Origin of the sequence: Pseudomonas sp. HMSC066A08, from assembly GCF_001813025.1 — a bacterium.
Lineage (GTDB): Bacteria > Pseudomonadota > Gammaproteobacteria > Pseudomonadales > Pseudomonadaceae > Pseudomonas > Pseudomonas aeruginosa.
This window is the reverse complement of sequence record NZ_KV811360.1, coordinates 93826-141340: the sequence shown is the minus strand read 5'-3', so window position 1 is coordinate 141340 and position 47515 is coordinate 93826. Positions and strand designations below refer to the sequence as shown.

Annotated in this window: 43 protein-coding genes and 1 pseudogene (1 of these 44 cut by a window edge); 24 read left to right on the top strand and 20 right to left on the bottom strand. The window is 67.2% G+C overall.

The annotated features are described in order from the left end of the window. Both mexB and mexA read right to left on the bottom strand, forming a co-directional pair. Nucleotides 1–1246, bottom strand: a pseudogene (mexB, locus tag HMPREF2886_RS28020) (multidrug efflux RND transporter permease subunit MexB); the annotation flags it as partial. A gap of 15 nt (nucleotides 1247–1261) precedes the next feature. Beyond that, nucleotides 1262–2413 (bottom strand): multidrug efflux RND transporter periplasmic adaptor subunit MexA, encoded by a 1152-nt coding sequence (mexA, locus tag HMPREF2886_RS28015; RefSeq protein WP_003118819.1) that lies wholly within the window; start codon nucleotides 2411–2413, stop codon nucleotides 1262–1264. A 274-nt stretch (nucleotides 2414–2687) separates the two neighbouring features. On the opposite strand from mexA, the gene mexR reads away from it, so the two are divergent. Next, nucleotides 2688–3131 carry an effux pump transcriptional repressor MexR gene (gene mexR / locus HMPREF2886_RS28010; RefSeq protein ID WP_033972312.1) on the top strand — a complete coding sequence of 148 codons (444 nt, stop codon included), beginning with the start codon at nucleotides 2688–2690 and terminating at the stop codon, nucleotides 3129–3131. Nucleotides 3132–3199: 68 nt separating this feature from the next. Here the strand turns inward: mexR and HMPREF2886_RS28005 are convergent, their stop codons facing one another. From HMPREF2886_RS28005 to HMPREF2886_RS27995, 3 genes are all read right to left on the bottom strand, one after another. Beyond that, nucleotides 3200–3775, bottom strand: coding sequence for a YceI family protein (locus HMPREF2886_RS28005; RefSeq protein ID WP_058173544.1), 576 nt, complete (start codon nucleotides 3773–3775; stop codon nucleotides 3200–3202). A gap of 11 nt (nucleotides 3776–3786) precedes the next feature. Beyond that, complete coding sequence (locus HMPREF2886_RS28000; RefSeq protein WP_003106133.1) at nucleotides 3787–4356, bottom strand: cytochrome b; 570 nt, start codon at nucleotides 4354–4356, stop codon at nucleotides 3787–3789. Between the two features lie 180 nt (nucleotides 4357–4536). Continuing rightward, nucleotides 4537–6027, bottom strand: coding sequence for a flavin monoamine oxidase family protein (locus HMPREF2886_RS27995; RefSeq protein ID WP_033972310.1), 1491 nt, complete (start codon nucleotides 6025–6027; stop codon nucleotides 4537–4539). A gap of 173 nt (nucleotides 6028–6200) precedes the next feature. On the opposite strand from HMPREF2886_RS27995, the gene HMPREF2886_RS27990 reads away from it, so the two are divergent. The 3 genes from HMPREF2886_RS27990 to HMPREF2886_RS27980 all read left to right on the top strand — a co-directional run bounded on the left by HMPREF2886_RS27990 (nucleotide 6201) and on the right by HMPREF2886_RS27980 (nucleotide 9869). Next, entirely contained in the window at nucleotides 6201–7604 is a 1404-nt protein-coding gene (locus tag HMPREF2886_RS27990) for an adenosylmethionine--8-amino-7-oxononanoate transaminase (protein WP_070748782.1), read from the top strand. Between the two features lie 92 nt (nucleotides 7605–7696). Next, entirely contained in the window at nucleotides 7697–8419 is a 723-nt protein-coding gene (locus tag HMPREF2886_RS27985; protein ID WP_039028014.1) for a 16S rRNA (uracil(1498)-N(3))-methyltransferase, read from the top strand. Nucleotides 8420–8453: 34 nt separating this feature from the next. Further along, nucleotides 8454–9869: a hypothetical protein gene (locus HMPREF2886_RS27980; protein WP_033977349.1), complete on the top strand. Its 1416-nt coding sequence runs from the start codon at nucleotides 8454–8456 to the stop codon at nucleotides 9867–9869. A 7-nt stretch (nucleotides 9870–9876) separates the two neighbouring features. On the opposite strand, the gene HMPREF2886_RS27975 is transcribed toward HMPREF2886_RS27980, so the two are convergent. The 10 genes from HMPREF2886_RS27975 to pilG form a co-directional block, all read right to left on the bottom strand. Next, nucleotides 9877–10488, bottom strand: coding sequence for a LysE family translocator (locus HMPREF2886_RS27975; protein ID WP_033977348.1), 612 nt, complete (start codon nucleotides 10486–10488; stop codon nucleotides 9877–9879). A 75-nt stretch (nucleotides 10489–10563) separates the two neighbouring features. Next, complete coding sequence (locus HMPREF2886_RS27970) at nucleotides 10564–11358, bottom strand: AraC family transcriptional regulator (protein ID WP_033977346.1); 795 nt, start codon at nucleotides 11356–11358, stop codon at nucleotides 10564–10566. Nucleotides 11359–11365: 7 nt separating this feature from the next. Continuing rightward, on the bottom strand, nucleotides 11366–11872 hold the full coding sequence (locus tag HMPREF2886_RS27965; RefSeq protein WP_003106119.1) for a chemotaxis protein CheW: 507 nt from the start codon (nucleotides 11870–11872) through the stop codon (nucleotides 11366–11368). Continuing rightward, nucleotides 11869–12900 (bottom strand): chemotaxis protein CheB, encoded by a 1032-nt coding sequence (locus HMPREF2886_RS27960; protein ID WP_003084598.1) that lies wholly within the window; start codon nucleotides 12898–12900, stop codon nucleotides 11869–11871. Before HMPREF2886_RS27960 ends, HMPREF2886_RS27965 begins: the two co-directional genes overlap by 4 nt. Then, the gene (chpA, locus tag HMPREF2886_RS27955; RefSeq protein WP_070748780.1) at nucleotides 12893–20317 is read right to left on the bottom strand and encodes a chemotaxis signal transduction system protein ChpA; all 7425 of its coding nucleotides are present in this window, start codon (nucleotides 20315–20317) and stop codon (nucleotides 12893–12895) included. Before chpA ends, HMPREF2886_RS27960 begins: the two co-directional genes overlap by 8 nt. Nucleotides 20318–20328: 11 nt before the next feature. Further along, nucleotides 20329–21204, bottom strand: a complete 876-nt coding sequence (gene pilK / locus HMPREF2886_RS27950) for a type 4 fimbrial methyltransferase PilK (protein WP_003084594.1) — start codon at nucleotides 21202–21204, stop codon at nucleotides 20329–20331. A 60-nt stretch (nucleotides 21205–21264) separates the two neighbouring features. Continuing rightward, nucleotides 21265–23313, bottom strand: a complete 2049-nt coding sequence (pilJ, locus tag HMPREF2886_RS27945; RefSeq protein ID WP_003084592.1) for a chemotaxis chemoreceptor PilJ — start codon at nucleotides 23311–23313, stop codon at nucleotides 21265–21267. An 84-nt stretch (nucleotides 23314–23397) separates the two neighbouring features. Then, the gene (locus tag HMPREF2886_RS27940) at nucleotides 23398–23934 is read right to left on the bottom strand and encodes a chemotaxis protein CheW (RefSeq protein WP_003084590.1); all 537 of its coding nucleotides are present in this window, start codon (nucleotides 23932–23934) and stop codon (nucleotides 23398–23400) included. A 50-nt stretch (nucleotides 23935–23984) separates the two neighbouring features. Further along, nucleotides 23985–24350, bottom strand: a complete 366-nt coding sequence (pilH, locus tag HMPREF2886_RS27935; RefSeq protein WP_003084587.1) for a twitching motility response regulator PilH — start codon at nucleotides 24348–24350, stop codon at nucleotides 23985–23987. A 46-nt stretch (nucleotides 24351–24396) separates the two neighbouring features. Further along, nucleotides 24397–24804 (bottom strand): twitching motility response regulator PilG, encoded by a 408-nt coding sequence (gene pilG, locus HMPREF2886_RS27930; RefSeq protein ID WP_003084583.1) that lies wholly within the window; start codon nucleotides 24802–24804, stop codon nucleotides 24397–24399. Nucleotides 24805–25058: 254 nt separating this feature from the next. On the opposite strand from pilG, the gene gshB reads away from it, so the two are divergent. The 7 genes from gshB to HMPREF2886_RS27895 all read left to right on the top strand — a co-directional run bounded on the left by gshB (nucleotide 25059) and on the right by HMPREF2886_RS27895 (nucleotide 31015). After that, a complete protein-coding gene (gene gshB, locus HMPREF2886_RS27925; protein ID WP_033972297.1) occupies nucleotides 25059–26012 on the top strand; it encodes a glutathione synthase in 954 nt (317 codons plus the stop codon). 137 nt (nucleotides 26013–26149) lie between these two features. Next, a complete protein-coding gene (locus HMPREF2886_RS27920; protein WP_003084580.1) occupies nucleotides 26150–27043 on the top strand; it encodes a TonB family protein in 894 nt (297 codons plus the stop codon). A gap of 48 nt (nucleotides 27044–27091) precedes the next feature. Beyond that, nucleotides 27092–27661, top strand: coding sequence for a YqgE/AlgH family protein (locus HMPREF2886_RS27915; protein ID WP_003084577.1), 570 nt, complete (start codon nucleotides 27092–27094; stop codon nucleotides 27659–27661). Next, on the top strand, nucleotides 27661–28095 hold the full coding sequence (ruvX, locus tag HMPREF2886_RS27910; RefSeq protein ID WP_003084575.1) for a Holliday junction resolvase RuvX: 435 nt from the start codon (nucleotides 27661–27663) through the stop codon (nucleotides 28093–28095). Before HMPREF2886_RS27915 ends, ruvX begins: the two co-directional genes overlap by 1 nt. A gap of 111 nt (nucleotides 28096–28206) precedes the next feature. Further along, complete coding sequence (gene pyrR, locus HMPREF2886_RS27905; protein WP_033972296.1) at nucleotides 28207–28719, top strand: bifunctional pyr operon transcriptional regulator/uracil phosphoribosyltransferase PyrR; 513 nt, start codon at nucleotides 28207–28209, stop codon at nucleotides 28717–28719. 23 nt (nucleotides 28720–28742) lie between these two features. Continuing rightward, a complete protein-coding gene (locus HMPREF2886_RS27900) occupies nucleotides 28743–29747 on the top strand; it encodes an aspartate carbamoyltransferase catalytic subunit (RefSeq protein WP_033972294.1) in 1005 nt (334 codons plus the stop codon). Then, the gene (locus HMPREF2886_RS27895) at nucleotides 29744–31015 is read left to right on the top strand and encodes a dihydroorotase (RefSeq protein WP_033972293.1); all 1272 of its coding nucleotides are present in this window, start codon (nucleotides 29744–29746) and stop codon (nucleotides 31013–31015) included. Before HMPREF2886_RS27900 ends, HMPREF2886_RS27895 begins: the two co-directional genes overlap by 4 nt. 247 nt (nucleotides 31016–31262) lie before the next feature. Here HMPREF2886_RS27895 and HMPREF2886_RS27890 read toward each other — a convergent pair whose 3' ends face one another. The 3 genes from HMPREF2886_RS27890 to HMPREF2886_RS27880 form a co-directional block, all read right to left on the bottom strand. After that, nucleotides 31263–32447 (bottom strand): cystathionine gamma-synthase, encoded by a 1185-nt coding sequence (locus HMPREF2886_RS27890; protein ID WP_033972291.1) that lies wholly within the window; start codon nucleotides 32445–32447, stop codon nucleotides 31263–31265. Next, complete coding sequence (locus HMPREF2886_RS27885) at nucleotides 32444–33817, bottom strand: pyridoxal-phosphate dependent enzyme (RefSeq protein ID WP_004365040.1); 1374 nt, start codon at nucleotides 33815–33817, stop codon at nucleotides 32444–32446. The genes HMPREF2886_RS27890 and HMPREF2886_RS27885 overlap by 4 nt, the downstream gene beginning before the upstream one ends. A gap of 242 nt (nucleotides 33818–34059) precedes the next feature. Next, nucleotides 34060–34464, bottom strand: coding sequence for an NINE protein (locus HMPREF2886_RS27880; RefSeq protein WP_003084560.1), 405 nt, complete (start codon nucleotides 34462–34464; stop codon nucleotides 34060–34062). Nucleotides 34465–34617: 153 nt separating this feature from the next. Between HMPREF2886_RS27880 and czcD the strand changes: the two genes are divergently transcribed. Then, on the top strand, nucleotides 34618–35517 hold the full coding sequence (czcD, locus tag HMPREF2886_RS27875; protein ID WP_024918014.1) for a CDF family zinc transporter CzcD: 900 nt from the start codon (nucleotides 34618–34620) through the stop codon (nucleotides 35515–35517). 7 nt (nucleotides 35518–35524) lie between these two features. Here czcD and pilU read toward each other — a convergent pair whose 3' ends face one another. Beyond that, nucleotides 35525–36673 (bottom strand): type IV pilus ATPase PilU, encoded by a 1149-nt coding sequence (gene pilU, locus HMPREF2886_RS27870; RefSeq protein WP_058018263.1) that lies wholly within the window; start codon nucleotides 36671–36673, stop codon nucleotides 35525–35527. Nucleotides 36674–36850: 177 nt separating this feature from the next. Continuing rightward, a complete protein-coding gene (gene pilT / locus HMPREF2886_RS27865) occupies nucleotides 36851–37885 on the bottom strand; it encodes a type IV pilus twitching motility protein PilT (RefSeq protein ID WP_003084552.1) in 1035 nt (344 codons plus the stop codon). 214 nt (nucleotides 37886–38099) lie between these two features. On the opposite strand from pilT, the gene HMPREF2886_RS27860 reads away from it, so the two are divergent. The 12 genes from HMPREF2886_RS27860 to HMPREF2886_RS27805 all read left to right on the top strand — a co-directional run. Then, nucleotides 38100–38792, top strand: coding sequence for a YggS family pyridoxal phosphate-dependent enzyme (locus tag HMPREF2886_RS27860; protein ID WP_033972290.1), 693 nt, complete (start codon nucleotides 38100–38102; stop codon nucleotides 38790–38792). An 11-nt stretch (nucleotides 38793–38803) separates the two neighbouring features. Next, nucleotides 38804–39625: a pyrroline-5-carboxylate reductase gene (gene proC, locus HMPREF2886_RS27855; RefSeq protein ID WP_003084546.1), complete on the top strand. Its 822-nt coding sequence runs from the start codon at nucleotides 38804–38806 to the stop codon at nucleotides 39623–39625. Nucleotides 39626–39635: 10 nt separating this feature from the next. Then, complete coding sequence (locus HMPREF2886_RS27850) at nucleotides 39636–40229, top strand: YggT family protein (RefSeq protein WP_003084544.1); 594 nt, start codon at nucleotides 39636–39638, stop codon at nucleotides 40227–40229. Beyond that, entirely contained in the window at nucleotides 40226–40522 is a 297-nt protein-coding gene (locus HMPREF2886_RS27845; protein ID WP_031628111.1) for a DUF167 domain-containing protein, read from the top strand. Before HMPREF2886_RS27850 ends, HMPREF2886_RS27845 begins: the two co-directional genes overlap by 4 nt. Nucleotides 40523–40629: 107 nt before the next feature. Beyond that, a complete protein-coding gene (locus HMPREF2886_RS27840; RefSeq protein ID WP_070748778.1) occupies nucleotides 40630–42603 on the top strand; it encodes a dynamin-like GTPase family protein in 1974 nt (657 codons plus the stop codon). A gap of 89 nt (nucleotides 42604–42692) precedes the next feature. Beyond that, nucleotides 42693–43832, top strand: a complete 1140-nt coding sequence (locus HMPREF2886_RS27835; RefSeq protein WP_033977341.1) for a homoserine O-succinyltransferase MetX — start codon at nucleotides 42693–42695, stop codon at nucleotides 43830–43832. 7 nt (nucleotides 43833–43839) lie between these two features. Continuing rightward, nucleotides 43840–44460 carry a methionine biosynthesis protein MetW gene (gene metW, locus HMPREF2886_RS27830; protein WP_003084530.1) on the top strand — a complete coding sequence of 207 codons (621 nt, stop codon included), beginning with the start codon at nucleotides 43840–43842 and terminating at the stop codon, nucleotides 44458–44460. A gap of 131 nt (nucleotides 44461–44591) precedes the next feature. Beyond that, on the top strand, nucleotides 44592–45011 hold the full coding sequence (locus HMPREF2886_RS27825) for a DUF4426 domain-containing protein (RefSeq protein ID WP_003084528.1): 420 nt from the start codon (nucleotides 44592–44594) through the stop codon (nucleotides 45009–45011). After that, nucleotides 45008–45601: an RdgB/HAM1 family non-canonical purine NTP pyrophosphatase gene (rdgB, locus tag HMPREF2886_RS27820; protein ID WP_070748776.1), complete on the top strand. Its 594-nt coding sequence runs from the start codon at nucleotides 45008–45010 to the stop codon at nucleotides 45599–45601. Before HMPREF2886_RS27825 ends, rdgB begins: the two co-directional genes overlap by 4 nt. 120 nt (nucleotides 45602–45721) lie before the next feature. Next, nucleotides 45722–46876 carry a radical SAM family heme chaperone HemW gene (gene hemW / locus HMPREF2886_RS27815; RefSeq protein WP_033978584.1) on the top strand — a complete coding sequence of 385 codons (1155 nt, stop codon included), beginning with the start codon at nucleotides 45722–45724 and terminating at the stop codon, nucleotides 46874–46876. 80 nt (nucleotides 46877–46956) lie between these two features. Further along, nucleotides 46957–47280, top strand: a complete 324-nt coding sequence (locus HMPREF2886_RS27810; protein ID WP_003084525.1) for a DUF3392 domain-containing protein — start codon at nucleotides 46957–46959, stop codon at nucleotides 47278–47280. Between the two features lie 61 nt (nucleotides 47281–47341). Next, nucleotides 47342–47515, top strand: the 5' portion of a protein-coding gene (locus tag HMPREF2886_RS27805) for a hypothetical protein (protein WP_003084524.1). It continues 84 nt past the right edge of the window; 174 of the gene's 258 nt are visible here — the first part of the coding sequence; it begins with the start codon at nucleotides 47342–47344; its stop codon lies beyond the right edge, outside the window.

Sequence of the window (47515 nt, the reverse complement as noted above, 5' to 3'; positions counted from 1 at the left end):
CGTTCTCCACCACCACGATGGCGTCGTCCACCAGCAAGCCGATGGCCAGCACCATGCCGAACATGGTCAGGGTGTTGATCGAGAAGCCGAACGCGGCGAGCACGCCGAAGGTGCCCAACAGCACCACCGGTACGGCGATGGTCGGGATCAGCGTGGCGCGGAAGTTCTGCAGGAACAGGTACATCACCAGGAACACGAGGAGGATCGCCTCGCCGAGGGTCTTCACTACCTCATGGATCGAGGCCGAGACCACCGGGGTGGTGTCGTACGGGTAGACCACCTTCATGCCCTGCGGCATGAACGGTTCCAGGTTGGCAATGGTCTGGCGGATCGCCTTGGCGGTATCCAGCGCGTTGGCGCCGGTGGCCAGCTTGATCGCGATACCGGACGCCGGGCTGCCGTTGAACTGCGCATTGATGCTGTAGTCCTGGCCGCCCAGGCCGACATCGGCGACGTCCTTCAGGCGCACCTGGGAACCGTCGGGATTGACCTTGAGCAGGATCTTCTCGAATTGCTCCGCGGTCTGCAGGCGGGTCTTGCCGATGATGGTGGCGTTGAGCTGCTGGCCCTTGACCGCCGGCAAGCCGCCGAGCTGGCCGGAGGAAATCTGCACGTTCTGCGCCTGGATCGCGCTGCTCACGTCGCCGGGGGTCAGCTGATAGCTGTTCAGCTTGGCCGGGTCGAGCCAGATGCGCATCGAGTACTGCGAGCCGAACACCTGGAAGTCACCGACGCCCTTGGTCCGCGACAGCGGGTCCTGGATGTTGGAAACGATGTAGTTCGACAGGTCTTCCTTGGTCATGCTGCCATCGGTGGAAACCACACCGACCACCATCAGGAAGTTCTTCACCGCCTTGGTCACCCGGATCCCCTGGCGCTGCACTTCCTGCGGCAGCAGCGGGGTGGCCAGTTGCAGCTTGTTCTGCACCTGGACCTGGGCGATGTCGGGGTCGGTGCCCTGTTCGAAGGTCACGGTGATGGTCATGCTGCCGTCGGAGTTACTCTCCGAGGAGATGTAGCGCAGATTGTCGATCCCGTTCATCTGCTGCTCGATCACCTGGACCACGGTGTCCTGCACCGTCTCGGCCGAGGCGCCCGGGTAGCTCACCTGCACGGCGATGGCCGGAGGGGCGATGGCCGGGTACTGGTTGACCGGCAGACTGAGGATCGACAGGCCGCCCGCGAGCATGATCACCAAGGCGATCACCCACGCGAAAATGGGCCTATCAATGAAAAACTTCGACATTACGAATCCCCTTGATCAGCCCTTGCTGTCGGTTTTCGCCGGAGCGGCGTCGGCCTTCTGCGCGGACGCGACATTCTTCGCCGGCACGGTCTTCACCTCGACACCCGGCTGCACGAACTGCAGGCCTTCGGTAATGATCTTGTCGCCGGCGTTCAGGCCTTCGGTGACCAGCCACTTGTCGCCGATCACCCGGTCAGCCTTGATAACCCGCAGCTCCACCTTGTTCTGCGCGTTCACCACCAGCGCGGTAGCCTGGCCCTTGAGGTCGCGGGTCACGCCTTGCTGCGGAGCGAGGATGGCCTTCTGCTTGACGCCTTCCTGCAACTGCGCGTGAACGAACATGCCGGGCAGCAGCTCGTTGTTCGGGTTGGGGAACACGGCGCGGATGGTGACCGAGCCGGTGCCTTCGTCGACGGAAACCTCGGAGAACTCGAGGCGGCCTTCCAGCGGGTATTGGCTACCGTCTTCCAGCTTCAGGGAGACCTTCGCCGCGTTGTCGCCGGCGCGCTCCAACTGGCCGCTGGCCAGTTCGCGGCGCAGGCGCAGCAAGGCGGTGGACGGCTGGGTGACATCGACGTAGATCGGGTCGAGCTGTTGCACGGTGGCCATCGCGTTGGCCTGGCCGTTGGTCACCAGGGCGCCTTCGGTCACCGCGGACCGACCGATGCGGCCGGAGATCGGCGACAGCACCTTGGTATAGCGCAGGTTGATCCGCGCCTGTTCCACCGCCGCCTTGGACTGCAGGTAGGCGGCATTGGCGTCGGCGTACTGCTGCTTGCTCACGGCCTGGTCGGCGACCAGCAGCTTGTAGCGCTGGGCCTGCTCCTGGGTCGAGGCCAGGTTGGCCTGGGCGCTCTGGTAGTCGGCCTCGTAGGTGGCGGGGTCGATCTGGTAGAGCTGCTGCCCGGCCTTGACGTCGCTGCCTTCCTTGAAGAGGCGCTTGAGGATGATGCCGTTCACCTGGGGACGCACCTCGGCGATGCGGAACGCATTGGTCCGGCCCGGCAGCTCGGTATTCAGGGTCACCGTCTGCGCTTCCAGGGTCACGATCCCGACCTCCGGCGTTTGCGCCGGCGGCGGCGCCTCGCTTTTTCCGCACCCGGAAAGGGCCGAAATCGCGACCAGCAGGGCCGGAACCAGTACACGCATGGCTGGCGTTCGTTGCATAGCGTTGTCCTCATGAGCGAAAGCGGCCGATGCAGCGTGAAGGCGCTGCACCGGCTCGAAGAAGGCAGGCAAAATACTTACATTCATAGGTGTTTGTAAACGTCCGAAAGCCTCGCGTGAAAACACCTGAAACGTTTTAGCTCGATGGCCGGTTATCCACCCGGCGCCATGGCCCATATTCAGAACCTGAAACAAGGTTGATAAGGTCAACTAAAATAAGCAAAATAGTTGACTGGATCAACCACATTTACATTAGGTTTACTCGGCCAGACCAATGAACTACCCCGTGAATCCCGACCTGATGCCCGCGCTGATGGCGGTCTTCCAGCATGTGCGGACGCGCATCCAGAGCGAGCTCGATTGCCAGCGGCTCGACCTGACCCCGCCCGACGTCCATGTATTGAAGCTTATCGACGAACAACGCGGGCTGAACCTGCAGGACCTGGGACGCCAGATGTGCCGCGACAAGGCACTGATCACCCGGAAGATCCGCGAGCTGGAGGGAAGAAACCTGGTCCGCCGCGAGCGCAACCCCAGCGACCAGCGCAGCTTCCAACTCTTCCTCACCGACGAGGGGCTGGGCATCCACCAGCATGCGGAGGCCATCATGTCACGCGTGCATGACGAGTTGTTTGCCCCGCTCACCCCGGAGGAACAGGCCACCCTGGTGCATCTCCTCGACCAATGCCTGGCCGCGCAACCGCTTGAGGATATTTAAGAACATTCTTTTCGAAGCACAATGAAAAACGCCGGCGATCGCCGGCGTTTTTCGTTTCAGGTATCCGCTTACTGGCGAATGCCTTCGACGGAGAGCAGCAGCTCGACTTCCTGGGATGCCGGGCCGAGGTCCATCTTGATGCCGAAGTCTTTCAGCTTCAGGATGGCGCTGCCTTCGAAGCCGGCACGGTAGCCGCCCCACGGGTCGTCGCCCTGGCCGATCAGCTTGGCCTTGATGGTGACCGGCTTGGTCACGCCGTTCAGGGTCAGGTTGCCGGTGATGTCGGCGCTGTCGCCGTTGGCCTTCACTTCGGTGGATTCGAAGGTAGCGGTCGGGTTCTTGCTGACGTTGAGGAAATCACCGCTGCGCAGGTGCTTGTCACGCTCGGCATGGTTGGTGTCCACGCTGTTGGTGTTGATGGTCACCTTGACCTTGTCGGCCGACGGGTTCTTCTCGTCGAAGGTGAAGCTGCCGTCGAAGTCGTTGAAGCGGCCGTACAGCCAGCTATAGCCCAGGTGCTTGATGCGGAACTCGATGAAGGCGTGCTGGCCTTCCTTGTCGATCTTGTAGTCCGCGGCCATTGCCTGGCCGGCGGTGAACAGTGCGGAGCCGAGCGCCAGCGCGGCAAGGGTCTTCTTCAGCATGGACATTCTCCTTAACGTGGTTGTTGATCATTCGACGAGCGACCGAGCATGCGCTTTAGGGTCGGGTCGCGGTCGACGAAGTGATGCTTGAGGGCGGCCAGGGCATGGAGGACGGCGAAGACCACCAGCGCCCAGGCCAGGTAGAGATGGATTTCACCCGCGACGTCCGCCTGGTCGGGCAGCCCGCTGAGGGTCGCCGGCACGGAGAACCAGCCGAACACGCTGATCGGTTCGCCGTCGGCGGTGGAAATCAGGTAGCCCGCGACGATCACCGCCAGCAGCAGCCCGTACAGCGCGAGGTGGCCGAGCTTGCTCGCTACCCGCGTGAGCGGACCGTGGTTGGCCGGCGCCGGCGGCGGCGGGCTGACGAAACGCCAGACGATCCGCACCAGCAGGGCAATGGCCAGCAGGATGCCGATGCTTTTATGCAGCGCCGGCGCGGGGTGGTACCAGGGGTCGTAATAGCTCAGTTCGCGCATCCACAGGCCCAGGCCGAACAAGCCGAAGACCACCAGTGCGCTGCCCCAGTGCAGGAACAGGCTGAATACGCCGTAACGGGATGAGGTATTGCGCCACTGCATGAAAAACTTCCTTGAAAAGCGAAGCCTCAAGACTAGCGGCAAATCCATCGAGTTAAAGCAGAAAATTCTGCTTTGAAACATCGATTCACAAGATAGGTTCGCAGGCTAAGAAAAAACCCTGGATTGCGCTGCGAACCGGGAGGCGCAAGGCGCCGGAGCTTCCGGCGCCGGCGAAGGGGATCAATCGAACAGGCGGGTGAACCAGGCGAACGGGTTCTTCTTCTCGCCGCCGGTCGTCGGTGCGGCTACCTTCTCGGCCTTCGCCACCATCGGCGCGCCCTCGATCACCGGGGTCTTGCCGGCGTACAGGTCGCGCACCTGGCTGGCGGCGCGCTTGCCGCTGCGCAGCGCCCCCTCGATGGTGCCGGGGTACAGCGCATCGGTGTGCTCGCCGGCGAAGGCGACCCGCGACAGCGGCTGTTCCCAGATCCGCCAGAAGCGCGTCACCTGGCCCGGACCGTAGGCCAGGTAGGAACCGCCGGTGCCCGGATCGGCGCTGTAGCGACGAATTTCGTAGCCGGCGAAGGCACCGCGCATCTTCGGATAGAACTTGTTCATGCGGATCAGCACCTGGTCGACCATCTGCCGGTCGCCGAAAGCCTGCAGCACGCGGGCGTTGTCGCCGGACAGGTTGATCAGCACGTTGGCGCCGCCTTTCAGCGCCGGCTCGACCCAGATCATGCCCAGGCCCTGGTCGCTGAAGATCTCGCCGGAGAGGCGCGACTTGTCGTCCCACACCGGGCGCTTGAACTTCAGCAGGATCTGGTCGCGCCAGCCATAGTTGGTGCCCTTCAGCGCGGACATCTGGGTACCGCTCAGGGCCGGGGTCATCTGGATCTGGCCGAGCGCCTTCAGCGGCACGGCGAGAACCACGTAGTCGGCCTTGTAGGTCTCGCTGCCGGCCTTGACGGCGACGCCGTCCTTGGCCTGGACGATGCTCGACACCTTGGATTTGGTCTTGATCGTCTTGATCTGCTTGACGAAGGCCTCCGCCAGCACCTGGCTGCCGCCGGGCAGGCGCGCCGCGCGCAGGTCGCGGTCGTCGACGCCACGGTAGGCGCGGCCCTGCTGGGCGAGGTAGAGCAGCGACAGGCGCGACGGTTCGTCGTAGCGCGAACGGATACGCTGGTTGACCAGCAGGCGCGCGGTCGGCGACAGGTTCAGCTTGTCCAGCCAGCGCGCGGCGTTCATCTGGTCGAGGGCGAACAGGGTATTGCTCGAGGCGGGGTTGAGCGGGTCGGAGATCGATGCCGAGAGATCGTCCAGGGTCGACTCGAAGCGCTTGAGGTCGGCGGCGACGTTCGGCTGCTTGAGCGCGAGATCGCTGCTGCTGTAGTACAGGCCGTCGATCAGGTAGCTGGGGGTGCGGACGAAGTCCGGCGCCGGCACCGGCTTCAGCTTGAAGGTGTCCAGGTAGGCATTGAGCGTGGGCTGGACCTTCTGGTTGCCGACCCATTCGCTGGTGGCCAGGCCGGAACGCCCGCCCACCTGCGGCCGCGCCTCGAGCACCGTGACCTGCCAGCCGTCCTTCTGCAATTCGTAGGCCGCGCTCAGGCCTGCCAGGCCCGCGCCGACGACGATCGCCGTAGGCTGTTTATCCTTGCCCAGCGCCACCGCGCTGAACACCCCCAACATGAGAAACGCCGCGGCGCGCAGCCACCTTAACGACATACCGGACTCCCCAGGAAAAAAGCAAAGACGCAACGGCGCGCAGCATACGCCAGAGCCGTTTGGGCCACCATAGGAGTCCGTCGGCGGCTGCTGTCGGATGTGTCCCAACCCGCCGGGTTGTTCATCTCACCCCCATTGCATAGGCTTTGCCGATCGATCCGAGGAGACAGCCCATGGGCCTTAACGCCGACTGGATGCAGCGCGACCTGAACGTACTCTGGCATCCCTGTACCCAGATGAAAGACCACGAACGCCTGCCGGTGATCCCGATCCGCCGCGGCGAAGGCGTCTGGCTGGAGGATTTCGAAGGCAAGCACTACATCGACGCGGTCAGTTCCTGGTGGGTCAATGTGTTCGGTCACGCCAACCCGCGCATCAACCAGCGCATCAAGGACCAGGTCGACCAGTTGGAGCACGTGATTCTCGCCGGATTCAGCCACCAGCCGGTGATCGAGTTGTCGGAGCGACTGGTGAAGATCACCCCGCCGGGGCTCGACCGGGTGTTCTACGCCGACAGCGGCTCGGCGGGCATCGAGGTCGCGCTGAAGATGAGCTACCACTTCTGGCTCAATAGCGGCAGGCCGCGCAAGAAGCGCTTCGTCACCCTGACCAACAGCTACCACGGCGAAACCATCGCGGCGATGTCGGTGGGCGACGTGGCGCTGTTCACCGAAACCTACAAGTCGCTGCTGCTGGACACCATCAAGGTGCCCAGCCCGGACTGCTTCCTGCGTCCGGACGGCATGTGCTGGGAAGAACACTCGCGGAACATGTTCGCCCACATGGAGCGCACCCTGGCCGAAGGGCACGACGAGATCGCCGCGGTCATCGTCGAACCGCTGATCCAGGGCGCCGGCGGCATGCGCATGTACCACCCGGTCTACCTCAAGCTGCTGCGCGAAGCCTGCGACCGCTATGGCGTGCACCTGATCCACGACGAGATCGCGGTGGGCTTCGGCCGCACCGGGACGATGTTCGCCTGCGAGCAGGCCGGCATCGCCCCGGATTTCCTCTGCCTGTCCAAGGCCCTCACCGGCGGCTACCTGCCGATGTCCGCGGTGCTGACCAGCGAGACCGTCTACCGGGGCTTCTACGACGACTACCAGACCCTGCGCGCCTTCCTCCACTCGCACACCTATACCGGCAACCCGCTGGCCTGCGCCGCCGCCCTGGCGACCCTGGACATCTTCGAGGAAGACAAGGTGATCGAGGCCAACCGCGCGCTGTCCACCCACATGGCCAGGGCCACCGCGCACCTGGCCGACCACCCGCATGTCGCCGAGGTGCGCCAGACCGGGATGGTCCTGGCCATCGAAATGGTCCAGGACAAGGCATCCAGGACGCCCTACCCCTGGCAGGAGCGCCGCGGCCTGAAGGTCTTCCAGCATGGCCTGGAGCGCGGCGCGCTGCTGCGCCCGCTGGGCAGCGTGGTGTATTTCCTGCCGCCCTACGTGATTACCCCGGAGCAGATCGACTTCCTCGCCGAGGTGGCCAGCGAAGGCATCGACATCGCCACCCGCGACGCGGTCAGCGTGGCGGTCAGCGACTTCCACCCGGACCACCGCGATCCGGGCTGAACGTCACCGCCCCTTCGTCCCGAGGGGGCCGGTTCCAGCGCCCCGCGGCAGGCAGTAAACTGCGCGCCTGTCGCCACTACCCTCGAATCGCCATGCGCCTGTCCCGCTTCTTTGTCGACCAGCCCCTCGCCCTTGGCCAGCACGACCTGCCCGAGGCCCAGGCCCACTACATCGGCCGCGTGCTGCGGCACGCCACGGGCGACGCCGTGCAACTGTTCGACGGCAGCGGCCGGGAATACCTCGGCGAGCTGGTCGAGGTCGGCAAGAAGAATGTCCGCGTCGAACTCCGCGAGCAGTTCGCCGGCCAGCCCGACTCGCCCCTGCGTATCCACCTGGGGCAAGGCCTGTCGCGCGGCGAGCGGATGGACTGGGCGATCCAGAAAGCCACCGAGCTGGGGGTGGCGGAAATCACCCCGATCGTCAGCGAGCGTTGCGAAGTGCGCCTGAAGGACGAACGCGCCGACAAGCGCCTGCAACACTGGCGCCAGGTGGCGATCAGCGCCTGCGAGCAGTGCGGCCGTTCGAGCCTGCCGCTGATCCATCCGCCGCAGGCCCTGGAGGACTGGCTGCGCGGGCGGGACGATGACCTCAGGCTGGTCCTGCACCCTGTGGCCGCCCCCCTGGCCAGCCATGCGCCGCCGTCGCGCCTGGCCTTCCTGGTGGGTCCCGAAGGCGGGCTGAGCGATGCCGAGGTAGAGCAGGCGCAGGCGGCCGGCTTCCACTCCGCGCGCCTCGGCCCGCGAGTGCTGCGCACCGAGACCGCGCCGGTGGTGGCGTTGGCGGTGGCCCAGCAACTCTGGGGCGACTTCGCCTGATATCCCTCCCGCCGCTTTACAACGGCGACAGCCAGTGAATACCGTTGCGCAACCTTCTTCGCAACGGATCGCACGCATGGACACGCCCGTTACCTTCGATTGGAAGATCCGCCTGCCCGACGTGCTCGGCGTACTCCGCCGAGACTATGCCGGGCGCTTCCCGCAGTTGGCCTCCGCCGCACTGGAGACGCTGCTGGAGCGCCTGCGCGACGACCTTCCCGAGGATTTCCTGCCAGCCCTCGGCCAGGAGCTGGAATCCCTCGGACTGGTGTTGGTGGAACGCCTGGACGAAGACGACAGCCTGAACCTGTACGTGGTCGGCGCCCCCCACAGCCAGCGCCTGCTCGATGCGCTCGCAGCGCAGGGCCACAACGCCCGCACGCTGCGCCAGGAAGACGCCCCCGAGGGCGCCCGGGCAGCCCTCCCCACCGCCGCGCCGGCCGCCCTGGCGCCGGCTTCGGCCTACATCTGCCTCGAACGCGCCGAGCACCTGGCGCCGGGCCTGGCCATCGGCCGCCTACCGGGCGAGGACAGCCACGAACTGCTGGACCTGCGCCAGTGGCCCAGGCTGCGGCGCCTGCCCGATGGCGCGGAGGAAACCCAAGGCGCGTTGCTCTGCCGGGCCAGTTCGGCGGACGGCCTGCACGCCTGGGTCAGGATGACCCGTTCGGGAAGCCCCTACGCCTGGCTGCAACGCTCCCGCGACCTCGCCTCGTTGACGCCCGAACTACCGCCCTTGCCACTGCCACCGGCGCAGTCGTTGCGCCAACGCCGTAACCCGGAACTTGCCATCGGCCTGGCCGGGAACGACCTGCTCCTGGCCGACCGCGGCCTGTTCTTCCTCTATCCGGACTTCGCCCGGGGCAACGACGAACCGCGGTTGCTCTTCGAGGTGCCACAAGCGCGGCGCTCCATCGAGAATCCGCCGGCAGTCTTCACCACTCCGGACGAGCGCGTCTGCCTGCTCTCCCGCGGGCAGTTCTTCGAATGGCGCGAGGCACGCATCCAGCCCCTGCCGTTCCCCGTCGGCAAGGATCTGCCCGCCGATCCGGCGCAACCGACCTCGGCGGCGCCCGGGACCATCGTCTGGCTGGAGCGTGAAACGCTCTGCGAAGGTCGGCTCGACAGCGGCGAGATCCGCAGCCACTCGCTGGACGGCCTGGCCGAGGGCCCCTACCTGAAGCTCCAGGCCCTGGACGGAGGCTGGCTGCTCCTGGCGCCGTGGCTGGAACCGCATCGCCCGCGGGACCTCGCCCAGCTCTGGCACCTCGAATCCGGCCGGGCGCTGCGCATCCGCTACGGCGAACTGGACCTGGAGGGCGGACTACAGCACTGGGCGGAGCTGCCCGACGGCCGGATCGTCGTCGGCGACCATGCCCGGCATGTCGACCTCGGCACGTTCGAAAGCCTGCGCCAACGCCTGCTGCGGCGGCGCCTGGCGCTGGCCTGAGGCGCGGCTACAGCCCGCGCAGCGCCAATCCCGCCAGGCCGAGCAGGAGCACGCCGCAACCGGCGTAGCTGACGCGGTGCCAGAACAGCGAGGTGTTGCGCCGCAGCCAATCCACCAGCGCCGCGCAGCAAAAGCACCAGATCAGCGACGAGAGCATGAAACCGGCGAAGAACACCAACGACTGCGCCTGGTTAGGCGTGCCGTCGACGATCCCCGCCAGGGCGCTGCCGAGGGCCCCCCAATAGACCACGTTCTTCGGATTGGACAGGGAGATCGCCGCGCCGGCGGCGAAAGCGTTGCGCCCCTGCTCGCCGGCATCCGCCGCCGCCAGCGGCGGACTCCAGGCGTCGCGCAAGCCTTGCACGCCGAGCCAGGCCAGGTAGGCGGCACAGGCCAGGGTCAGGGGAATCCGCACCTGTTCGTAGCCCAGCAGCAGCGCCAGCCCGGTAAGCCCGAGCAGGGCCCAGACGGCATCGCCGATCAGCGACCCCAGTTGCACCAGCAACGCCGGGCGGAAGCCGCCGGTCAAACCGCGGCGCAGCGTTTCGCTGAACACCGCGCCAGGGGAAACATTGAAGGCGAAACCGAACAGCAAGGCGGCGAGGAAGATGGCGAGCATGGAACGACGACTCCGTGGTGGGACGTCGGATTATCCCGGCCGGCGGCTCCGCCGACTTGAACCGGATTGCGCAGTTCAGCCGCGCACGGCGCGCTGGTAGCGGCCCGGCGAAATGCCGTAGGCGCTGGTGAAGTAACGGGTCAGGTGGCTCTGGTCGGCGAAACCCAGGGCGTGGGCCACCTCGCCCACCGCCAGGCCACGGCGCAACAGGCCGAGGGCGCGGCGGGTGCGCAGTTGCATGCTCCATTGTCGCGGGCTGAGCCCGGTGGCCTTCTTGAACGCCCGCAGCAGGTGGTATTTCGACAGGCCCACCTGCTCCGCCATTCCATCCAGGTCCGGCGGTTCGGCCAGGTGCTCGGCGAGCAGCGCCTGCAGGCGGGCGACAGCCGGGCGCCCAGGTTCGGCCCTCTGCGGCAGACGGGTGCCACTCGCCGCCAGCAGGCGGCCGAGGAATTCCAACAGGCGCTCCTCGCCCCGTTCGCGGGCGAAACGGTCGCTGGCCAGCAAGGCTTCGATGCTGGCGGCCAACTCGCGGCCCAGCGCCGGACTGCGCAGCAGCGGGCGGTCGAACTCGACGGAGGTAAGATCCAGGCTGCTCGCCAGTTCGGCGGCAGGCAGATAGAGGCTGGCGAAGCGCCAGGGCTGGCCGTCGCGGACGCCGCCGCCCTGGATCTGCCCCGGGTTGTAGAGGGTCAGGTCGCCGCTGTCGGCCTGGAAGGTACGGCCATCCAGCCAGACATCTTCCAATCCGCAGAGGTTGGCGCTGATGACGAACTCGTCGTGGCTGTGCTTCTCGAAACGGTGCCCGGCCAGGCTGGCGCTGGCCACCTCGAGGGAGGCACCGATCCGCGCGTGCCGCAGGCCGGCCATGGACGTCTCAGATCAGGCCGGCGTCGGCGAGCTTCTCTTCGAGCCCGGCCAGGTCCGGAATCCGCGCGGTTTCGCCGCCGATGTCCACCGCCGCCAGTTCCAGCGCCGCCAGCGGCGCGGCGGTGCTCGCGAGATTGGCGTCCAGCCGCACCGAGCGCGGAATACCCTGCACCAGCAGGGCGAGGAATTTCACATGGGGACGTCCGCCGAGGGCGTTGATCACCACCACCCGCGCGCTGCTGCCGAGTACCGGCTGCTGTTCGCCGCTGGAGGCCGCCTCGAAGGACAGCAGCGGCAGGCGCAGGTCGCGCCAGGCCACCTGGCCCAGGTACCACTGCGGCAGGCCGGCGGCGACCTGCGGGTTGCGATAGGCGATCAGTTCGGCCACGGCGACGTTGGGCAACAGCAGGGTGCGGTCGCTCAGCGGCAGGAGCAGCCCGGTGAGGCTGTCCGGGGTCGGGTTGGCTGGGGTGTTCCGGCTCATGCCATCCTGCTCGATCACGGCCTGGTTCATGTTTCGACTCCTGTCGGCGCGCAGCGTGCGGCCAGATGCTTGACCAATGCCTCGGCCAGTTCGCGGGGGCTGGCATTGAAACTGCTGTAACCGGCTTCGCGCAAGCTGTCCGGCATGCTCGAACAGACGCAACTGTCGGCGCGCTGGGTCCATACCTCGCCACCCTGGCGCCGCACGTAGGCGGCAGCGGCGCTGCCGTCGCTACCCATGCCGCTGAAGACGATCACCCCGCAGTCGGGCCCGAACTGCTGGGCCAGGTTGAGCATCATCTGGTCGATGGACGGGGTGTAGGGTTCCGGCCAGGGACGCTGGCTGCATTTCAGTCGCCCGTCGTGGTGGAAACCGAGTTCGTGCAGCACCGGCACCACCATGACCTCGCCGCAACGCAGCGCTTCACCGTCGCGGACATTCTTCACATGCCACTGGCTGTGCCGGCCGACTGCCTGCGGCAGGTTCTGCTCGAAGCTGGCGTCGATGTGCTGGGCATAGAGGAAGCCGATCGGCAGGCCGCCGGGCAAGGCATCGAGAAATGCCTTCACCGCCGCCGGGCCGCCGAGCGAGGCCGCCAGCAACCACACCTCGCGGGCCGCTTCGCCGGCCTGCAGCGGCATCGCCGCGAGGTCGCCGGGAATCTCCAGGCGCGGCGGACGCTCCTCGTCGAGCAATGCGCCGAGGCTGTCGCCAACGCCATCGCTGGGGTCGCCGATCAAGCGCTTCAGCTTGCCGATCAGCCGCCGCTCCCAGCGCGGGTAATGTTCGGTATGCCGCTCCGGCGCGTGGCCCTCGCCGAACAGCACCGGCGCCCGGTCCTGCTCCAGCAGGCTGTCCAGCAGCGGCGAGTCGTCCTGCTGGGTCAGGTCCACCAGCCACAGGTCGGGCGCGCACTCCAGCGCGGCGTCGTCGACCCTGGCCGGGTCGGCGTTGAGCACCACCTCGTAGCCATGGCCGAGCAGCGCCTGTTGCAACACGTGGCGCTGCAACGAGGTGTCGGCGATCACCGCGACCCGTGGCGTAGCGCGCTCACTCATGCTGGCCGACCAGGGACTGGATGGCTTCGAGCAGCTCGGTTTCCTGGTAAGGCTTGCCGAGGTACTGGTTGACGCCGATGCCCAGCGCGCGCTCGCGGTGTTTCTCGCCGGTCCGCGAGGTGATCATGATGATCGGCAGGTTGCCCAGGCGTTCGTCGTGGCGCACCAGGGTAGCGACCTCGAAACCGTCCATGCGCGGCATCTCGATGTCCAGCAGGAGGATGTCCGGACGGTGCTCCTGGAGCTGGGCGATGGCGTCCACGCCGTCCTTCGCGGTCAGCACGTTCATGCCGTTGCGCTCCAGCAGGCGGGTGGTGACCTTGCGCACGGTGACCGAGTCGTCCACCACCATGACCAGCGGCGGCCGCTGCTGCTCGCTTTCGCTCGCCGCCATTTCCTGGCGCAGCGCCAGGCGTTCGCGACGGTTTTCCTGGCCGAGCTGCGCGTGCCGGGAGCGGATGGTCGCCAGCAGGTCGAGGATCACCACCACCCGGCCATCGCCGAGCAGGGTCGCCCCGGAAATCCCGGCGACCCCGGCGAACTGCGGACCGAGGCTCTTCACCACGATCTCGCGGGAACCGGCCAGCGAGTCGACCTGCACCGCCACCGCATGCTCCGAGGAGCGCACCAGGATCACCGGCAAGGGCAGCGACTGGCCGACCAGCTTGGGTTCCTGGCCGTTGTTCAGCAGCTCGCCGAGGTACTTCAGTTCGTAGGACTGCCCGGCGTATTCGAAGCTGGGCGTATCCAGCCCCGCCTCGCCACGCTGTTCGTAGAGCGCCTCCAGTTCGTAGGGCGAAACCCGCACGATGCCCTCGATGGTGTTCAGCGGCACCGCGTAGAGATCCTCGCCGGATAGCACCATCAGCGCCCGGTTCACCGACACGGTGAACGGCAGCCGCACGTTGAAGCGGGTGCCCTGGCCCGGCTCGGTCTGGATGCTCACCGAGCCGCCGAGCTGCTTGACCTCGGAGTTGGCCACGTCGAGGCCGACGCCGCGCCCGGAGATCTGGGTGACCTTTTCGGCGGTGGAGAAGCCGGACTCGAGCACGAACTGCAGCACTTCATGATCGCTGAGGTCGCTGTCGGCGCTCATCAGGCCACGCTCGATGGCCTTGCGCCGTACCGCGTCGAGGCGGATGCCGGCGCCGTCGTCGGAGAGGGTGAGGAGGATGTCGCCGCCTTCGCGGCCGATGTTCAGGCGGATCGTACCGTGCTCCGGCTTGCCCGCCGCGCGGCGCGTCTCGCCGGACTCGATGCCGTGGTCCACGGCGTTGCGCAGCATGTGCTCCAGCGGCGCGACGATGCGTTCGAGGACGGTACGATCCATCTCGCCGTCGGCGTTGCCGACCACGAACTCGACCTGCTTGCCGAGTTCGCCGGCCACCTGCCGGACGATCCGCCGCAAACGCGGTACCAGCCGATCGAACGGCACCATGCGGGTGCGCATCAGGCCTTCCTGGAGTTCGGTGTTGACCCGCGCCTGTTGCAGCAGCAGGGTCTCCGCGTCGCGGTTCTTCGCCGCCAGGGTTTCCTTTAGGTCGAGAAGGTCGGAGGCCGATTCGAAGAGTGCGCGCGAGAGCTGCTGCAACTGCGAATAGCGGTCCATTTCCAGCGGGTCGAATTCTTCGTAGCCGGCGCGTTCGGCATCGGCCTGGTGGCGCGAGAGGATCTGCGCCTGGGTCTCGGTGTCGAGGCGACGCAACTGGTCGCGCACCCGCTCGATGGTGGACTCCATCTCGCCGAGGGTGAAGCCGACGTCGCTCACCTGCTGCTCGACCCGGCCGCGGAAGATCGAGGTCTCGCCCGCCAGGTTGACCAGGTTCTCCAGCAGTTCCGCCGGCACCTTCACCAGTTCCTGCGGGGCACGTCGGGAAGCGGCCTCCTGGGCCGCCTCCCGGGCCTTGCGCACGAACGGCAGGGTGGTGGCCGGGGCGGCCGGGGGCGCCGCCTCGGCCGCCATGATCGCGCCGGCCGCCGGGGCCAGGCGGGTCAGCTCTGCCAGCGCGGAAGCCACCGCGTGATCGGTATCGTCGGCCGGGACCAGCGCCTGGGCGGGCTCGGGCCGTTCACCGGCCTCGTCATCCTCGGCCAGCCGCTCGCGCAACAGGTCGACCTGCCGCTGCAGGCCTTCCAGCCCCGACTGCGCATCCAGCAGCAGGCTGTCCGGCCACGGCGCGCCCTGTTGCTGCGCATCGGTGAGATGCTGCTCGAGGTCGTGGGCCAGGTTGCCCAGCTCGGTCTGCCCGGCCAGGCGCGCACCGCCCTTGAGGGTGTGCAGGATCCGCAGCAGGTCGTCCAGCGGCTGGGCGTCGCCGCCGTCCCAGCGGCCGAGCGCCAGTTCGAGGTTCTCCAGCAGGTCGTCGGCTTCCTCGAGGAAGATGTCGAGGATCTCGCTCTCGTCGGCCGCCGCGCCCTTCGCCGCCAGCGGCTTGAGGCTGACGCTGGTGGGTACGCTCAGTTGCTCGTCGGGATCGCTGCGCAGGCGCCTGATCTCCGCGATCAGCGCCTGCCCGTCGGGCAGCGTGCGATGGCCACGCACCGCCTCGAGCATCTCGGCCAGTTCGTCGTGGCAGCGCTGCAGCAGGCCGAACAAGGCCGGGCTGGCGCGCAGGCGTCCGCCGCAGAGGCCTTCGTAGAGGAATTCAAGCTCATGGGCGAGGTCGCCGATCTCGCCGATCTCGGCCATCCGCGCACCGCCCTTGAGGGTATGCAGGTCGCGCTGCAAGGCTTCCAGTTCGATGGTGTTGTCGACGTCGTCGATCCAGCGCTGCAACGCGGCGCCAGCGCTGTCGAGGATATCGAAGCCTTCCTCGAGGAAGATCTCCACCAGTTCGGGATCGCGCTCTTCGAACGCCTCCGTAGCGGGCGGCTGCATCGCGGCAGGCGCGGCGGGCTCCTCGACGGTCGGAGCGACGAGTTCCTCGACGTGGCTTTCCGCCTCGCCCGGTGTCGCGGCCTCGGCCACCGGGCCCTGGCGGAACCGGCGGATCGACTGGATAAGGTCGTCCGGATCGGCCAGCGACTGGCCGGCGCTCAATTGGTCGAGCTGTTCGGCCAGGCGGTCATGACAGGCTTGCAGCAATCCGGCCAGTTGCGCGGAATGCTGGTAACGGCGGTCGACCAGTCCTTCGTAGAGGGCCTCCAGCTCGTGGGCCAGGTCGCCGATCTCGGCGATCTCGGCCATCCGTGCGCCGCCCTTGAGGGTGTGCAGGTCGCGCTGCAAGGCGCTGAGCGAAGACAGCGCGCCCGGTTCGGCCTGCCATTGGGCCAGTGCCTGGCCGGCGCTTTCGAGGATGTCCACCGCCTCTTCGAGGAAGATCGACACCATTTCCTCGTCCAGCTCGCGGCCGGGAGCCGGTGCAGGCGCTGCCGGTACGGTCTCCTCGACAGGCGTCCCGGCCTCTTCGAAAACCGCCTCGGGCAGGGCCGGTTCTTCGTCTTCCGGGGGGAAATCGTCGGCGCCGAGGCTCTCCGGGTCGATGAACGGAACGGCCTCGGCGGCGGGCGCTTCCAACAGCTCCTGCAGGGCCGCGACCCGCTCCGGACGCGGCGTGACCTGCAGGCCGGCGGCGACCTGGTCCATCATCCCGATCAGCGCCTCGTGGGCCTGGCGGGCCTCCTCGAAGAACGCCGGGCTGACCGCCAGGCGGCCTTCCTCGACGGCATCGTAGAGCGCCAGCAAGGCCTGGCAGAGTTCTTCCACCTGTGGCAGCTCGGCATGCCGGGCGCCACGGTCAAGAGCGCTGAGTTCCTCGCGCAGCGCGCTCAGCTCCTGGCGCTCCTGCGGATGCTCGTGCCAGCGCTCGAGCAGGTCCTCGGCATCCAGCAGGATGTCCATGCCTTCGACGAGGAACGCCTCGATCAGCAACGGATCGCGGCGCTCGCCGGCATCGCTGTAGCGCTCGGCCTCGAGCGAGGCGATGCGTTCCTGGTGCAGTGCCTCGATACGCTCCAGCAACGCGTCGCTGCCGGGGATCGGGTTCAATGGCCGTTGCGCGCCGACCTGCTCCAGGCCGATGCGGAACAGTTGCTCGGCGTCGTGCAGCAACTCGGCTTCGCGCAGGTCGAAGGCGAGCAGGTTGGACTTGTATTCCTTGACCAGCTTTTCCAGCGGCGTGGCGATCTCCGCGATCGGCAGGATACCGGCCATGTGCGCGCTGCCCTTGAGGGTATGCAGGGCACGCTGCAAGGCATCGGTGACCGGCTGCGGCAGTTCGCGGGCGCAGTCGGCGAGGAAGCCGACCAGGGCCTCGAGATGGGTTTCCGCCTCGTTGGTGAAGATCTCCAGCAGTTGCGGATCGAGCAGTTCGACGTCGCTCTCCGCCTCGGCGGCGGCCTGCGGCGCGTCGGTCAATGGCGGCGCCTGGACGCCGTTCTCCAGGCTCGACGGCTGCTCCGCCCCGGCTTCCGGCGGTGCTCCGCCGTCGTCCGGCGCCGGCGGTTCCGGCAGCGGCTCGCCCTTGGCCAGGGCATGCGCGGTGGCCGCCAGCAGGTCGACATCGTCGCGCTGGCGCTGGGCATTGGCGGCGAACTCCTCGACCAGCTCCGGCAACAGGGCCACGACCTGGTCCACCACTCGCTGGACCGGTTCGCTGGCGGCGATGCTGCGATCGAGTACGCGGTTGAACAGGTTCTCTATCGACCAGGCCAGCTCGCCGATCACCAGGGCACGGACCATCCGTCCGCTGCCCTTGAGGGTATGGAAGGCACGGCGTACCTCGGTCAGCGCTTCGCGGTCGTCGTGGTCGGCTTTCCAGGCCGGCAGATAGCGGCCGATGGTCTCCAGGACCTCGCCGGCCTCCTCGATGAAGACCTCGCGCAGCTCCTCGTCCACCGGCTCCTCGTCGGCCGGCGGCGGCAGCAGGCTGACCGGAACGTTCTGCGCCGGCGGATTGATCGGCTGCACCGGCGCAGCCATCACCTCGGCCAGAGACAGGGCCGGCGCTTCAATGGCGTGCGCCTCGGCGGCAGGCGGCGCCTCGGCCTCGGGCAATTGCACCTCGGGGAGATCGAGGTCGGAAAGATCCAGTTCCTCCAGGCTCGAGCCCTCCCAGGCGGGCGCCTCGCCCTCCGCCTCCGGCAAGGCTACATCCAGCGGCAGCGGATCGAGCGCATCGAGAACCAGCTCCTGTTCAGCGGAGCCGTCGAAAGGCTCCAGCGCCGGCAACGGCTCGAGGCTTTCCAGCGGCGAGTCGAAGGCCAGCGCCGGCTCCTCCAGGCTCAGATCCAACGTCTCGTCGGCCTGCGCCGGCTGCGCCAGGTCATCGCCGAGCCCCCACTGCTCCGGCAGCGACCAGTCCGCCAGGGCCGCCGGTTCGGAGGCCGGGGCCGCATCGGCGGGCAGGTCGAGGCCGGAGAGATCGATCTCGTCGAGGCTGAAATCGTCCAGGCTGCGGGCAGGCGCCGGGGTCGACTGCGGCTGGCCGCTCTCCTCGACCACCTCCGGCAACGCCGGCGGCACTTCGGCGGAATCGTCCAGCGGCAGGTCCAGGGCCAGGTCGAGGGACGGCTCGCCGGCGTCCGGCGCGACTTCGCCAAGGGTCCAGTTGTCGTCGCTGGCCAGCAGCGGCGCATCGTCCCTCGCCGCATCGGCAGGAGCCGTGTCGGCGGGCGGTTGCTCCGGTGTCTCGGCAACCTCGACGACCGCCTCCGGCCTCTCCGGCTCGGCAACCGGGGACTCGACGGCAACGGGCCCGGACAGGCCGGGCTCGGCCGGGGCCGACGAATTCGGTTTCAGCGTATAACCGAGGTTCGCCAGGCTGTCCTCGGCGACGTCGAGGATCAGGTCGCTCTGGCTGGCATGGTCCTCGCTCAGGCGTTCCAGGTAATACTCGACGCTGGTGATGGCATCGGCCAGGGTATCCAGGCTCTGCCAGTCCGGCACCGCCTTGCGCGCCAGCAGCTGCTCCTGGATATAGCGGTTGCAGGTTTCCAGCAGGGTCGCGGCGCGCTCCAGCGGGATCATCGCCAGGCCACCGCGGACCTGGGTCAGCAGCTCCGGCACGCGGGCCAGGTGCTCGTGGTTCCATTGCGAGGCGATGAACTCGATGATCGCGTCCTTGGCCTGCTCCAGGCCGTTGCGCGCTTCCTTGATCACCAACTGGTGGATCTGCGCCACGTCGGTGGTGGGCAGGCGGCTTTCCTCGCTGTTGCGCTCGTCGCCGGGACCGGCCATGCCGGCCAGGGTGGCCTCGACGTAGAGCAACGCGCCGGCGACGTCCATCAGGATCGCGTCGCTCGGCTCGCGGCGGCCCTGGGCCAGGGCGTGGATGACGTCCAACTGGTCGAGGATGACCTTGCGCGGTTGGCCGAAGCCGAGCACCGCCAGGGTATCGGCGATCTGCTTGAGCGGCGCCAGGAGGGCGTCCAGTTCCGAGGGGTGGCCACGGTCGCTGCGCACGAACAGGTCGAGGCTGTCCTTGATCCGCACCAGTTCCTCGCACAAGGCACCGACCACCGAACGCATCGCGTCGCGGTCGGGTCCGGCGAGGCGGGCGCGCTCGGCGTCCACCGTCTCGTGGTCGGGCAGCGCCTCGTCGAGGCGGTACTGTTCCTTCAGTGCGCGGATCCGCGGCGACTGCGAAGGCGCCTTGGCCACATAGAACAGCAGGTTCTTCACCAGCTCGTCCGGCGCGGCCTGGTTCAGGCCGTCGGCGCCCTGCTCGACCAGGCGCTTGAGTTCGCGGTCGAGCTGGCGCAGCAGGGTGCGCACCGAGGCGCTGTTGACCACGCTACCGTTGGCCAGGCCCTCGACCAGGCCGGAAGCGATGCTCCACAGCGGCCCCAGCGGTGCCTCGCGACACAGGCCCTCCAGGCGCGCATAGACACGCGCCAGGTAGCCGAGGCTGGTGGCCACGTCCTGGTTGCGCAGCAGGCCGACCAGGGCCATCTGCTGGGTCTGGCGCAGCTTGCGCAGCAAGCCGCCGAGTTCGTCGGTGCGCAGTTGCGCGATGGCCTCGCCGTCCAGTTGCGGCTGGCGCTGCGACAGGTCGGGCGCGAACAGGCTGGTTTCCGAGAGCAGCTTCTCGCCGCGCGCGGCGCGCAGGTCGTTGAGCAGCGGCAGGACCACCATCGGCAGGTCGCGCCGGGCGGTCTGGATCCGGTCGAGGTAGACCGGCAGTTGCAGGATCGCCTGCATCAGCACTTCCAGGGCCTCGCCCTGGTTCGGCACACGACCGTCCAGCAAGGCCTGGACCAACTGCTCCATTTCCTCGGCGAGCAGGGCCGCGCCGTAGAACTCGACCATCTGCAGGGTGCCCTGCACCTGGTGCACGTAGGTCAGGCAGAACCGCATGCGGGTCGGGTCCTGCGGGTTCTCGACGAACGCTTCCAGCGCCTGGCGCGCCTGTTTCAGGGTTTCGGCGATCTCGCCTTTCACCCATTCCAGAGCGACGTAGTCGTGCCGGTCACCCATAGCCACTCCATTCATGTGCCTGAGTACCCCTTACGGGTAAAGGCCAGGACCCGCTCGTCGGCGACCGGCTCGAGCTCCGGATGGCTCCAGTCGACCACTTCGCCGACCCCGATCACCAGCAAGCCTCCCGGCGCCAGCCGTTCGGCCAGCCGGTTGAGGATCTCGCGCCGTCGCCAGCGACGGAAGTAGATCAGCAGGTTCTGACAAAAAATCACGTCCATGCCGGACCACGGCGCCTTCGCCAGGTCCAGCACATTCAGCCGGGCGCAGCAGACGCGCTCGGTCAGTATCGTTTTCACGCTGAAGCTGCCGTCGGCCTGGCGTTCGCAATAGCGTTCGACCAGCCCGGCCTCCAGTTGCTCCAGCTTGCGGGCCGGATAGTTCGCCTGCCGCGCCCGCTGCAGGGCGTGAAGGCTGATATCCGTCCCGGTGACGCCGAAAAAATCTTCCCGTTCCTGCCCGCGCAACGCCTGCGCCGCGCACATCGCCAGCGAATAGGGTTCCTCGCCGCTGGAACAGCCGACGCTCCACAGGGCCCAGGGCCGCGGCATGCCTTCGCGGCGCAGGCGCTCGCCCAGGTAGCGCTCGAGCAGCTCGAAAGACGGGGGATGACGGAAGAAACGGGTTTCCTGGACGGTCAGGCGGTCCAGCAGGGTCGCCCACTCCACTGCGCCACGCGGACCGTCGGTCACCTGGCGGTAGTAGCTGTGGTAGTCGCCGATGCCCAGTTCACGCATACGCGCGGTCAGGCTGGCCTGCAGGAACGTCCGGCGCTGCTCGTTGAGCACCACGCCGGTGCGGTTCTCCAACAGGACCTGCCAGTCGCGGAACTCCGCTGCCGACATATCGGCCAGCGGCTGCAGTGACCAGACGCCGTTCGCCTGCATGCCGTGCCCCTCGTCCAAGGTGTCGACGCGGCGCCCGCCAGGCGGCCGCCGCGCCTATGCTCAGGCCTGCTCCACGCCCTCCGGCAGTTTGAAGCCGGATACCGAGTTGCGCATCTCGCTCGCCATCTTCGCCAGGTTGCCGATGCTCCGCGCGGTGGCGGTGGTACCGGCGGAGGTCTGCGAGGTGATCTCCTGAATGACGTTCATGGTGTTGGAAATGTGGCCGGCCGACGATGCCTGCTGACGGGCGGCGTTGGAGATGTTCTGGATCAGTGCCGCGAGGGTCTTGGATACCTTCTCGATCTCCTCCAGGGCCACACCGGCGTCCTGGGCCAGGCGCGCGCCGCGGACCACCTCGGAGGTGGTCTGCTCCATCGAGATCACCGCTTCGTTGGTGTCGGTCTGGATGGTCTTCACCAGCGCCTCGATCTGCTTGGTCGCCGCCGAGGAACGTTCCGCCAGTCGCTGTACCTCGTCCGCTACCACGGCGAAGCCGCGGCCCGCGTCCCCGGCCATCGACGCCTGGATCGCGGCGTTCAGGGCGAGGATGTTGGTCTGGTCGGCGATGTCGTTGATCAGGCTGACGATGTCGCCGATCTCCTGGGACGATTCGCCGAGGCGCTTGATTCGCTTCGAGGTGTCCTGGATCTGCTCGCGGATGTTGTCCATGCCGGTGATGGTGTTGTGCACCACCTCGTTGCCCTTGTTGGCGATGGCTACCGAACGTTCCGCTACCGCCGAGGACTCCGAGGCGTTCGCCGATACCTGGTCGATCGACACCGCCATTTCGTTGATCGCCGCCGAGGCGCCGGCGATTTCCTGCGCCTGGTGCTCGGAGGCTTCGGCCAGGTGCATCGCGGTGGACTGGGTTTCCTGGGCCGCTGCGGCCACCTGCACGGCGGTCTGGTTGATGGTCTCCACCAGTTCGCGGAGCTGGTCGATGGAGTAGTTGATCGAGTCGGCGATGGCGCCGGTGAAGTCCTCGGTCACGGTCGCGGCCACGGTCAGGTCGCCGTCCGCGAGGTCGGCGATCTCGTCGAGCAGACGCAGGATCGCGGCCTGGTTGCGGTCGTTCTTCTCGGCGGTCTCGGCCAGCCGGCGGTTGGTCTCGCGCACCATCACCAGGCCGATCAGGATGATCGAGGCCAGGGCCAGGGCGCCGAGGACGTAACCGGCGAACAGGTTGATGCTACGCCCGCCGGCCAGGTTCTCGAAGCCGTCGGCCAGTTGCGAGGCCTTGTCCAGCAGGGTCTGCGAAACGCTGAAGATGTTGTTCGCCGCTTCCCGGACCTGGAACAGGTCGGGCGAGGTCTCGAGGATCTCGTCCACCGAGCCGGAGACGAACTCGAAGAGTTCGGCGATCTCGTTCAGGCGATCCACCGCCTCGGCGTTGGTCACCTTGGAGATGCTCATCGCCGCGTTGCCTTCCTGCATGCCCTTCAGTACGCGGCCGAACAGGCTGGCGTCACGGCCGAAGCTGTCGGCGGCCTGCACCGAGTTCTCGTCGCCGGCCAGCACCTTGTTCACCGAGCCGAGGATACGTTCGGCGAGCAGCGACTGGCGCTGGGCGACCGCGACCTGGTCGGCCGGGGCACCGTTCTCCAGCAGGATGTCGACCACCTCTTCGTATTCCACCTGCAGCTGCGGGATGGTTTCGGCGAGGGTCGAGGCCACCTGGTGCAGGGACAGTACGGTCTGTTCGCTGGCGAGGATGGAGTCGGCGTTCTTGCGCAGGCCGTCCCAGTCCTGCTGCACCACGTCCATCTGCGGCTTCACCGCTTCGGGGCTGGGCGGCAGGGATGTGCTCTCGTCGCCGTTGACCAGGATGTTCCAGCGTTTCTCGAAGTCGTTGCGCGCGTCCTTCAGGAGCTTGAACGCCTCGCCCTTGCCCGCCGCCGCTTCGGTGGCGTTCTTCGCGATCCGCTGCGACAGGACGCGCAGTTCGCCGGCATGGCCGATGTACTGCTTGTCATGGTTCGACTGGGTGTTGAGGTAGGCAAAGTTGGCGAACAGCAACACGATCGAGACGATGAGGACGATGAACAGCCCCGCGATCACCGAGCTGCTGCGCATGCCCGCGAAAAGATTGCCTGCGTTGATTTTCTTCATATTTGGCCCCCGCCCGGACCGACCACGATTACGATTTCCATGTCACGACACGGGCCGGCAGACCGGCCCAACCGGTGAAGCTGTTTATACGGCGACGTCGAGGAAGCCCTGGTGTTGCGCCAGCGCATGCGGGCTGAACACCAGCCACGGCTGCTCTCGATGGAAGACGCCATGAATGAAGGGTTGCAGTGCCGCTTCTAGTGGCGGCAGCTGTTCGCTGAAGGTGTCCACCGGGAAGTGCTGCATGCCGAACACCTCATCGACGATGAGGCCGGCGAACACGTCCAGGTGCTCCACCACCAGCACCCGCCGCTGCTTGCGCAAGGGCGACAGTTCGGTGCCGAGGAAACCGCAGAGGTCCATGATCGGCAGCAGGCGGCCACGTACGTTGGCCACCCCCTTGACCCAGGTCTTCACGCCCGGCAGCTGGGTGTAGCGCGGTTCGTGCAGGACTTCGCCGACCTCCCCCATGGGAGCGACGAAGAACCGCCCGCCCATGCGGAAGCCGATCCCGCTCCAGCTCTGCACCGCCTCCTGCTGGGCCGGCAGGCCGGCGGCCAGGCGTCGGCAGCGCTGATCGATGTCGACGAGGAGCTGGAAGGGGGTCTGAACGTCCGACATGCGGGGCCTGGTCTTTCCGGGGTCAGGGTGAGCGATGCGCTGCGAAGGGCTCAGCCCGCCAGCACCGCATTGATGGTTTTCAGCAGGGTCTCTTCGTCCACCGGCTTGGTCAGGTAGTCGCGCGCGCCCTGGCGCTTGCCCCAGACCTTGTCGGTCTCCTGATCCTTGGTGGTGACGATGATCACCGGGATGGCGCTGGTCTCGGCGTCCTTGGTCAACTGACGGGTCGCCTGGAAGCCGTTGAGGCCGGGCATGACGATGTCCATCAGGACCACGTCGGGCTTTTCCTGGCGGGCCAGGGCGACGCCGTCGCCGCCGTTCTCGGCCTTGAGTACCTGGTGGCCATGCTTTTCCAGCATGGCGGTCAGCTTGTACATCTCGGTCGGAGAGTCATCAACAATCAAAATACGAGCCATGGGATCCCCATCACGAAATAAGCATCAACGGCCATGCGGCCGGATATCAGGAAACGGCGTCCACCGGGGTGAAGCTGGGTACGTGTGCCTTGATCGCGCCCAGCAGCTCTTCCTTGCTGAACGGCTTGGTGAGGTACTGGTCGGAGCCGACGATGCGCCCCTTGGCCTTGTCGAACAGGCCGTCCTTGGAGGACAGCATGATCACCGGGGTGGACTTGAACGCGCTGTTGTTCTTGATCAGGGCGCAGGTCTGATAGCCATCCAGGCGCGGCATCATGATGTCGACGAAAATGATGTTCGGATGGGTATCGGCGATCTTAGCCAGGGCATCGAAGCCGTCGATTGCCGTGATCACGTCGCAACCGACCTTTTTCAGCAGTGTTTCGGCGGTGCGACGAATCGTTTTCGAATCGTCGATCACCATCACTTTCAAACCGTCGGATTGCTGTTCCATGTTCGCCCTATATCGACTCGGTGAATCATTCTTCTGTGTTTTCTTCAGTGCGCTAACGCCCTGTCACCGACGGGCTGCGACCCAATCGCGGGCCTTTTTAGCACACTCGACGCAACTCTATCCATAATGCCCGGAACAGGCCGGCTTTTTCCTTGACCAAGCGCAAACGGGGCGCCAACCTGAGCGTCAAACCCGCTTGCCACGCGGCCTCCCCGCCGCGACCGGACAACCCACCCCCTTTCGGAGGAATTCCCATGAGCGTACGCCTCGGGATCGTCATGGACCCCATCGCGCGCATCAACTTCAAGAAGGACAGCTCGCTCGCCATGCTGCTGGCTGCCCAGGCCCGCGGCTGGTCGCTGTTCTACATGGAACAGCAGGACCTCTACCAGAAGGCCGGCGTCGCGCGTGGACGCATGCGCCCGCTGAAGGTCTTCAACGATGCCTCCCGCTGGTTCGAACTGGAAGCGGAAAGCGACCAACCGCTGCACGAACTGGACGTGATCCTGATGCGCAAGGACCCGCCCTTCGATAACGAATTCGTCTATTCGACCTACCTGCTGGAACAGGCCGAGCGTGCCGGCGTCCTGGTGGTGAACCGGCCGCAGAGCCTGCGCGACTGCAACGAGAAGTTCTTCGCCACGCAGTTCACCCAGTGCACTCCGCCGACGATGGTCAGCCGGCGATCCGATATTCTGCGCGAGTTTGCCGCCGAGCATCGTGACATCATTCTCAAACCCCTGGACGGAATGGGCGGTTCGTCGATATTTCGTCACCGCGAAGGCGACCCGAACCTCTCGGTGATCCTCGAGACCCTCACCCAGCATGGCAGCCAGCAGATCATGGCGCAGCGCTATCTGCCGGAAATCAAGGACGGCGACAAGCGCATCCTGATGATCGACGGCGAACCGGTGCCCTACTGCCTGGCGCGCATCCCCGCCCAGGGCGAGACCCGCGGCAACCTCGCCGCCGGCGGCCGCGGCGTGGCCCAGCCGCTGAGCGAGCGTGACCGCTGGATCGCCGCCGAGGTCGGCCCGCACCTGCGCGAGCGCGGCCTGCTGTTCGTCGGCCTCGACGTGATCGGCGATTATCTGACGGAAATCAACGTCACCAGCCCGACCTGCATCCGCGAGATCGACCAGGCCTTCGACACCCGAATCGGCGACAAGCTGATGGACGCCATCGCCGCCCAGCTGGCTGCCCGCTGAATCGCGCGGGCGGGCCTCGGTCCGCCCGCCTCGGCCCGCCACGGCGAGCGACCGCGTGTCCAAGGCGCGGAGTGCGTCATAGACTTTTCCGCCCCCCATCGGCAGACTTCGCCCCACGCCAGCCACCACGATCCGCAATGAACGCCGCCGTCCTCAAGTCCCCCTCCGCCGCTGCCGGCGTCCGCCCGGCGGACCGTTTGGGCTTCACCCTGTTCATCGCAGCCATCCTGCACGTCGCCTTCATCCTCGGGGTGGGCTTCTCCATGCCCGCGCCGAGCCAGATCAGCAAGACCCTGGAAATCACCCTGGCCACCTTCAAGAGCGACAAGGCGCCGGAGAAGGCCGACTACCTCGCGCAGATGAACCAGCAGGGCAGCGGTACCCTGGAGCACAAGGCCGCGCCGAAGACCACCGAGGTCGCGCCGTTCCAGGACAACCAGGTGAAGAAAGTCGCGCCGCCGGCAACGCCGAAGCAGGCCAGGAGCGAAGAGGCGCCCAAGGCCGCGGTGACCACCACCCGCCAGCGCCAGCAGAAGGCACCGAGCAAGACCCAGGCACAGAAAGCCGAGCAGGTCGCCAAGCCGGCGCCGCATTTCGACTCCACCCAGCTGTCGGCGGAAATCGCCAGCCTCGAGGCCGACCTGGCCAAGGAGCAGCAGGCCTACGCCAAGCGCCCGCGCATCCACCGCCTGAGCGCCGCCTCGACCATGCGCGACAAGGGCGCCTGGTACAAGGAAGACTGGCGCAAGAAGATCGAACGCATCGGCAACCTCAACTACCCCGACGAGGCCCGCCGGCAGAAGCTCTACGGCAGCCTGCGGCTGCTGGTGTCGATCAACCGCGACGGCACCATCTACGAGGTGCAGGTGCTGGAGTCTTCCGGCGAGCCGATCCTCGACCAGGCCGCCCAGCGTATCGTCCGCCTGGCCGCGCCCTATGCGCCGTTCAGCGGCGACCTGGCCGACATCGACCGGCTGGAGATCATCCGTACCTGGCGCTTCGAACGCGGCGACCGGCTGTCCAGCAAGTAGCGCCGGCAAGGCTGGCTTTCTCGCGTCCGAAGCAGGACACTAGCGGCCATGAAACAGAGCAGCCCAACCTACCTCAAGCATCATTTCCTGATCGCCATGCCGCACATGGCCGACCCCAATTTCGCCCAGACCGTGACCTATCTGGTCGAACACAACGAGCAGGGCGCCATGGGCCTGGTGATCAACCGTCCCAGCGGCCTCAACCTGGCGGAAGTCCTCGAACAGCTCAAGCCGGACGCCCTGCCGCCGGCGCGCTGCCAGCACATCGACATCTACAACGGCGGCCCGGTGCAGACCGACCGCGGCTTCGTCCTCCACCCCAGCGGCCTGAGCTACCAGTCGACCCTGGAACTGGGCGAGCTGGCGATGTCCACCTCGCAGGACGTGCTGTTCGCCATCGCCGCCGGCACCGGTCCGGAAAAGAGCCTGATCAGCCTCGGCTATGCCGGCTGGGAAGCCGGCCAGCTGGAGGCCGAGCTGAGCGACAACGCCTGGCTGACCTGTCCGGCGGACCCGGCGATCCTCTTCGACCTGCCGGCCGAGGAGCGCCTCAGCGCCGCCGCCGCGCGCCTGGGCGTCAACCTCAGCCTGCTCACCGCCCAGGCTGGTCACGCCTGATGGCCAGCGACAAGCCGCTGCGCCTGCTGCTGGGCTTCGACTACGGCACCCGGCAGATCGGCGTCGCCGTCGGCCAGGCGGTGACCGGCCAGGCCCGCGAGCTGTGCGTATTGAAGGCGCAGAACGGCGTGCCGGACTGGAACCGGGTGGAAGCGCTGATCAAGGAATGGCAGCCGGACGCCATCGTCGTCGGCCTGCCGCTGAACATGGACGGCAGCCCAAGCGAGATGAGCGAGCGCGCGGAAAAGTTCGGCCGCCGCCTCAACGGCCGTTTCAACCTGCCGGTCTTTACCCACGACGAACGCCTCACGACCTATGCCGCCAAGGGCGAGCGCCTGGCCCAGGGCCAGCGCGACGGCTACCGCGAGCGACCGGTGGACGCCCTGGCCGCCGCCCTGCTGCTGGAAGGCTGGCTGGCCGAACACCCGGATTGACCCATGGCAGCCGGCACGCCGCCGGTTGCCATTATGCTTTCGCCACCGCGGGCGCCTCCCTACAGCGGGCCCTCCCGGCGGCCATCCCATCGATGTCAGCGAGGAGCCACCATGAGCCTACCCAATCCCGCCGAACTCCTGCCGCGCATGGCCAGCGACCTGCGCGCCCATCTCGCCGAGCGCGGCATCGAGCGGCCGCGCTTCGTCGGCATCCATACCGGCGGCATCTGGGTCGCCGAGGCGCTGCTGCGGGAACTGGGCAACGAAGAGCCGCTGGGAACCCTCGACGTCTCCTTCTACCGCGACGACTTCACCCAGAACGGCCTGCATCCGCAGGTCCGCCCGTCGGCGCTGCCGTTCGAGATCGACGGCCAGCACCTGGTCCTGGTGGACGATGTGCTGATGAGCGGCCGCACCATCCGCGCCGCGCTCAACGAACTGTTCGACTACGGTCGTCCTGCCAGCGTGACCCTGGTCTGCCTGCTCGACCTGAACGCCCGGGAGCTGCCGATCCGTCCCGACGTGGTCGGCCAGACCCTGTCCCTGGGGCGCGATGAACGGGTAAAATTGGTCGGTCCCGCACCGCTCGCCCTCGAGCGCAAGGTCCTCTCCTCCGCTTCCTGATCCTCTTCACTAGGGCCTGCCCCATGCCGACAGACGCCAAGCGCCCGCTGCAGCTCAACGACCAGGGCCAGCTGCGCCACTTCATCTCGCTCGACGGTTTGCCCCGCGAGCTGCTCACCGAAATCCTCGACACCGCCGACTCCTTCCTGGAAGTCGGCGCCCGCGCGGTGAAAAAGGTCCCGCTGCTGCGCGGCAAGACCGTCTGCAACGTGTTCTTCGAGAACTCCACGCGCACCCGCACCACCTTCGAGCTGGCCGCCCAGCGGCTGTCGGCCGACGTGATCAGCCTGAACGTATCCACCTCTTCCACCAGCAAGGGCGAGACGCTCACCGACACCCTGCGCAACCTGGAGGCGATGGCCGCCGACATGTTCGTGGTGCGCCACAGCGACTCGGGCGCGGCGCACTTCATCGCCGAGCACGTCAGCCCCAACGTGGCGGTGATCAACGGCGGCGACGGCCGCCACGCGCACCCCACCCAGGGGATGCTCGACATGCTGACCATCCGCCGGCACAAAGGGAACTTCGAGCAGCTATCGGTGGCGATCGTCGGCGATATCCTGCACTCGCGAGTAGCCCGTTCGAACATGTTGGCGCTCAAGACCCTGGGTTGCCCGGACATCCGCGTGATCGCCCCGCGCACCCTGTTGCCGGTCGGCCTGGAAGAGCAGTACGGCGTGCGCGTGTTCACCAACGCCGACGAAGGCCTGAAGGGCGTCGACGTGGTGATCATGCTGCGCCTGCAACGCGAGCGCATGCAGGGTGGCCTGCTGCCCAGCGAGGGCGAGTTCTTCAAGCTCTACGGCCTGACCGAGAAGCGCCTGAAGCTGGCCAAGCCGGATGCCATCGTCATGCACCCGGGCCCGATCAACCGTGGCGTGGAGATCGAGTCGGCGGTGGCCGACGGGGCCCAGTCGGTGATCCTCAACCAGGTCACCTACGGCATCGCCATCCGCATGGCGGTGCTGTCCATGGCCATGAGCGGCCAGAATACCCAACGCCAGCTGGAACAGGAGGACGCCGAATGACCATCAGTATCCGAGGCGCCCGCGTCATCGACCCGGCCAGCGGCCTGGACCAGGTCGGCGACCTCCATATCGAGGCCGGCAAGATCGTCGCCATCGGCGCCGCGCCGACCGGCTTCAGCGCCCAGAAGACCCTCGACGGCGCCGGCCTGGTGGCCGCGCCGGGACTGGTCGATCTCAGCGTCGCCCTGCGCGAGCCGGGCTACGGACGCAAGGGCAACGTCGAAAGCGAGACCCGCGCCGCCGCGGCCGGCGGCACCACCAGCCTGTGCTGCCCGCCCTACACCCGGCCGGTGCTGGACACCCCGGCGGTGGCCGAACTGATCCTCGACCGCGCCCGCGAGGCCGGCAACGCCAAGGTCTACCCCATCGGCGCGCTGACCCGCGGCTTCGGCGGCGAGCAACTGTCGGAACTGGTGGCCCTGCGCGACACCGGTTGCGTGGCCTTCACCAATGGCCTGCATGGCTTCGCCAGCAACCGCATCCTGCGGCGCGCCCTGGAGTACGCGGCGACCTTCGACCTGACGGTGATCTTCACCTCCCAGGACACCGATCTCGCCGAAGGCGGCCTCGCCCACGAAGGCCCGACCGCCAGCTTCCTCGGCCTCGCGGGGATCCCGGAAACCGCCGAGACCGTGGCCCTGGCCCGCAACCTGCTGCTGGTGGAACAGAGCGGCGTGCGCGCGCACTTCAGCCAACTGACCAGCGCCCGCGGCATCGAACTCGTCGCCCAGGCCCAGGCCCGTGGCCTGCCGGTGACCTGCGACGTGGCGCTGTACCAGTTGATCCTCACCGACGAAGCGCTGGTGGGCTTCTCCAGCCTCTACCACGTGCAACCGCCGCTGCGCACCAGGGCCGATCGCGAAGCCCTGCGCGAGGCGGTGAAGAGCGGCGTGGTACAAGCCATCGCCAGCCACCACCAACCCCACGAGGCGGACGCCAAGAACGCGCCGTTCGCCGCCACCGAGCCGGGCATCAGCGGCGCCGAGCTGCTGCTGCCGCTGGCGATGACGCTGGTGCAGGACGGCCTGCTCGACCTGCCGACCCTCCTCGCCCGCCTCTCCCACGGCCCGGCCCAGGCGCTGCGCCTGCCCGCCGGGCGCCTGGCGGTGGGCCAGGCCGCCGACCTGGTGCTGTTCGACCCGCAGGGTTCGACCCTGGCCGGTGAGAGCTGGTACTCGAAGGGGCAGAACAGCCCGTTCGTCGGTCACTGCCTGCCGGGACGAGTGCGTTACACCCTGGTGGACGGACACCTGACCCACGAGGGTTGACCCCTGCCACCATGAAAAAGCCCGCCATCCGGCGGGCTTTTTCATCTTCGCGTTCGCGATTCCGGGGGGCGTATCCGTTGCCGGGGCGGGCGCTCTCTCCCGGAGAGGAGGGGAGACGGGAAGCCTCGGCCACCAACCCGCCTCAACGGCAGGGCGAATAACGCGGAGCGTTATCCGCCGAGGCATGCTCGCCGGGAACACCCGATGGCCGGCAGCCGCGCCGGTCGGCGCCGCGCCCTGCGGAGCCTCAGATCTTCGCCAGCGCCTGCGCCAGGTCGGCCTGCAGGTCCTCCAGCGCCTCGACGCCCACCGACAGGCGGATCAGCGAGTCACCGATGCCCAGTTCGCCGCGGGTTTCCGCCGGGATGCTGGCGTGGGTCATGATCGCCGGATGCTCGATCAGGCTTTCCACCCCGCCCAGGCTCTCCGCCAGGGAGAAGATCCGCACGTTCTCCAGGAAGCGCCGGGCACCGGCCAGGTCGCAGCGCAGGTCGAGGGAGATCATCCCGCCGAAGCCACGCATCTGCCGTTTCGCCAGCTCATGCTGCGGGTGCGAAGCCAGGCCGGGGTAGTAGACCCGCGCCACCTGCGGCTGGCGCTCCAGCCACTGGGCCAGGGCCAGGGCGTTGCTGCAATGGCGCTCCATGCGCAGGGCCAGGGTCTTCACCCCGCGCAGTGTGAGGAAGGCGTCGAACGGCCCGGAGATGGCGCCCACCGAGTTCTGCAGGAAGCCCAGGCGCTCCCGTAGGTCCGGGTTGTCGCCGACGATGGCGATACCGCCGATCACGTCGGAATGGCCGTTCAGGTACTTGGTGGTGGAGTGCACCACCACGTCGAAGCCGAGTTCCAGAGGGCGCTGGATGTAGGGACTGGCGAAGGTGTTGTCGGCCACGCTGATGATGCCGCGGGCGCGGCAGAGCTGGGCGATGGCGCGCAGGTCGGTGAGGCGCAGCAGCGGGTTGCTCGGGGTTTCCACCCAGACCATGCGGGTTTCCGGGGTCAGCGCGGCCTCGAAGGCCTGCAGGTCGGTCGGGTCGACGAAGCTGAAGCGATGCCCGGCGCTGCGCCGGCGGACCCGCTCGAACAGGCGGAAGGTACCGCCGTAGAGGTCATTGCCGGAAACGATGTGGGAACCTGCGTCGAGCAATTCCAGCACCGAAGAGATCGCCGCCAGGCCGGAGGCGAAGGCGAACGCCTGGGCACCGCCCTCGAGGTCGGCCACGCAGCGCTCCAGGGCCCAGCGGGTCGGGTTGTGCGAGCGGCCGTAGTCGAGCCCCTTGTGTACCCCGGGGCTTTCCTGGATGTAGGTGGAGTTGGCATAGATCGGCGGCATGATCGCGCCGGTCGAGGGATCGGGGGCCTGCCCGGCGTGGATGACCCGGGTCGCGAAGGCCTGGGCCGGGGCGTCGGGATGCTGGTCGTGCTGGCTCATGTGAGCTTTCTCCGCAAATGGTTCAACAGGTCGAAACGGGTGATCAGGCCGTGGAAGCCGCTGGCATCGGCAACGATCGCCACCAGGCCACGGTCCAGGACCGCCTGCAACTGGGCCAGGCTGGCGCCGGGCGCGAGGGTCTCCGGCGCGGCGTTCATCGCGCTGCTTACCGCATCGCGGAAGCGTGGCGCGTCGGCGTGGACGCCGAGCAGGATATCCGACTCGTCGATCACGCCGACCAGTTTTCCATCGTCGAGCACCGGCAATTGCGAAACGTCGGCCAGGCGCATGCGCTGGAAGGCGGTGAGCAGGGTGTCGTCCGGACCGACGCTGATCACCCGGCCCTCCTCGAAGCGCCGCGCGATGATGTCGCGCAGGTCGCCGTAGTGCTTGCGTTGCAGCAGGCCCTGGTCGGTCATCCACTGGTCGTTGTAGATCTTCGACAGGTAGCGGGTGCCGGTATCGCAGACGAAGCTGACCACCCGCTTCGGCTCCTTCTGCTCGCGGCAGAAACGCAGCGCCGCGGCCAGCAGGGTACCGGTGGAGGAGCCGCCGGGAATGCCCTCGACGCGCAACAGCTCGCGGGCCATGGCGAAGCTTTCCTCGTCGCTGATGGAGTAGGCATGGCGCACGCTGGAGAGGTCGGCGATGGCCGGCACGAAGTCCTCGCCGATGCCCTCCACCGCCCAGGAACCCGGCGTACCCAGGGTGCCGGAGCGGGAATACTCGGCCATGATCGAGCCCTCGGGGTCGGCAAGAACCATCTCCAGCTCCGGCTGGACCTTCTGGAAGAACCGGGTAAGGCCGGTCAGGGTACCGGAGGAGCCGACGCCGACGACGATGGCGTCGAGATCGTGGCCGGTCTGCGCCCAGAGCTCCGGGCCGGTGCCGCACTCGTGGGCCAGCGGGTTGGCCGGGTTGTTGAACTGGTCGGCGAAGAAGGCGCCGGGAATGTCCTGCGCCAGGCGCGCGGCAACGTCCTGGTAGTACTCCGGATGGCCCTTGCCGACGTCCGAGCGGGTGATGTGCACCTCGGCGCCCATGGCGCGCAGGTGCAGGACCTTCTCGGTGGACATCTTGTCCGGCACCACCAGCACCACCCGGTAGCCCTTGGCGCGGCCGACCAGGGCCAGGCCGAGACCGGTGTTGCCGGCGGTGGCCTCGACGATGGTGCCACCGGGCCGCAGGCGGCCGTCACGCTCGGCGGCCTCGATCATGGCGACACCGATGCGATCCTTGATGGAGCCGCCGGGGTTCTGCGATTCGAGCTTGAGGAACAGGGTGCAGGGGCCGGTATCGAAGCGCGTCACGCGAACCAGCGGGGTGTTGCCGATCAGGTCGAGCACGGCGGGACGTGAGTCGGAAGTCATCTTTTCTCCTTTCGGTGTTTCCGCACGGAGCGATACGGTGCGCGGCCTCGTGAGCCATTGCACCTATCCGTTCTGGGGCTTGCAGACCATAGGGGCTGGCGCGCGCGGGCGCCAATAACCTACAGGTAGAACGTTAGAACCTTTGGTTCCTTAAGTCCCGCCGGAGGAATTCCCTGCCGAGCGCGGCGACACCCATGAAAAAGCCCGCCGGATGGCGGGCTTCTCGCGTCTGGCGACGGGCCTCAGATGCGCTGCGGCCCGTTGCGCTCGGACACCTGTCCGTTGAGGGTCCAGAAGTCGTAGAGCACGCCGAGGAAGAACAAGCCGCCGGTGAACAGGTAGATGATCCCGGTGATCCACTTGCCCATGTACATCCTGTGTACGCCGAGCACGCCGAGGAAGGTCAGCAGGATCCAGGCCACGTTGTAGTCCAGGTTGCCGCCCTGGAAACGCCGGTCGGCCTCGCGGTCCATCGACGGGATGAGGAACAGGTCGATGATCCAGCCGATGAAGAACAGGCCGAAGGTGAAGAACCAGATAGTCCCGGTGATCGGCTTGCCGTAATAGAAGCGGTGCGAACCGGTGAAACCGAAGATCCACAGCAGGTAGCCGATGGCCTTGCTATGGGTGTCGTGCTGTTGAGTCATGCGTCCCCCTCGTTGCGTGCGCGGCTGCGGCCGCGCTTGAGCCGCAGGTTAGCGGAGCGGCGGACGCCGCGCCAGAGCGGCCCGGCGCATGACAGTTTTGCAATTGCCTATCCTGTAGGCTGGTGCTGCCGCCACCGCCCCACAGGAGCCGCCATGAGCGCCGGACACGAGCACAGCTTCGCCCAGACCAACTCGACCCGCCTGAAATGGGCGTTGCTGCTGACCGGAAGCTTCCTCGTCGCCGAGGTCGTCGGCGGCATCCTCACCGGCAGCCTGGCGCTGATCTCCGATGCCGCGCACATGCTCACCGACGCCGTGGCCCTGGCCATCGCCCTGGCCGCGATCAACATCGCCAGGCGCCCGACCAACGATCGCCTGACCTACGGCTACCACCGCTTCGAGATCCTCGCCGCGGCGTTCAACGCCTTCCTGCTGTTCGGCGTGGCCTTCTATATTCTCTACGCGGCCTACGAGCGGCTCAACCAGCCGGCGGAGATCCAGTCCGTGGGCATGCTGGTGATCGCCGTGCTCGGCTTGCTGGTGAACCTGGCCAGCATGCGCCTGCTGGCGCCGGCCCAGGGCAACAGCCTGAACGTCAAGGGCGCCTACCTGGAGGTCTGGAGCGACATGCTCGGCTCGCTGGGGGTGATCGTCGCCGCGATCGTGATCCGTTTCACCGGCTGGGCCTGGGTCGACTCGCTGGTGGCGGTGCTGATTGGTTTCTGGGTCCTGCCGCGCACCTGGATCCTGCTGCGCGAGAGCCTGCATGTGTTGCTCGAAGGGGTGCCCAAGGAAATCCAACTGGCCGAGCTGCGCGAAGCGCTGCTGGGGATTCCCGGCGTGACCGGGTTGCACGACCTGCATGTGTGGTCGATCACCAGCGGCAAGGTCAGCCTGACCAGCCATCTGGTCTACGATCCGGCGCTGGTCGACGCCGAGGCGCTGCTGGGCACGGTGAAGGCGCTGCTGCACGACCGCTACGAGATCGAACACAGCACCCTGCAACTGGAAACCTCGGCCTGCGCCCAGGCCGAGGAACCGCTGGCCTACTGAGGACGGCTCAGCGGAAGCGCCGGCCGGCGGGGTCGTCGTCGGTGATTTCCAGGCTCAGGCCCTGGGTCAGGCTCGACAGGTGGTCGGCGTCGCTTTCCGAACCGAGCTTGATCATCAGGCGCAGGTCGTTGGCCGAGTCGGCGTGGGCCAGGGCGTCCTCGTAGGTGATCTCGCCCTGGATGTAGAGCTGGTACAGCGCCTGGTCGAAGGTCTGCATGCCCTGCTCGGTGGAGCGCTTCATCAGCGGCTTCAGCTCGTGCACCTCGCCCTTGCGGATCAGGTCGGCGGCCAGCGGGGTGTTCAGCAGCACCTCGATCACCGCCCGCCGCCCCTTGCCGTCGGGGGTCGGCACCAGTTGCTGGGCGACGATGGCCTTGAGGTTCAGCGACAGGTCCATCCACACCTGGCCATGACGGTCGGCCGGGAAGAAGTGGATGATCCGCTCCAGCGCCTGGTTGGCGTTGTTCGCGTGCAGGGTCGCCAGGCACAGGTGGCCGGTCTCGGCGAAGGCCACGGCATGGTCCATGGTCTCCCGCGAGCGCACCTCGCCGATCATGATCACGTCCGGCGCCTGGCGCAGGGTGTTCTTCAGCGCCACCTCGAAGGAATCGGTGTCCAGCCCCACCTCGCGCTGGGTGACGATGCAGCCCTGGTGCTGGTGGATGTACTCGATCGGGTCCTCGATGGAGATGATGTGCCCGGTGGAGTTCTTGTTGCGGTAGCCGATCATCGCCGCCAGCGAGGTGGACTTGCCGGTGCCGGTGGCGCCGACGAAGATCACCAGGCCGCGCTTGGTCAGCGCCAGCTTCTTGAGGATTTCCGGGAGCTTCAGCTCTTCCAGGGTCGGGATGTTGGTCTCGATCCGGCGCAAAACCATGCCCACCAGGTTGCGCTGGTAGAAGGCACTGACCCGGAAGCGGCCGATGCCGCGGGCGCTGATGGCGAAGTTGCACTCATGGTTCTCGGCGAAGTCGCGGCGCTGCTGCTCGTTCATCACGCCTAGCACGGTCTCGCGGGTCTGTTCCGGCGACAACGGCGTCTTGGTCACCGGCATCACCCGGCCGTTGACCTTCATCGACGGCGGTACGCCGGCGGTGATGAACAGGTCGGAGCCGCCCTTTTCCACCATCAGGCGCAGCAGCTTTTCGAATTCCATGATGTTCTCGCTCACTCAGGGGCGCGCCGCGACGGCGAGCCGGATGCGGGCGAGCGGGCGCTGGACGCGCTCGCCGGCAAGGATAGGTAGGAATGCGCCTACGGTACCGCTCTCCCGCTCTTGAATCCTAGACGCAGTTCCGGGATTCGGGCGAAGCGCGGCGGATCGGCGCCAGGATCAGAAGTTTTCCGGGATCTTCGCCTTCTCGCGGGCGTTCTCGCGGCTGATCAGGCCCTTGGCGACCAGGCCCTTGAGGCACATGTCGAGGGTCTGCATGCCCAGCGAGCCGCCGGTCTGGATCGCCGAATACATCTGCGCGACCTTGTCCTCGCGGATCAGGTTGCGGATCGCCGGGGTGCCGATCATGATCTCGTGGGCCGCCACCCGGCCGCCGCCGATCTTCTTGATCAGGGTCTGCGAGATCACCGATTGCAGCGACTCGGAGAGCATCGAGCGGACCATGGCCTTTTCCTCGGCCGGGAACACGTCGACCACCCGGTCGATGGTCTTCGCCGCCGAGGTGGTGTGCAGGGTGCCGAATACCAGGTGGCCGGTCTCCGCCGCGGTCAGGGCCAGGCGGATGGTCTCCAGGTCGCGCATCTCGCCGACCAGGATGATGTCCGGGTCCTCCCGCAGCGCCGAGCGCAGCGCTTCGCTGAAGCCGAGGGTGTCGCGATGCACCTCGCGCTGGTTGACCAGGCACTTCTTCGATTCGTGGACGAATTCGATCGGGTCCTCGATGGTGAGGATGTGGTGGTACTTGGTGTTGTTCAGGTAGTCGAGCATCGCCGCCAGGGTGGTGGACTTGCCCGAACCGGTCGGCCCGGTGACCAGTACCAGCCCGCGCGGGACGTCTGAAACACGTTTGAACACTTCTCCCATGCCAAGCTCCTCCATGGTCAGTACCTTGGAGGGAATGGTCCGGAATACCGCGCCGGCGCCACGGTTCTGGTTGAAGGCGTTGACCCGGAAACGCGCGACGCCCGGCACCTCGAAGGAGAAGTCGGTCTCGAGGAATTCCTCGAAGTCCTTGCGCTGCTTGTCGTTCATGATGTCGTAGATCAGCGCATGCACCTGCTTGTGTTCCAGCGGTGGCAGGTTGATCCGGCGTACATCGCCATCCACCCGGATCATGGGCGGCAGGCCGGCGGAGAGGTGCAGGTCCGAAGCGCCCTGTTTGGCACTGAAGGCGAGCAGCTCGGTAATATCCATGGGACTCCCCAATTACAAGCAAGCAGGTAGAATGCCGCCAAAGCCGCCGTCTCGGACAAGGAAAACACCGGATGAGCCAGGGTGCTTCCAGGACACGCGTGGTGTCCTGCGCCAGACGCGGAACCTCGACACTGGAACAGGAAGATGGCCATCGAGGCCGGCGGTTTCGAGGGCGTCGAGCCGACGCCGACCGCACTTCCATAGGGCGCAGGTAATGTCCACGATAGCAGAGAATATTGCAAAGGTTGCCGCGCGCATCCGTGAGGCAGCGCAAGCTGCGGGGCGCGATCCGGCCACGGTCGGCCTGCTCGCCGTGAGCAAGACCAAGCCCGCCGCCGCGGTGCGCGAGGCGCACGCCGCCGGCCTTCGCGACTTCGGCGAAAACTACCTGCAGGAGGCCCTCGGCAAGCAGGCCGAACTGGCCGACCTGCCCTTGAACTGGCACTTCATCGGCCCCATCCAGTCGAACAAGACGCGGCCCATCGCCGAGCACTTCCAGTGGGTGCACTCGGTGGACCGGTTGAAGATCGCGCAGCGCCTGTCGGAGCAACGCCCGGCCGGGCTGCCGCCCCTGAATGTCTGCCTGCAGGTCAACGTCAGCGGCGAAGCCAGCAAGTCCGGCTGCGCCCCCGGGGACCTGCCGGCCCTGGCCGAGGCCGTGAAGCAACTGCCCAACCTCCGATTGCGTGGCCTGATGGCCATCCCCGAACCCACCGCCGAACGCGCCGCGCAACACGCCGCGTTCGCCCGCCTGCGCGAACTGCTGCTGGACCTGAACCTTGGCCTGGACACCCTGTCCATGGGCATGAGCGACGACCTCGAGGCGGCCATCGGCGAAGGTGCAACCTGGGTCCGCATCGGTACCGCCCTGTTCGGCGCCCGCGACTACGGCGCGCCGGCTTCTTGAAGGAATCCCCTATGAGCACACCCCGCATAGCGTTCATCGGCGCCGGCAACATGGCCGCCAGCCTGATCGGCGGCCTGCGCGCCCAAGGCGTGCCGGCGGCGCAGATCCGCGCCAGCGACCCGGGCGCCGAGCAACGCGCGAAGATCGCCGGCGAGTTCGCCATCGACGTGGTCGAGTCCAACGCCGAGGCCGTGGCCGACGCCGACGTCGTGGTCCTGTCGGTCAAGCCGCAGGCCATGAAAGCCGTGTGCCAGGCCTTGGCGCCGGCGCTGAAGCCGGAGCAGCTGATCGTCTCCATCGCCGCCGGCATCCCCTGCGCCAGCCTCGAAGCCTGGCTCGGCCAGCCGCGCCCGGTGGTCCGCTGCATGCCCAACACCCCGGCGCTGCTGCGCCAGGGTGCCAGCGGGCTGTACGCCAACGCGCAGGTCAGCGCCGCGCAACGCGAGCAGGCCGGGCAGTTGCTGTCCGCGGTGGGCATCGCCCTGTGGCTGGACGACGAAGCGCAGATCGACGCGGTGACCGCGGTGTCGGGCAGCGGCCCGGCGTATTTCTTCCTGCTGATGCAGGCCATGACCGACGCCGGCGAGAAGCTCGGCCTGTCCCGCGAGACAGCCTCGCGCCTGACCCTGCAGACCGCCCTCGGCGCGGCGCAGATGGCGCTGTCCAGCGAGGTCGAGCCGGCCGAACTGCGGCGCCGGGTGACTTCGCCCAACGGCACCACCGAGGCGGCGATCAAATCCTTCCAGGCCAACGGCTTCGAAGCACTGGTGGAGCAGGCCCTGAACGCCGCCAGCCAGCGCTCCGCCGAGCTGGCCGAACAGCTTGGCCAATAAGGAGTAGTCGATGATCGGCCTCAACACCGCTGCTATCTATATCCTCCAGACCCTCGGCAGCCTCTACCTGCTGATCGTGCTGCTGCGCTTCATCCTGCAACTGGTCCGCGCGGACTTCTACAACCCCCTCAGCCAGTTCATCGTGCGCGCCACCAAGCCGCTGCTGAATCCGCTGCGGCGGATCATCCCCGGCTTCGGCGGGATCGACCTGGCCTCGCTGGTGCTGGCGATCCTGATCCAGCTGGTGCTGATGATCCTGATCCTGATGCTGATGGGCTACGGCGTCGGCGGCTTCATCATGCAACTGCTGATCTGGTCGATCATCGCCGTCACCTCGCTGTTCCTGAAGGTGTTCTTCTTCGCCCTGATCATCAGCGTGATCCTTTCCTGGGTCGCCCCGGGCAGCTACAACCCCGGCGCGCAACTGGTGAACCAGATCTGCGAACCGCTGCTGATGCCGTTCCGCAAGCTCCTGCCGAACCTCGGCGGACTGGATCTCTCGCCGATCTTCGCGTTCCTCGCGCTGAAGCTGATCGACATGCTGGTGATCAACAACCTGGCGGCCATGACCGGCATGCCCCAGCAGTTGAGCATCTTCCTCTGAGCTTCTACCGCTGGGACGGCGAGGATCTGCTCCTCGATTGCCACCTGCAGCCCAAGGCGAGCCGCGACGAGTTCGCCGGGCTGCACGGCGAGCGCCTGAAGATCCGCCTCACCGCACCGCCGGTGGAAGGCAAGGCCAACGCCCATCTGCTGGCCTTCCTCGGCAAGGCCTTCGGCGTGGCCAAGAGCCTGGTCAGCCTCGAAAGCGGCGAGCTGAACCGGCAGAAACGGGTGCGCATCCGCCGTCCGACCCGACTGCCGGAGGAACTGGGGATCGCCGCTCGACCCGCTTGACCGACCTTACGTGCAGGAATGTGAAGCAGGCCAATTGACGCCCCCCCGCTCCCCCGCATAATCCACGCCATCCTTCCCCCGCCGGTCCCGCGCCCTGGAGCCCCTGGATGAGCATGGAAAGACTCAGCCATCAAATCGACGCCTACGTCGCCTGGAAGCGCGAGCTGATGCGGGAAATCACCCGCTATCGCGGCTGGCTGGAGCGCAGCCGGCTGAACAGCCCGGCGGTCGAGGCCAAGCTCGAACGCGCCCTGCGCCAACTGCGCGCGGACCACATCACCCTGGCCTTCGTCGGCGAGTTCTCGCGTGGCAAGACCGAGCTGATCAACAGCCTGTTCTTCGCCGGCTACGGCCAGCGCATGCTGCCGTCCCACGCCGGGCGCACCACCATGTGCCCGACAGAGCTGTTCCACGATCCGCGCGCCGAGCGCAGCTACAGCTACATCCGCCTGCTGCCGATCGAGACGCGCCTGGCCGACGCCAGCGTCGCCCAGTTCAAGCGCGTGCCGCGCCACTGGGTGAACATTCCACTGGACACCGGCGACCCGGAGGGCATGGCCCAGGCCTTCGCCCAGGTCGCCAAGACCAAGGCGCTGCCGGTGGAACAGGCGATCCAGCTCGGCTTCCACCCGGACGCCCTGGAAACCGCCGACGAGCCCGACCAGGTGCGCGTCCCGGCCTGGCGCCACGCCCTGGTCAACTTCGACCACCCGCTGCTGCGCCAGGGCCTGCGGATCCTCGACACGCCCGGCCTGAACGCCCTCGGCAGCGAGCCGGAGCTGACCCTGTCGATGCTGCCCAACGCCCAGGCGATCCTGTTCCTGCTGTCCGCCGACGCCGGTGTCACCGCCTCGGACATGGAAATCTGGCAGAAGTACATCCAGCCACTGCGCGAGGACGGCCACAGCAGCCTGTTCGCCGTGCTGAACAAGATCGACGTGCTCTGGGACGACCTCTCCGGCGAGCGCTTCGTACAGAACGCCATCCGCCTGATCCAGGACGGCACGGCCCGCCAGCTCGGCCTGCAGCGCGGCGACGTGCTGCCGCTTTCGGCGAAGCAGGCGCTGCTGGCCAAGGTCCGCGGCGAACCGGCGCTGCTCGAACGCAGCCGCCTGGACCGGCTGGAAGCGCTGCTCTGCGAGCGCATCGTCGCGCAGAAGGAAGCGCTGCTGGAGAACGCCGTGCTCGGCCAGGTCCTCGGCCTGCTGCACAACAGCCAGCATCTGCTGCGCCTGCGCCTGGAAAAGGTCGAGGAACAGCGTGCGCTGCTCGACGACAAGCAGCGCGACAGCGGCCAACTGCTGTTCGAACTGACCGCGAAGACCAAGGACGACCACGGCCGCCACCACCGCCGCCTGCTCAACCTGAAGACCAACCAGCGCCTGCTGCAGCACCAGGGCGCGACGCTGCGCGAGACGATCCGCAGCGAACGCATGGAACAGCACCTGCAGAAGGTGCGGCGCAACCTCAACGGCAGCCTGACCACGGTCGGCATCAACCAGGCGATCCTGGCGTTCTTCCGCGCGGTGGAGCACGACCTCGACAACCTCGAGCACGAAGCCGGCATGGCCAACCGCATGGTCGCCGCCATCTACCGCCGGCACAACGAGGAGAACCCGCTCTACGCCCTCGACGCACCGCAGCTGCGGGTCCAGCGCTACCAGCGCGAACTGTTGCAGTTGAAGAAGAAGGGCGACCAGTTCCGCCTGCAACTGAAGACCGTGCTTACCGAGCAACGCCTGCTGACCCGGCGCTTCTTCGCCACCCTGGTGCAGGAAGTGGTCGGCCTGCACCAGCGCCTGCGCGAGGAAACCGAGCGCTGGGGCAACGACGCGCTGATGCCGCTGATGCAGCACACCCTGGAAAACAAACAGTTGCTCGAAAGCCATATGCTCCGCCTCAAGGGGCTGGCCCAGGAGACCCAGCAGGTACGCCAGCGCAGCCAGGCCTTCGCCGGGTTCGCCGAGGAATTGCAGGAACAGTTGCGCGAAGCCGGCGACATCCTCCGCCAGTTGCGCCGCCCCTCGCCCCTGCAGCGCCAGGCCAAGGTGGTCAACCTGCCCGGCTCGCAGCGCGCCTGAACCCCGCTCCCACGGCGCGCGCCAGCGCGCTTGCCGCTGGGGGCGACGCTCTTTAGACTGGCGCCCTCCTTTGTTCGAGAGCAGGGTCGATGCCCACAGTCTTCCCCGACGACTCCGTCGGTCTGGTCTCCCCCCAGACGCTGCACTTCAACGAACCGCTCGAGCTGACCAGCGGCAAGTCCCTGGCCGAGTACGACCTGGTGATCGAAACCTACGGCGAGCTGAATGCCACGCAGAGCAACGCGGTGTTGATCTGTCACGCGCTCTCCGGCCACCACCATGCCGCCGGCTACCACAGCGTCGACGAGCGCAAGCCGGGCTGGTGGGACAGTTGCATCGGTCCGGGCAAGCCGATCGACACCCGCAAGTTCTTCGTCGTTGCCCTCAACAATCTCGGCGGTTGCAACGGCTCCAGCGGCCCCGCCAGCATCAATCCGGCGACCGGCAAGGTCTACGGCGCGGACTTCCCGATGGTCACGGTGGAAGACTGGGTGCATAGCCAGGCGCGCCTGGCAGACCGCCTCGGCATCCGCCAGTGGGCCGCGGTGGTCGGCGGCAGCCTCGGCGGCATGCAGGCGCTGCAATGGACCATCAGCTATCCCGAGCGCGTCCGTCATTGCCTGTGCATCGCCAGCGCACCGAAGCTGTCGGCGCAGAATATCGCCTTCAACGAAGTCGCCCGGCAGGCGATTCTTTCCGACCCGGAGTTCCTCGGCGGCTACTTCCAGGAACAGGGCGTGATTCCCAAGCGCGGCCTCAAGCTGGCGCGGATGGTCGGCCATATCACCTACCTGTCCGACGACGCCATGGGCGCCAAGTTCGGCCGCGTACTGAAGACCGAGAAGCTCAACTACGACCTGCACAGCGTCGAGTTCCAGGTCGAGAGCTACCTGCGCTACCAGGGCGAGGAGTTCTCCACCCGCTTCGACGCCAATACCTACCTGCTGATGACCAAGGCGCTGGACTACTTCGACCCCGCCGCCGCCCACGGCGACGACCTGGTACGCACCCTGGAGGGCGTCAAGGCGGACTTCTGCCTGATGTCCTTCACCACCGACTGGCGTTTCTCGCCGGCCCGCTCGCGGGAAATCGTCGACGCCCTGATCGCGGCGAAAAAGAACGTCAGCTACCTGGAGATCGACGCCCCGCAAGGCCACGACGCCTTCCTCATGCCGATCCCCCGGTACCTGCAAGCCTTCAGCGGTTACATGAACCGCATCAGCGTGTGAGGACCCGATGCGCGCCGATCTCGAAATCATCCAGGAATGGATTCCCGCCGGCAGCCGCGTCCTCGACCTCGGCTGCGGCGACGGTGAACTCCTGGCCTGGCTGCGCGACCACAAGCAGGTCAGCGGCTACGGCCTGGAGATCGACCCCGACAACATCGCCCGTTGCATCGAAAACGGGGTGAACGTGATCGAGCAGGACCTCGACAAGGGCCTGGGCAACTTCGCCAGCGACAGCTTCGACGTGGTGGTGATGACCCAGGCGCTACAGGCCGTGCACTATCCCGACAAGATCCTCGAAGAGATGCTGCGGGTCGGCAAGACCTGCATCATCACCTTCCCCAACTTCGGCCACTGGCGCTGCCGCTGGTACCTGGCGCGCAACGGCCGGATGCCGGTCTCCGAGTTCCTGCCGTATACCTGGTACAACACGCCGAACATCCATTTCTGCACCTTCCAGGACTTCGAGCGCCTGTGCCGCCAGTTGCGCATGCGCGTGCTCGATCGCCTGGCCGTGGACCGTGACCACCGGCATGGCTGGGCCAGCCGGCTGTGGCCTAATCTATTGGGTGAGATTGGAATCTACCGGGTCACCGGACCCGGAGTGCAGACCCGCAACCTCGCCGTCTAGGAACGCGCCGGGCTGCGGGCCAGGGCCGGGCGCCCCTCCGCTCGTCCTCGGGAGAGCGCTGCCGAAGCCGGCCAAGGCCGCCGGCAGCAGACCATGGACAACGTCCATGCCACCTTTCAGGAGAAACCACCATGCGCCGCTTCACCGCTTTCGTCCTCGGCCTCTGCCTGAGCCTGCCGGTCCTCGCCGAGCAGGTGCAGCGCTTCGGCGACCTGGACGTCCACTACAACGTGTTCAACTCCAGCTTCCTCCAGCCCAACGTGGCCAGCGCGGTCGGCCTGGTACGCAGCAAGGCGCAGGGCGTGATCAACGTGGTGCCGATGGAGAAAGGCAAGCCGGTGGAGGCCAGCGTGACCGGCTCGGCCAAGGACCTGACCGGCAAGGTCATCCCCCTGGAGTTCCGCCGGGTCAGCGAGGAAGGCGCCATCTACAACCTGGCGCAATTCCCGATCAGCCAGCGCGAGACCCTGGTCTTCACCATCAAGGTCGAGGCCAAGGGCGAACCTGCGCAAACCTTCAGTTTCAACAAGGAAATCTTCCCGGACGAATGATCAAGCTCGAACAGCTGGTGCTGGCCAGCCACAATGCCGGCAAACTCAAGGAACTCCAGGCCATGCTCGGCGCCAGCGTGAAGGTGCGCTCGATCGGCGAGTTCAGCCAGGTGGAACCGGAGGAAACCGGTCTTTCCTTCGTCGAGAACGCCATCCTCAAGGCACGCAACGCCGCACGCCTCTCCGGCCTGCCGGCGCTGGCCGACGACTCCGGGCTGGCGGTGGACTTCCTCGGCGGCGCGCCGGGCATCTACTCGGCGCGCTATGCCGACGGCCGGGGCGACGCGGCGAACAACGCCAAGTTGCTGGAGGCCATGAAGGATGTCCCGGACGCCGAGCGTGGCGCGCAGTTCGTCAGCGTGCTGGCGCTGGTGCGCCACGCCGACGACCCGCTGCCGATCTTCTGCGAGGGCATCTGGGAAGGCCGCATCCTCCGCGAAGCCCGCGGCGCCCACGGCTTCGGCTACGACCCGCTGTTCTGGGTGCCGGAACGCGACTGCTCCAGCGCCGAGCTGGCGCCCGAGGAGAAGAACCGCCTCAGCCACCGGGCCCGCGCCATGGCCCTGCTCAAGCGGCGCCTGGGCCTCTGAGCCGCAGCCGTCGGCGCCGCCCCCGGGCGGCGTCGGCACGGCGTTTCGTCCGGCCGTCTTGGAGGTTGGCCGAACTCATGCCACGATAGCGCCCCGAAAACGCCCCCACCCCGCCCCGCCGTGACCCAAGCCGCCCCGTTCCAGCTCCCGCCCCTGGCCCTGTACGTGCACATCCCATGGTGCGTGCGCAAGTGCCCGTATTGCGACTTCAACTCCCACGCCGCTGGCCCGGAGCTGCCCGAAGAGGCCTATGTCGACGCCCTGCTCGCCGACCTGGAGCAGGACCTGCGCCATGTCCACGGCCGGCGCCTGGGTTCGATCTTCTTCGGCGGCGGCACGCCCAGCCTGTTCTCGGCCAAGGCGCTGGGCCGGCTACTGGAAGGCGTCGAGCGCAGGGTCGGCTTCGCCGACGGTATCGAGATCACCCTGGAAGCCAATCCCGGCACCTTCGAACAGGTCAAGTTCGCCGACTACCGGCGCCTCGGCATCAATCGCCTGTCCATCGGCGTGCAGAGCTTCCAGGCCGACAAGCTGCAGGCCCTGGGGCGCATCCACGACGGCGCCGAGGCAGTGCGCGCCGCCGACATGGCGCGCCAGGCCGGCTTCGACAACTTCAACCTCGACCTGATGCACGGCCTGCCCGGGCAGAGCCTCGACGACGCCCTGGCCGACCTGCGCCAGGCCCTCGCCCTGGCCCCCACGCACCTCTCCTGGTACCAACTGACCATGGAGCCGAACACGGTGTTCTGGAGCCAGCCGCCGGAGCTGCCCGAGGACGATATCCTCTGGGACATCCAGGAAGCCGGCCAGGCCCTGCTCGACGAGCACGGCTACCGCCAGTACGAGACCTCCGCCTACGCTCGCGACGGCCTGCGCGCCCGGCACAACCTGAACTACTGGAGCTTCGGCGACTTCCTCGGCATCGGCGCCGGCGCCCACGCCAAGCTGAGCGCGCCGGACGGACGCATCGCGCGGACCTGGAAGACCCGTCTGCCGAAGGACTACCTCAACCCGCAAAAGGCCTTCCAGGCCGGCGAGCGGCCGCTGGAAGCGGCCGACCTGCCATTCGAGTTCATGATGAACGTGCTGCGCCTGGTCGACGGTGTCCCCGCCGCGCTCTACCCGCAGCGCACCGGCCAGCCACTGGCGGCGATCGCCGATGCCTGCGCCACCGCGCGCGACGCCGGGCTGCTCGCCGACGACCCGCAGCGCCTGCGTCCCAGCGAGCGCGGCCAGCTGTTCCTCAACGACCTGCTGCAACATTTCCTGCCGTGACGACGGATGCACGCCCATCCGTGCCGGCAGGCAGGTAAACTCCGCCGACCGACACGCCGATTCGTTACAAGGAACCCTCGATGGATTACGCGCTGGACCTGATCGCCACCCTGTCGCGCTGGAGCCGCAGCCACCTGTCGGACATTTCCCTGGCCATCATGGCCACCCTGCTGGTGCTGTTCGGCCCGGCCATCAACGCCTGGGTACAGCAGCGCATCGGCAGCCTCAACTTCGTCTTCCGCACCCTGCTGTTCGTGTTGATCTGCGCGGTCGGCTACGGCCTGGCGATGGTCTTCGTCACCCCCTGGCTGGCCAAGGGCCTCGGCTACTTCAACAACTACACCCTGGCGCCCGTGCTCCTGCTAGTGTTCTTCGTGATCGGCATGATCGCCGATCGCAGCTGAGCCCCCGGTCTCCCGGCGGCCAGCGCCGTCCCCAAGAGCGTCATGGCCTCCGGGAGCCCGCATGAAACCGATCAAGCACCTCTACCTGCATTTCACCGACGGCCAGCGCCTGTCGCTGCGCTTCCCACGCCAGCAGGACGACCCGGCCGAGGTCGCCCGCAGCATCCGCCAGCAACTGGACACGCCCTATCTCAGCGTCGAGGTCGACGGCGACCTGCTGCTGATCCCGCGGGAC

Excerpts from the sequence above, each read along its gene's own strand:
- mexA (WP_003118819.1), bottom strand. The coding sequence starts at position 2,413 with ATGCAACGAACGCCAGCCATGCGTGTACTGGTTCCGGCCCTGCTGGTC.
- mexR (WP_033972312.1), top strand. The coding sequence starts at position 2,688 with ATGAACTACCCCGTGAATCCCGACCTGATGCCCGCGCTGATGGCGGTC.
- HMPREF2886_RS28005 (WP_058173544.1), bottom strand. The coding sequence starts at position 3,775 with ATGCTGAAGAAGACCCTTGCCGCGCTGGCGCTCGGCTCCGCACTGTTC.
- HMPREF2886_RS28000 (WP_003106133.1), bottom strand. The coding sequence starts at position 4,356 with ATGCAGTGGCGCAATACCTCATCCCGTTACGGCGTATTCAGCCTGTTC.
- HMPREF2886_RS27995 (WP_033972310.1), bottom strand. The coding sequence starts at position 6,027 with ATGTCGTTAAGGTGGCTGCGCGCCGCGGCGTTTCTCATGTTGGGGGTG.
- HMPREF2886_RS27990 (WP_070748782.1), top strand. The coding sequence starts at position 6,201 with ATGGGCCTTAACGCCGACTGGATGCAGCGCGACCTGAACGTACTCTGG.
- HMPREF2886_RS27985 (WP_039028014.1), top strand. The coding sequence starts at position 7,697 with ATGCGCCTGTCCCGCTTCTTTGTCGACCAGCCCCTCGCCCTTGGCCAG.
- HMPREF2886_RS27975 (WP_033977348.1), bottom strand. The coding sequence starts at position 10,488 with ATGCTCGCCATCTTCCTCGCCGCCTTGCTGTTCGGTTTCGCCTTCAAT.
- HMPREF2886_RS27970 (WP_033977346.1), bottom strand. The coding sequence starts at position 11,358 with ATGGCCGGCCTGCGGCACGCGCGGATCGGTGCCTCCCTCGAGGTGGCC.
- HMPREF2886_RS27965 (WP_003106119.1), bottom strand. The coding sequence starts at position 11,872 with ATGAACCAGGCCGTGATCGAGCAGGATGGCATGAGCCGGAACACCCCA.
- HMPREF2886_RS27960 (WP_003084598.1), bottom strand. The coding sequence starts at position 12,900 with ATGAGTGAGCGCGCTACGCCACGGGTCGCGGTGATCGCCGACACCTCG.
- chpA (WP_070748780.1), bottom strand. The coding sequence starts at position 20,317 with ATGGGTGACCGGCACGACTACGTCGCTCTGGAATGGGTGAAAGGCGAG.
- pilK (WP_003084594.1), bottom strand. The coding sequence starts at position 21,204 with ATGCAGGCGAACGGCGTCTGGTCACTGCAGCCGCTGGCCGATATGTCG.
- pilJ (WP_003084592.1), bottom strand. The coding sequence starts at position 23,313 with ATGAAGAAAATCAACGCAGGCAATCTTTTCGCGGGCATGCGCAGCAGC.
- HMPREF2886_RS27940 (WP_003084590.1), bottom strand. The coding sequence starts at position 23,934 with ATGTCGGACGTTCAGACCCCCTTCCAGCTCCTCGTCGACATCGATCAG.
- pilH (WP_003084587.1), bottom strand. The coding sequence starts at position 24,350 with ATGGCTCGTATTTTGATTGTTGATGACTCTCCGACCGAGATGTACAAG.
- pilG (WP_003084583.1), bottom strand. The coding sequence starts at position 24,804 with ATGGAACAGCAATCCGACGGTTTGAAAGTGATGGTGATCGACGATTCG.
- gshB (WP_033972297.1), top strand. The coding sequence starts at position 25,059 with ATGAGCGTACGCCTCGGGATCGTCATGGACCCCATCGCGCGCATCAAC.
- HMPREF2886_RS27920 (WP_003084580.1), top strand. The coding sequence starts at position 26,150 with ATGAACGCCGCCGTCCTCAAGTCCCCCTCCGCCGCTGCCGGCGTCCGC.
- HMPREF2886_RS27915 (WP_003084577.1), top strand. The coding sequence starts at position 27,092 with ATGAAACAGAGCAGCCCAACCTACCTCAAGCATCATTTCCTGATCGCC.
- ruvX (WP_003084575.1), top strand. The coding sequence starts at position 27,661 with ATGGCCAGCGACAAGCCGCTGCGCCTGCTGCTGGGCTTCGACTACGGC.
- pyrR (WP_033972296.1), top strand. The coding sequence starts at position 28,207 with ATGAGCCTACCCAATCCCGCCGAACTCCTGCCGCGCATGGCCAGCGAC.
- HMPREF2886_RS27900 (WP_033972294.1), top strand. The coding sequence starts at position 28,743 with ATGCCGACAGACGCCAAGCGCCCGCTGCAGCTCAACGACCAGGGCCAG.
- HMPREF2886_RS27895 (WP_033972293.1), top strand. The coding sequence starts at position 29,744 with ATGACCATCAGTATCCGAGGCGCCCGCGTCATCGACCCGGCCAGCGGC.
- HMPREF2886_RS27890 (WP_033972291.1), bottom strand. The coding sequence starts at position 32,447 with ATGAGCCAGCACGACCAGCATCCCGACGCCCCGGCCCAGGCCTTCGCG.
- HMPREF2886_RS27885 (WP_004365040.1), bottom strand. The coding sequence starts at position 33,817 with ATGACTTCCGACTCACGTCCCGCCGTGCTCGACCTGATCGGCAACACC.
- HMPREF2886_RS27880 (WP_003084560.1), bottom strand. The coding sequence starts at position 34,464 with ATGACTCAACAGCACGACACCCATAGCAAGGCCATCGGCTACCTGCTG.
- czcD (WP_024918014.1), top strand. The coding sequence starts at position 34,618 with ATGAGCGCCGGACACGAGCACAGCTTCGCCCAGACCAACTCGACCCGC.
- pilU (WP_058018263.1), bottom strand. The coding sequence starts at position 36,673 with ATGGAATTCGAAAAGCTGCTGCGCCTGATGGTGGAAAAGGGCGGCTCC.
- pilT (WP_003084552.1), bottom strand. The coding sequence starts at position 37,885 with ATGGATATTACCGAGCTGCTCGCCTTCAGTGCCAAACAGGGCGCTTCG.
- HMPREF2886_RS27860 (WP_033972290.1), top strand. The coding sequence starts at position 38,100 with ATGTCCACGATAGCAGAGAATATTGCAAAGGTTGCCGCGCGCATCCGT.
- proC (WP_003084546.1), top strand. The coding sequence starts at position 38,804 with ATGAGCACACCCCGCATAGCGTTCATCGGCGCCGGCAACATGGCCGCC.
- HMPREF2886_RS27850 (WP_003084544.1), top strand. The coding sequence starts at position 39,636 with ATGATCGGCCTCAACACCGCTGCTATCTATATCCTCCAGACCCTCGGC.
- HMPREF2886_RS27840 (WP_070748778.1), top strand. The coding sequence starts at position 40,630 with ATGAGCATGGAAAGACTCAGCCATCAAATCGACGCCTACGTCGCCTGG.
- HMPREF2886_RS27835 (WP_033977341.1), top strand. The coding sequence starts at position 42,693 with ATGCCCACAGTCTTCCCCGACGACTCCGTCGGTCTGGTCTCCCCCCAG.
- metW (WP_003084530.1), top strand. The coding sequence starts at position 43,840 with ATGCGCGCCGATCTCGAAATCATCCAGGAATGGATTCCCGCCGGCAGC.
- HMPREF2886_RS27825 (WP_003084528.1), top strand. The coding sequence starts at position 44,592 with ATGCGCCGCTTCACCGCTTTCGTCCTCGGCCTCTGCCTGAGCCTGCCG.
- rdgB (WP_070748776.1), top strand. The coding sequence starts at position 45,008 with ATGATCAAGCTCGAACAGCTGGTGCTGGCCAGCCACAATGCCGGCAAA.
- HMPREF2886_RS27810 (WP_003084525.1), top strand. The coding sequence starts at position 46,957 with ATGGATTACGCGCTGGACCTGATCGCCACCCTGTCGCGCTGGAGCCGC.